Source organism: Pseudomonas sp. CFII68, assembly GCF_000416195.1.
In the GTDB taxonomy this organism is placed as follows: Bacteria; Pseudomonadota; Gammaproteobacteria; order Pseudomonadales; family Pseudomonadaceae; genus Aquipseudomonas; species Aquipseudomonas kilonensis.
Map to the genome: position 1 here is coordinate 1 of NZ_ATLN01000121.1, position 45621 is coordinate 45621.

46 protein-coding genes are annotated in these 45621 nt (G+C 60.8%); 14 read left to right on the top strand and 32 right to left on the bottom strand.

Annotated elements, in window-relative coordinates:
* The coding region (locus CFII68_RS04595) for an RHS repeat domain-containing protein (protein WP_018612449.1) at positions 1–1854 on the top strand (1854 nt) is incomplete at its 5' end.
* Positions 1855–1862: 8 nt separating this feature from the next.
* A complete protein-coding gene (locus CFII68_RS27190) occupies positions 1863–2282 on the top strand; it encodes a hypothetical protein (RefSeq protein WP_018612451.1) in 420 nt (139 codons plus the stop codon).
* Positions 2283–2524: 242 nt separating this feature from the next.
* Here the strand turns inward: CFII68_RS27190 and CFII68_RS04590 are convergent, their stop codons facing one another.
* Positions 2525–4312 (bottom strand): bifunctional diguanylate cyclase/phosphodiesterase, encoded by a 1788-nt coding sequence (locus CFII68_RS04590; protein ID WP_018612452.1) that lies wholly within the window; start codon positions 4310–4312, stop codon positions 2525–2527.
* Between the two features lie 118 nt (positions 4313–4430).
* A complete protein-coding gene (locus tag CFII68_RS04585) occupies positions 4431–6509 on the bottom strand; it encodes a carboxy terminal-processing peptidase (RefSeq protein ID WP_177325058.1) in 2079 nt (692 codons plus the stop codon).
* Between the two features lie 139 nt (positions 6510–6648).
* Here CFII68_RS04585 and CFII68_RS04580 point away from each other — a divergent pair, with 139 nt between their 5' ends.
* The 3 genes from CFII68_RS04580 (at position 6649) to CFII68_RS04570 (ending at position 9310) form a co-directional block, all read left to right on the top strand.
* On the top strand, positions 6649–7611 hold the full coding sequence (locus tag CFII68_RS04580; protein ID WP_018612456.1) for a zinc-binding dehydrogenase: 963 nt from the start codon (positions 6649–6651) through the stop codon (positions 7609–7611).
* 275 nt (positions 7612–7886) lie between these two features.
* The gene (locus CFII68_RS04575) at positions 7887–8522 is read left to right on the top strand and encodes a DUF1326 domain-containing protein (RefSeq protein WP_018612458.1); all 636 of its coding nucleotides are present in this window, start codon (positions 7887–7889) and stop codon (positions 8520–8522) included.
* A complete protein-coding gene (locus tag CFII68_RS04570; protein WP_018612460.1) occupies positions 8522–9310 on the top strand; it encodes a DUF2182 domain-containing protein in 789 nt (262 codons plus the stop codon). Before CFII68_RS04575 ends, CFII68_RS04570 begins: the two co-directional genes overlap by 1 nt.
* Positions 9311–9436: 126 nt before the next feature.
* On the opposite strand, the gene CFII68_RS04565 is transcribed toward CFII68_RS04570, so the two are convergent.
* The 6 genes from CFII68_RS04565 to CFII68_RS04540 form a co-directional block, all read right to left on the bottom strand.
* Positions 9437–10090, bottom strand: coding sequence for an HAD family phosphatase (locus CFII68_RS04565; protein ID WP_014339694.1), 654 nt, complete (start codon positions 10088–10090; stop codon positions 9437–9439).
* 45 nt (positions 10091–10135) lie between these two features.
* Positions 10136–11125, bottom strand: a complete 990-nt coding sequence (locus tag CFII68_RS04560; RefSeq protein ID WP_018612462.1) for an ABC transporter ATP-binding protein — start codon at positions 11123–11125, stop codon at positions 10136–10138.
* On the bottom strand, positions 11122–11922 hold the full coding sequence (locus tag CFII68_RS04555; protein WP_018612464.1) for an ABC transporter permease: 801 nt from the start codon (positions 11920–11922) through the stop codon (positions 11122–11124). The genes CFII68_RS04560 and CFII68_RS04555 overlap by 4 nt, the downstream gene beginning before the upstream one ends.
* Positions 11909–12745, bottom strand: a complete 837-nt coding sequence (locus tag CFII68_RS04550; RefSeq protein ID WP_161798371.1) for an ABC transporter permease subunit — start codon at positions 12743–12745, stop codon at positions 11909–11911. The genes CFII68_RS04555 and CFII68_RS04550 overlap by 14 nt, the downstream gene beginning before the upstream one ends.
* Before the next feature lie 5 nt (positions 12746–12750).
* Positions 12751–13557, bottom strand: coding sequence for an alkaline phosphatase family protein (locus tag CFII68_RS04545; RefSeq protein WP_018612465.1), 807 nt, complete (start codon positions 13555–13557; stop codon positions 12751–12753).
* 210 nt (positions 13558–13767) lie between these two features.
* Positions 13768–14835: an ABC transporter substrate-binding protein gene (locus CFII68_RS04540; RefSeq protein WP_018612467.1), complete on the bottom strand. Its 1068-nt coding sequence runs from the start codon at positions 14833–14835 to the stop codon at positions 13768–13770.
* Between the two features lie 349 nt (positions 14836–15184).
* Between CFII68_RS04540 and CFII68_RS04535 the strand changes: the two genes are divergently transcribed.
* Positions 15185–15931, top strand: a complete 747-nt coding sequence (locus tag CFII68_RS04535; protein ID WP_018612469.1) for a UTRA domain-containing protein — start codon at positions 15185–15187, stop codon at positions 15929–15931.
* A 7-nt stretch (positions 15932–15938) separates the two neighbouring features.
* Here the strand turns inward: CFII68_RS04535 and CFII68_RS04530 are convergent, their stop codons facing one another.
* The 8 genes from CFII68_RS04530 to minC form a co-directional block, all read right to left on the bottom strand.
* Positions 15939–16121: a hypothetical protein gene (locus CFII68_RS04530; protein WP_014339687.1), complete on the bottom strand. Its 183-nt coding sequence runs from the start codon at positions 16119–16121 to the stop codon at positions 15939–15941.
* A 275-nt stretch (positions 16122–16396) separates the two neighbouring features.
* Positions 16397–17686: a M18 family aminopeptidase gene (locus CFII68_RS04525; protein WP_014339686.1), complete on the bottom strand. Its 1290-nt coding sequence runs from the start codon at positions 17684–17686 to the stop codon at positions 16397–16399.
* Between the two features lie 101 nt (positions 17687–17787).
* Complete coding sequence (locus CFII68_RS04520; RefSeq protein WP_033062870.1) at positions 17788–18891, bottom strand: hypothetical protein; 1104 nt, start codon at positions 18889–18891, stop codon at positions 17788–17790.
* An 88-nt stretch (positions 18892–18979) separates the two neighbouring features.
* Positions 18980–19828: a hypothetical protein gene (locus tag CFII68_RS04515; RefSeq protein ID WP_018612474.1), complete on the bottom strand. Its 849-nt coding sequence runs from the start codon at positions 19826–19828 to the stop codon at positions 18980–18982.
* A gap of 130 nt (positions 19829–19958) precedes the next feature.
* Complete coding sequence (locus tag CFII68_RS04510; protein ID WP_018612476.1) at positions 19959–20594, bottom strand: RluA family pseudouridine synthase; 636 nt, start codon at positions 20592–20594, stop codon at positions 19959–19961.
* A 116-nt stretch (positions 20595–20710) separates the two neighbouring features.
* The gene (gene minE, locus CFII68_RS04505) at positions 20711–20965 is read right to left on the bottom strand and encodes a cell division topological specificity factor MinE (RefSeq protein ID WP_003179111.1); all 255 of its coding nucleotides are present in this window, start codon (positions 20963–20965) and stop codon (positions 20711–20713) included.
* Positions 20965–21777, bottom strand: coding sequence for a septum site-determining protein MinD (minD, locus tag CFII68_RS04500; RefSeq protein ID WP_003179114.1), 813 nt, complete (start codon positions 21775–21777; stop codon positions 20965–20967). The genes minE and minD overlap by 1 nt, the downstream gene beginning before the upstream one ends.
* A 200-nt stretch (positions 21778–21977) precedes the next feature.
* On the bottom strand, positions 21978–22715 hold the full coding sequence (gene minC, locus CFII68_RS04495) for a septum site-determining protein MinC (protein WP_018612479.1): 738 nt from the start codon (positions 22713–22715) through the stop codon (positions 21978–21980).
* 118 nt (positions 22716–22833) lie between these two features.
* On the opposite strand from minC, the gene CFII68_RS04490 reads away from it, so the two are divergent.
* A complete protein-coding gene (locus CFII68_RS04490) occupies positions 22834–23766 on the top strand; it encodes a lipid A biosynthesis lauroyl acyltransferase (protein WP_018612481.1) in 933 nt (310 codons plus the stop codon).
* Between the two features lie 49 nt (positions 23767–23815).
* A complete protein-coding gene (locus CFII68_RS04485; RefSeq protein ID WP_018612483.1) occupies positions 23816–24970 on the top strand; it encodes a patatin-like phospholipase family protein in 1155 nt (384 codons plus the stop codon).
* A gap of 222 nt (positions 24971–25192) precedes the next feature.
* Here CFII68_RS04485 and CFII68_RS04480 read toward each other — a convergent pair whose 3' ends face one another.
* From CFII68_RS04480 to puuE, 6 genes are all read right to left on the bottom strand, one after another.
* The gene (locus tag CFII68_RS04480; RefSeq protein ID WP_018612491.1) at positions 25193–25978 is read right to left on the bottom strand and encodes an outer membrane protein OmpK; all 786 of its coding nucleotides are present in this window, start codon (positions 25976–25978) and stop codon (positions 25193–25195) included.
* A gap of 505 nt (positions 25979–26483) precedes the next feature.
* On the bottom strand, positions 26484–27785 hold the full coding sequence (locus CFII68_RS04475) for a urate hydroxylase PuuD (protein ID WP_033062871.1): 1302 nt from the start codon (positions 27783–27785) through the stop codon (positions 26484–26486).
* A 51-nt stretch (positions 27786–27836) separates the two neighbouring features.
* Positions 27837–28340: an ureidoglycolate lyase gene (locus CFII68_RS04470; RefSeq protein WP_018612495.1), complete on the bottom strand. Its 504-nt coding sequence runs from the start codon at positions 28338–28340 to the stop codon at positions 27837–27839.
* A gap of 121 nt (positions 28341–28461) precedes the next feature.
* Positions 28462–29457 carry an allantoicase gene (gene alc, locus CFII68_RS04465; RefSeq protein WP_018612497.1) on the bottom strand — a complete coding sequence of 332 codons (996 nt, stop codon included), beginning with the start codon at positions 29455–29457 and terminating at the stop codon, positions 28462–28464.
* 68 nt (positions 29458–29525) lie between these two features.
* Complete coding sequence (gene uraD, locus CFII68_RS04460; protein WP_018612499.1) at positions 29526–30041, bottom strand: 2-oxo-4-hydroxy-4-carboxy-5-ureidoimidazoline decarboxylase; 516 nt, start codon at positions 30039–30041, stop codon at positions 29526–29528.
* Positions 30038–30964 carry an allantoinase PuuE gene (gene puuE / locus CFII68_RS04455; protein WP_018612501.1) on the bottom strand — a complete coding sequence of 309 codons (927 nt, stop codon included), beginning with the start codon at positions 30962–30964 and terminating at the stop codon, positions 30038–30040. Before puuE ends, uraD begins: the two co-directional genes overlap by 4 nt.
* 413 nt (positions 30965–31377) lie before the next feature.
* Here puuE and uraH point away from each other — a divergent pair, with 413 nt between their 5' ends.
* On the top strand, positions 31378–31731 hold the full coding sequence (uraH, locus tag CFII68_RS04450) for a hydroxyisourate hydrolase (RefSeq protein ID WP_018612503.1): 354 nt from the start codon (positions 31378–31380) through the stop codon (positions 31729–31731).
* A 203-nt stretch (positions 31732–31934) separates the two neighbouring features.
* Here uraH and CFII68_RS04445 read toward each other — a convergent pair whose 3' ends face one another.
* From CFII68_RS04445 to CFII68_RS04435, 3 genes are all read right to left on the bottom strand, one after another.
* Entirely contained in the window at positions 31935–32561 is a 627-nt protein-coding gene (locus CFII68_RS04445; RefSeq protein ID WP_018612505.1) for a LysE family translocator, read from the bottom strand.
* Between the two features lie 62 nt (positions 32562–32623).
* Positions 32624–33973 carry an NCS2 family permease gene (locus tag CFII68_RS04440; RefSeq protein WP_018612507.1) on the bottom strand — a complete coding sequence of 450 codons (1350 nt, stop codon included), beginning with the start codon at positions 33971–33973 and terminating at the stop codon, positions 32624–32626.
* 373 nt (positions 33974–34346) lie between these two features.
* Positions 34347–34793: a MarR family winged helix-turn-helix transcriptional regulator gene (locus CFII68_RS04435; RefSeq protein ID WP_018612509.1), complete on the bottom strand. Its 447-nt coding sequence runs from the start codon at positions 34791–34793 to the stop codon at positions 34347–34349.
* An 82-nt stretch (positions 34794–34875) separates the two neighbouring features.
* On the opposite strand from CFII68_RS04435, the gene CFII68_RS04430 reads away from it, so the two are divergent.
* Entirely contained in the window at positions 34876–36042 is a 1167-nt protein-coding gene (locus tag CFII68_RS04430; RefSeq protein ID WP_018612511.1) for a PLP-dependent aminotransferase family protein, read from the top strand.
* Between the two features lie 144 nt (positions 36043–36186).
* Here the strand turns inward: CFII68_RS04430 and CFII68_RS04425 are convergent, their stop codons facing one another.
* From CFII68_RS04425 to CFII68_RS04405, 5 genes are all read right to left on the bottom strand, one after another.
* On the bottom strand, positions 36187–36558 hold the full coding sequence (locus tag CFII68_RS04425) for a glutathione S-transferase N-terminal domain-containing protein (RefSeq protein WP_018612513.1): 372 nt from the start codon (positions 36556–36558) through the stop codon (positions 36187–36189).
* A gap of 103 nt (positions 36559–36661) precedes the next feature.
* Positions 36662–37207 (bottom strand): GTP cyclohydrolase I FolE, encoded by a 546-nt coding sequence (folE, locus tag CFII68_RS04420; protein WP_003204506.1) that lies wholly within the window; start codon positions 37205–37207, stop codon positions 36662–36664.
* Positions 37208–37284: 77 nt separating this feature from the next.
* The gene (locus tag CFII68_RS04415; RefSeq protein WP_003204497.1) at positions 37285–37842 is read right to left on the bottom strand and encodes a Smr/MutS family protein; all 558 of its coding nucleotides are present in this window, start codon (positions 37840–37842) and stop codon (positions 37285–37287) included.
* Between the two features lie 73 nt (positions 37843–37915).
* Positions 37916–38236, bottom strand: a complete 321-nt coding sequence (locus CFII68_RS04410; RefSeq protein WP_014339620.1) for a hypothetical protein — start codon at positions 38234–38236, stop codon at positions 37916–37918.
* 130 nt (positions 38237–38366) lie between these two features.
* Positions 38367–38957: a cysteine hydrolase family protein gene (locus CFII68_RS04405; RefSeq protein ID WP_018612516.1), complete on the bottom strand. Its 591-nt coding sequence runs from the start codon at positions 38955–38957 to the stop codon at positions 38367–38369.
* Between the two features lie 254 nt (positions 38958–39211).
* Here CFII68_RS04405 and prmB point away from each other — a divergent pair, with 254 nt between their 5' ends.
* Positions 39212–40120 (top strand): 50S ribosomal protein L3 N(5)-glutamine methyltransferase, encoded by a 909-nt coding sequence (prmB, locus tag CFII68_RS04400; protein ID WP_018612518.1) that lies wholly within the window; start codon positions 39212–39214, stop codon positions 40118–40120.
* Positions 40121–40332: 212 nt separating this feature from the next.
* On the opposite strand, the gene CFII68_RS04395 is transcribed toward prmB, so the two are convergent.
* Both CFII68_RS04395 and CFII68_RS04390 read right to left on the bottom strand, forming a co-directional pair.
* The gene (locus CFII68_RS04395; protein ID WP_018612519.1) at positions 40333–41121 is read right to left on the bottom strand and encodes an N-acetyltransferase; all 789 of its coding nucleotides are present in this window, start codon (positions 41119–41121) and stop codon (positions 40333–40335) included.
* 106 nt (positions 41122–41227) lie between these two features.
* Entirely contained in the window at positions 41228–42193 is a 966-nt protein-coding gene (locus CFII68_RS04390; RefSeq protein WP_018612521.1) for an alpha/beta hydrolase, read from the bottom strand.
* A 142-nt stretch (positions 42194–42335) separates the two neighbouring features.
* On the opposite strand from CFII68_RS04390, the gene aroC reads away from it, so the two are divergent.
* Genes aroC through CFII68_RS04375 form a run of 3 tightly spaced genes read left to right on the top strand, consistent with a single transcriptional unit; the run spans position 42336 to position 45175 of the window.
* Complete coding sequence (gene aroC / locus CFII68_RS04385) at positions 42336–43427, top strand: chorismate synthase (RefSeq protein ID WP_018612523.1); 1092 nt, start codon at positions 42336–42338, stop codon at positions 43425–43427.
* Positions 43428–43461: 34 nt separating this feature from the next.
* Positions 43462–44607 (top strand): MFS transporter, encoded by a 1146-nt coding sequence (locus CFII68_RS04380; RefSeq protein WP_018612526.1) that lies wholly within the window; start codon positions 43462–43464, stop codon positions 44605–44607.
* A 34-nt stretch (positions 44608–44641) separates the two neighbouring features.
* Positions 44642–45175 (top strand): acireductone dioxygenase ARD, encoded by a 534-nt coding sequence (locus CFII68_RS04375; RefSeq protein ID WP_018612533.1) that lies wholly within the window; start codon positions 44642–44644, stop codon positions 45173–45175.
* The last annotated feature ends 446 nt before the right edge of the window (positions 45176–45621 follow it).

The window sequence follows — 45621 nt, forward strand, 5'->3', positions numbered from 1 at the left end:
TCGCAACGGCTCACCCAGTACCAGCGCGACGCGGCTGGGCGGCTGCGGATCAAGACCTTGCCCGACGGCCAGGCCATCGAATACCGCTACGACGAACTGGGCCGGCTGGTCCACGTCAACGACGGCAGTAACCATCCGCTGGCCTTCGAGTACGACGCCCAGGACCGGCTGGTCTGCGAGCACCAGGGCTGGGGCACCCTGCGTTATCGCTACGACGCTTGCGGGCGCCTCAACCACCTGCGCCTGCCGGACGACAGCCAGCTCGACTACCACCATGCCCCAGGTGGCGCACTGACCGCCATCGACCTCAACGGCTCGCGCCTGACCGAACACCGGTTTGACGGCGGTCGCGAACGGCAACGCCAGCAGGGCCGGCTGCTCAGTGATTACGACTACGACGAACAGGGCCGCCTCAAGGCCCAGACCGTGTGGCAGAGCCAACAGCAACAACTGTTCTGGCGCGATTATGCCTACAGCGCCAAGGGCAACCTGCAAACCCTTTCCGACAACCGAAACCGCCGCAGCTACCAGTACGACCCGCTGGATCGCCTGACCCGCATCGACTTTTCCCACAGCGAACCGTCGGAACACTTCTGCCACGACCCGGCCGGCAACCTGATGATGCAGGATCGCCCCGGCCCGACCACCCTCAAGGGCAACCGCCTGCTGAAGGAGGGCGACCGCCACTACGACTACGACGCCTTCGGCAACCTGATCCGCGAACGCCGCGGCGAGGCCCTGGTCAGCGCCTACCGCTACGACAGCCAGCACCGCCTGATTGGCGTCACCACGGCCGATGGGCGGGAAACGTCCTACCGCTACGACGCCTTCGGCCGACGCATCAGCAAGACCGTGGACGGCCTGACCACGGAGTTTTTCTGGCAAGGCGACCAGGTCGTCGCCGAAAACAGCCCGCGCCACCACCGCAGCTACGTCTACGAACCCGGCACCTTCCGCCCGTTGGCGATGCTTGATGGCGAAGGCCCGGAAAAAGCCACGCCGTTCTACTACCACCTCGACCACCTGGGCACGCCCCAGGAACTGACCAGCTACAGCGGCCAGATCGTCTGGTCGGCGCGCTACAACGGCTACGGCAAACTCACTGAACTCACGCACGGTGGCGGCGAACAGCTTGAGCAACCGCTGCGCTTCCAGGGGCAATACCACGACCTGGAAAGCGGCCTGCACTACAACCGGCACCGCTACTACAATCCCGAGACCGGCCGCTATTTGACGCCCGACCCGAGCAAGTTGGTGGGTGGGCTCAATGGGTACCGGTACACCCTGAATCCGACGGGGTGGGTGGATCCGTTGGGGTTGGTGGATTGTCCGGGGAAGGGTGGGTGTAGGCCGGCGGTTGGGGAGCAGGATCCGGCGGTTAAGGTTGGGGTGGATGAGGGGGAGCCGCGGCTGCCTAAGCCAACCGCTGCTGAGTTGGCTGAAAAAGAAGTCAGGCGTCTAGATCGGGAGCAAGGCATGCATATGGTTGGTAAGCATAGCCTTGCGGTTCCAGACCAAGTGTGGAAGCAGCGAGCCATTGATGGTACAGATCCCATTACCGGCAAAACACCTAAGAATAAAAAAGGAAATCCAAGCTCAAGATTTTCCAGCTGGGAAATGCAGCTCAAAGCTTACAAACTTGCAGTTGGTCGTAAGGAAAATGGTCTCCCAGCTTTTACGGGGCGAGATAAAAATAATAATCATATTGTCAGGATGGATCTGCCTGGAGCTGGCGAGGGCTATATTCCGAACAAGAAAGATCCATCAAATCCAACGCTTGTTTCTATGGATCGGTTTGAAATGAAAGTAGACCCGGATACGGAAATTCCATTTACGCTATTTCCAATAAAGTAGGTGTGGATATGTTTATAGATCCTGGTACTGAACTTCCATATATACCCACGCCATCATATTTTTTAGGTTGCTTTGATATATATGACAGGGAGGAGACGTTAGGTGAGGAGCTGGAAAAATATAACCCCAATAACGCAGCTGATAGAGAAGTGTTGATCACTGACTACTCTTTGAAAGGAAGGCGATCCTATAGAGAAAAATTTTTACTTTATAAATGCTTAGAAGCTGCGCTTTTGGATGGGGATTATGATTTTCAAGCTCTGCTGGAACATGATCCTTACGAGTGTTCATCGCTGCCCGATGGGTGGGATGAGATGGACAATCCGCGCGTGTTTTTTGAAGATATATACAGACTAGCCGGAGACGTATGGGCGAATGATCTTCGCAAGGCTGAAGCCGAGGATAGGTCTACTTGGTACTACATATAGGTGCTCAGGACCTTTGATCGTTCCCACGCTCTGCGTGGGAACGCATCCCGTGACGCTCTGCGTCAACCTCCAGAAGCGGAACGCGGAGCGTCCCTGGCGGCGTTCCCACGCAGGAGCGTGGGAACGATCGACAACACCGTGGGGCTGTTTAGGAGGGGGCTGCTGCGCAGCCCAGCGGGAGCAAGCTCCCTCGCCACAGGGTTAGCGCCAGGCGTTCGGGCTGTGGTGAATGGAGAATCTGCTTACACCGTCAAACCCAACGCCACCACAGACTCCCGCTCCGCCAAACCCTCCACCAAATACACACTCCCGCCCAAAATCTCCTTGGCATGATGCTTGGCCTGCGAAGCCAGCTCAGCCAACTGGCTGGCATCCAATTCCTCACAGGCCTCGGCGCGCAGGTGCACCACGCCAATCGACAATGACAACAACGCGAACTCCTGTCGAACGCCCTGTCGGTTCAACGCTGTAAAGCATCCCGCCTCCAGGTGTTCGGGGCGGTAGAAGCGGCGGCAGTGGGTCTGGAAGTCGCTGAGTAGCTGGTCCAGGCGTCTGCGCCAGTCTTCCGGGCCGAGGACCAGCAGGAAGTCGTCGCCGCCGATGTGGCCGACGAAGTCACGGCTGGGGTCGATGCGTTCGTTCAGGCATTGGGCCAGGCACAGCAGGACTTCGTCGCCGCGGCCGTAGCCGTAGATGTCGTTGAAGGGTTTGAAACTGTCGATGTCCACGTAGCAGATCACCGATTCCTGCCGTTGTTGCAGCAGGCGCGTGAGGCATTGCTGGATCGGGACGTTGCCCGGCAGCAGGGTCAGGGGGTTGGCGTAACGGGCCTGCTGGATTTTCAGTTCGGTGATGAGCTTGAGCACGTCGATCACCCGGCCCAGGCCCAGGTAGCCGCCGTTGAGGGTGATGATGAAGTCTTCTTCGATGCGTTGTCGGGCGCGGCTGGTGATCAGGCGGCTGACTTGTTGCAGCGACTGGTTCAACTCCACCGCGAGAAAGTCATCGCTCATCAAGCGGCTGATGGGTTTGCGGGCGAACAGGTCGGTGGCGAAGGGCTTGAGCAAGGCGTCCGAGAGCGAATGGCGATGGACGATGCCACAAGGCTGGTTCTGATTGTCCAGCACCGCCAGGGAGTTGAGGTTGGCCTGGCGACGAAACGCTTCCAGCACGGTGGCTGTCGGTGTGTTGTGGGCCACTGCCGGTTGTTCGTTGAGCAGCGCACTGAGGTCGTTGACCTCATCGTTCAAGGCCGCCACGCCGCTGTCCTGCTTGGGCATCAGTGCCCTGGCATCGCGTGACGGTTGTTCCTGAGGCCGGGCGAGCAGATAGCCCTGGACCAGGTCGACGCCCATTTCGATCAGCACCGCCAGTTCTTCCGGCAGTTCGATGCCCTCGGCAATCACCTGGGCGCGGGAGGCCCGGGCGATTTTCAGGATCGAGCCCACGAACTCGCGCTTGAGGGCGTCCTGATGGATGCCGTCGATGAAATGCCGGTCGATCTTCACGTAATCGGGCCGCAATTCAGACCACAGCCGCAGGCTCGAATAACCGGCACCCAGGTCGTCCAGGGCAATCGAGAAACCCATGGCCCGGTAGTGATGCAGGGCTGTTTGCAGGAGCTGGAAGTCATCGATGGGGGTTTGTTCGGTCAGTTCGATCACGACCTGGCTGGGCGCGATGCCCAGGTCCTGCAGCAGTTGCAGTGTGCGCCCGGTCTGGTGCGCGGATTCGAGCAGCGACTCGGGCGAGACGTTGAGAAACAGCTTGCCCGGTAACTTTTGCTCATTGAAGCGTTGGCAGGCGCTGCGGCGGCAGGCCAGTTCCAATTCGCTGAGGCGGCCGGCCTGGCGCGCCACGGAAAGCAGCGCAATGGGGGAGTGCAACGGGCTGTTGGAGGGGCCGCGGGTCAAGGCTTCATAACCCACGATGCGCCGTTCGGAAAGGCAGATGATCGGTTGGAACAGGCTGTGCAAACCGCTTTGAGCCAGGATCGAACTCAAGGCACTCAGCTGCTCTGTCGTGGTCATGGCAATCTCTGGCGATAAAAAAAGGACCGGGTGCGCGGCACCCAGTCCTGTATTTCACGACAGACTGATGTCAGTTTGATGACACTCCGACGAGAGTCACCATTAAATGGCCATCATTTTAGTGCTTGGCGATCGCCGTGTTGAGTTTCAGGTAATCCAGCAGGATCCGTCCGGTCTCGCTCAGGTAGGCATCGTCTTCCGGCTTGGTTTTCTCCGGCTCGGTGATCAGGTCTTCGTCTTCTTTCTTCAGCTCTTTGAGCGGTTCTTCGCCCTTGGCTTTGCGACGCAGGTTTTCCATGACCAGCTGCTTGGTCTCGATATCGGCATGCTGCGCGCGACGCTCGGCTTCGTTGAGGGTGACGGTTTTCTCCATCATCAACTTCTGCGCCAGGGCCAGCTTGTCGCGGATGAACACGAATTCCGCGTCCTGGGACGAGCGCGCATCGTGGTCGGACTTGAGTTGGGCCAGGTACGGCTTGAACGGGTCCACGGCCGGTTTGATCGCCGGCCGGATGGTGTCCCACGGCATGGCTTCGGGCAGGGCGCTTTCACCGATTTCCTTGGTGTCGATGATCGACGGGTAATCGATGTCAGGCAGCACGCCCTGGTGCTGGGTGCTCTGGCCGGAAACCCGGTAGAACTTCGCCAGGGTCAGCTTCAGTTCGCCGTGGTTGAGCGGCTGGATGGTCTGCACGGTGCCTTTGCCGAAGGTCTGGCCGCCGATGATCAGCGCACGGTGGTAGTCCTGCATGGCACCGGCGAAAATTTCCGAGGCCGACGCGGACAGGCGATTGACCAGCAAGGCCATCGGTCCCTTGTAGAACGCGCCCGGGTTTTCGTCTTCCAGCACATCCACTCGGCCATCGGCGTTACGCACGAGCACGGTTGGGCCCTTGTCGATGAACAGGCTGGTCAGCTCGGTGGCTTCCTGCAGGGAGCCGCCGCCGTTGTTGCGCAAGTCGATGACAACGCCGTCGACCTTTTCCTTCTGCAGTTCGGTCAGCAGCTTCTTGACGTCGCGGGTGGTGCTCTTGTAGTTCGGATCCCCGGCACGGAAGGCCTTGAAATCCAGGTAGAAGGCCGGGATCTCAATGATGCCGAGCTTGTAGTCCTTGCCGTCCTGCTTGAGGTTGAGGACCGATTTCTTCGCCGCTTGTTCTTCCAGCTTCACCGCTTCACGGGTGATGGCCACGACCTTGCTGGTCTGGTCGTTCGGCGCATTGCTGGCCGGGATGACTTCCAGGCGCACGACCGAGCCTTTCGGACCACGGATCAGCTTGACCACTTCGTCCAGGCGCCAGCCGACCACGTCGACCATCTCTTTGTTGCCTTGGGCGACGCCGATGATCTTGTCCGCCGGGCTGACCTGTTTGGTCTTGTCCGCCGGGCCCGCCGGGACCAGGCGCACGATTTTCACCTGGTCGTTGTCGCTCTGCAGCACCGCACCGATACCTTCCAGGGACAGGCTCATGTTGATGTCGAAATTTTCCGCGTTATCCGGCGACAGATAATTGGTGTGCGGGTCGTAGGACATGGCGAAGGTGTTGATGTACGCCTGGAAGATGTCTTCGGCGCGGGTCTGGTCCAGGCGAGCTAATTGGTTCTTGTAGCGCTTGGTCAGGGTTTCCTGGATCTGCTTGGGATCCTTGCCGGCGATCTTCATGCGCAGCACTTCGTCCTTGACGCGCTTGCGCCACAGGTCATCGAGTTCGGCTGTGCTTTTGAGCCAAGGGGCGTCCTTGCGGTCGACTTGCAAGGTTTCCTTGGTGTTGAAATCTATTTTGTCGACGCCTTTGTTCAGCTCGGCAAGGGCGTAGTCCAGACGCGACTTCACGCGGTCCAGGTAGCGCTTGTAGATGGTGAACCCGGCGTTCAGGTCGCCGCTCTTGAGGAAGTCGTCGAACTGGGTTTTCCACTTGTCGAATTCAGCGATGTCGCTGGCCAGGAAATAACTGCGCGACGGATCAAGCAGCTTCAGGTAGCTGTCGTAGATGATGACCGAGCGCGCGTCATCGAGCGGCGGCTTGCTGTAGTGATGGCGCTTGAGCAACTCGACGACGTTAAGGCTGGCAATCACCTCGTCACGATCGGGCTGAAGCTTGTCCCAGCTGTTGGCCGCGAACGTATCGTTCGACAGCGGTAACAGGCCGAGGCCAATGACTAGCGCGAGGGCGGTGCTGGGGAACAGGTGCTTCATGCTGATTCGACGCAGGGACAATTGATAACGCATATTAGGCCGTCTTTGAAGTCGCCGGTTCCATGTGGCCCGGGCGCATAATGCAAGAAAGCCCGGCGTTGAAGCAGCGGGCCCAGTCGAGACTCACTATGGAGGCACCGTGAAAGCATTGCAAGGCGTTGAAGGCCAAGTGGTATGGGCAGATGAGCCGAGCCCGGCATGTGATGTCGGGCAAGTTCGTATTCGTGTGGCAGCCGCCGGCCTGAATCGGGCCGATTTGTTGCAAAAAGCCGGGCTTTACCCGCCGCCCCCCGGCGCCAGCCAAGTGCTGGGGCTGGAGTGTGCCGGGGTGATCAGCGAGGTCGGGCCGGGCTCGTCCTGGCAGGTGGGCGACCGCGTTTGCGCCTTGCTGGCCGGCGGTGGGATGGCTGAGGAGGCGGTGGTCGATGGGCGGCATGTGCTGCCGGTCCCGGAGGGCTTGTCATTGGCCGAAGCGGCCGCGCTGCCGGAGGTCTACAGCACGGCGTGGCTGAACCTGTTCCAGCTGGCCGGGCTCAAGCCGGGTGAGAAAGTGCTGCTGCACGCTGGGGCCAGTGGCGTTGGTTCGGCCGCGATCCAGCTGTGCAAGGCCTTCGGCAACCCGTGCTGGGTCAGTGTCGGTTCGACCGAACGGCTGGCCTATTGCGAGGCCCTGGGCGCCCAGGGTGGCGTGGTGCGCACCGACGGCCTGGAGAGTTTGAACGACCTCGGTCCCTTCGATGTGATCCTCGATCCGGTGGGCGGCAACTACGCCAAACTCAACGTGAAACTTTTGTCAGTTGACGGCCGCTGGGTGTTGATCGGCCTGATGGGCGGGCGCTCGACCGAACTCGATCTGGCGCAGGTGCTGGGCAAACGCATCCAATTGCTCGGCTCGACCTTGCGCAGCCGTGACGAGCAGTTCAAGGCCGACCTGATCAGCGAGTTGGGCCAACAGGTGTGGCCGCTGTTTGCCGACAAACGCCTGAGCCCGCAACTGGCCCGGACCTTCGCCATCAAGGACGCCGAAGCAGCGTTCGCGGAGCTGGCGACCAACCAGGTGTCCGGGAAGCTGGTGTTGGTGATCGATGAAAGCCTGAGCTGATTTCGACAGCCATGTGCAACCTGTGGCAACTGTGTAGGAGCTGTGTAGGAGCTGTCGAGTGAAACGAGGCTGCGATCTTTCCCCAGACACTTGAATCTCAAGCGAAAGATCAAAAGATCGCAGGCTTCGCCAGCTCCTACAGGCCCGCGCCGACATGACTGGCTTGCACCTTCGGTCGGCAGCCCGTATCCGATGCGCGCGCCCTGCTAGCGTTAACTAATGGGGGATGGGGTAACCGCAGCTTTCATTTCACCCGCCAGGTGAAGAGGTTGATCATGGCCATCGCCGAATGGCGCATGCAGGGCGTCGAATTCATTGCCTGCAACTGCAATTGGGGCTGCCCCTGTCAATTCAATGCGCCACCGACCCATGGTCACTGCCAGGCGGTGGCGTCGATGCGAGTGGAGCACGGGTATTTCAATCAGGTAGCGCTGGACGGTTTGTGCTGGGCCGCCACCTTCGCTTGGCCAGGGGCTATCCATGAGGGCAACGGCAGTTGCCAGGTGTTCATCGATGAACGCGCCGACGAGGCGCAACGCCAGGCCCTGTTGACCATTCTTTCTGGCCTGGAGAGCGACCCCGGGGCCAACGTGTTTCAGGTGTTCAGCAGCACCATGAGTGAAGCGTTCGAACCGCTGTTCGTGCCCATCACCCTCTCCATCGATGTCGATCAGCGCTTGGCGCACCTGGACATTCCAGGCATGTTGCAGGCCAGTGGCGAACCGATCCGCAGCCCGATCGACGGCTCACCTCATCGAGTCCGCCTGTCCCTGCCCAACGGCTTCGAGTTCCTTGAGGCCGAAGTAGCCAGCGGCAGCTACCAGACGCATTCAGCCCTCAAACTACAATCCCAGGGCAGTCATAGCCACCTCGCCCACGTGCACTTCACCGGCCATGGCATAGAGCCGTAATGGCAGAACCTCAGGCGGTGACGCCGAGCAAGCGACTGACAGGCGAGCAGTGGCTGCTCCTGCTCTGCCTGCTCGCGCTGACCGCCCTGGCCTGGCTGCTGCTGTTGCGCATGGCCCACGACATGAGTGCGCCGGGCGGCATGGCTGATGCGGCAATGGGCGGCATGCTCATGCCCTGGAGCCTGGCCGATGCGCTGCTGATGTTCGCCATGTGGGTGGTGATGATGGTCGGCATGATGCTGCCCAGCGCCTTGCCCATGCTGTTGATCTACCAGCAGATGCTGCGCAAGCGCATGCCGGCACCGCAGCGACACCTGGCCCTGCTGCTGTTCTGCAGCGCCTATGTTCTGGTCTGGGCCGGTTTCGCCCTGGGCGCCACGGCGCTGCAATGGGCGCTCGAGCAACTCGCTCTGCTCAGTCCGGGGATGCACAGTACCAGCACCGCCCTGGGCGCCGGCCTGCTGCTGGTCGCAGGCGTCTATCAGTGGCTGCCAGGCAAGGCGGTCTGCCTTGAGCATTGTCGCGGGCCGCTGCATTTTCTGCTCAGCTACTGGCGCCCCGACGTGCTCGGTGGCTGGCGCATGGGGCTGGCCCATGGCGCTTATTGTGTGGGCTGCTGTTGGGCCCTGATGGGCCTGCTGTTCGTGGTCGGTGTGATGAACCTGCTCTGGGTGGCAGTGATCGGTGCCTTCATCCTGCTGGAGAAAAACCTGCCGCAGGGACTCTGGCTCAGTCGTCTCTGCGGTGTGGTGTTGCTCGGCTGGAGCCTGTGGCTGCTGCTGGGCTGAACCTGAACCTGAATCTGAACCTGAACCTGTGGGAGCTGAGCTTGCTCGCGATGGCGGTGTATCAGATAAATCAATGCCGGCTGATTCACCGCTATCGCGAGCAAGCTCGCTCCCACACGAGGCTGCTTATTTCCAGGTATGGATTGGCCACCCGGCCGATTCGGCATGGGCCTTCAATACCGGGTCCGGGTTCACCACATGCGGGTAATCGACCTTGAGCAGCAGCGGCAGGTCATTGCGCGAGTCGGAATAGAAACTTGCGCCTTCCAGGTTCTCTTCCTCGGCATCCAGCCAGTCCAGCAGCCGGGTGATCTTGCCTTCGCGGTAGGTCAGGGTGCCCACGGTCTGGCCGCTGTACACCCCATGGGTCACTTCAAGTTCGATCGCCAGGATCTCGTCGATACCCAGGCGTTCGGCAATTGGCTTGACCAAGTGCGTGCCCGAGGCCGAGATCACCAGGATCCGGTCACCGGCCTTGCGGTGTTCGGCGATGGTCTTGGTGGCGTCGCTGAAGATGATCGGTTCGATGAAGTCTTCCACCCACGGCGCCACCAGGTGCTCGATCTCCTCGGGGGTGCGACCGATCATCGGCTCCAGGCTGAAGTCCATGTACGCTTCCATGCGCAGCTTGCCGTGGCTGTAGGCGTCCATCAGCTCGTTGTTGCGCCGCATGAAGGACTCGGGATCAACCCAGCCCAGGCGTCCCATCTGTTCGCTCCAGAGGGTGGCGCAGTCGCCGTGGATCAGGGTTTCGTCCAGATCAAAAATTGCCAGGGCCATCAGCGCGTTTCCTTTTCAAAATCAGTTTCAAAATCAACAAAGCCGTCAGGCTACCTCACACAGCGCCGACGGATCGATGGAAAGTGACAACCGTGCGCCATCGGGGTGCAGGTCGGCGGCCGAACGATTGAGCACATCCACCACCAATTCCACGCCGCGGGCCTCGACCCGGTAGCGAATCACGTTGCCCAGCAGGCTGTGGCTGCGGATCAGCGCATCGGCCTCGCCATTGCGGCTCAGCTCGATGGCTTCCGGGCGGATGGCGATACGGCCACTCACCGGCCGTTGCAGCAGTTTGGTCGCGCTGTCGGCATCCAGCAGGTTGTAGTTGCCGATGAAACCGGCGGCAAAGACGTCGATTGGCGCTGTGTAAAGGGTTTCGGCATCGCCGCTTTGTACGATCTTTCCCTGGTTCATCAGGAAAATCCGGTCAGACATGGTCAGGGCTTCTTCCTGGTCGTGTGTGACGAAGATCGTGGTCAGGCCCAACTCACGCTGGATCTGTCGGATCTGTTCGCGCAGGTGCTTGCGAATCCGTGCATCCAGGGCCGACAGCGGCTCGTCCAGCAGCAACAGGCGCGGCCGGGTCACCAGGGAGCGGGCCAGGGCGACGCGCTGGCATTGGCCGCCGGACAGTTGATGGGGGTAGCGCGCGGCAAAATCATGCAGCTCCACCAGGCGCAGGATCTCCAGCACACGCTGGCGGCTGTCCGCGGCGTCGACTTTTTGCATGCGCAGGCCGAAGGCGACGTTCTGCTCCACGGTCATGTTGGGGAACAAGGCGTAGCTCTGGAAGACCATGCCGATGCCGCGTTTCTGCGGGCTCAATGGGACGATGTCTTGCCCGTCGAGGATGATCTGGCCGGCATCCACCGCGGTCAGGCCGGCAATGCAGCGCAACAGCGTGGATTTGCCGCAACCGGAAGGGCCGAGGAGTGTGACGAATTCGCCCTTGCGGATCTCGCAATTGATGTCGCTGAACACCGGCGTACCGGCGTAGCTTTTTTGCAGGTGTTGGACGCTGACGTAGCTCATTGGCTTTTGTCCTTGCTCAAGATGTTGGCCGCCCAGGTCAGGACCAGTACGAAGAGGAAGTAGGAAATCACCAGCGCACTGGTGAAGTGACCGCTGCTGTTGCGCATGTTGTTCAGGTACACCTGCAGGGTTTCATAGCGGGTGCCAACGAGGATGTTGGCAAACACGAATTCGCCGAACAGGAACGAGAAGGACAGCAGCAGCGCCACCATCAGGCCCTTGCGCAGGTTCGGCAGCACCACCAGGAATGCGGCTTGGAAGGTGCTGGCGCCGAGCAGTTGGGCGGCGTCCATCAGGTCGCGCAGGTTGATGGCTTGCAGGTTGTTGGTGATCGCCCGGTACATGAACGGCAGGGCGACGGTGAAGTAGCAGCCGATCAGGATCCATGGCGTACCGACCATCGCCAGCGGCCCGGAGCCGTAGAGTTGCAACAGCCCCACCGATGACACCACCGGCGGCACCGCGAAGGGCAGCAGGATGAGGATGTTCATCAGGGCGTCGAGCTTGGGGAAGTGGTAATGCACCACGAACAGCAACGGCAGGATCAGCACCACCGAAAGCACCAGCGCACCGACGCAGACCAGCAGCGATTGACCGAAGGCGTGGAGAAAACGCGGATCGCTCCACAACTGCACATACCATTTGAACGTGAAGCCGCTGGGCAGCACGGTGGCCGACCAACTGCTGGCGATGGAGTAGACGAGCGTGCCGGCCAGGGGCAGCAGCAGGATGGCGAACAGCAGGTACACCACCACCCGATGATAGAGCCCGACGGAGCCCGGTTCAGCGCGAGACATGGTAGCTCCTCTTGAGCAGCAACTGATGGACGATGGTGACCACGGTCATCAACGCCACCAATATCACGGCCAGGGCACTGGCCATGTTCGGGTCGAGGGAAATGTCGCCAGAGACCATGGCGGCGATGCGAATCGGCAGCACGTTGAAGTTGCCGGTGGTCAGCGCATAGACCGTGGCGTAGGCGCCGAGGGCGTTGGCCAGCAGGATCACGAAGGTGCCCAGCAGCGCCGGGGTCAGCACCGGCAAGCCGATGTGTCTCCAGAACTGCCAGCCGTTGGCGCCCAGCAGCTCGGCGGACTCGCGCCAGTCTTCGCGCAGGGCGTCGAAGGCCGGATAGAGCAGCAGCACGCCCAGGGGGATCTGGAAGTAGGTGTAGAGGATGATCAGCCCGGTTTTCGAGTACAGGTTGAAATCCTCGATGATCCCCGCCTGTTTGAGCATGATCGTGATGCTGCCGTTGAACCCGAGCAAAATGATGAAGGCGAAGGCCAGGGGCACGCCGGCGAAGTTGCTGGTCATGTTGGCGAAGGCGTTGACGAAGTTGCGCAGCCGCGAATCCACGCGGCGCAGGGAGTAGCTGCCCAGCACGGCGATGACGATGCCGAACACACTGGACCAGAAGCTGATCTCCAGGCTGTGCTGGATCGCTTGCAGGTAGAACTTGGAACTGAAGATCTTGCTGAAGTTGGCCAGGCCCCAGCCGAACTCTTCCGATTCCAGGCTGTTGACCAGCACCCAGAGCAGCGGGGCGATCTGGAACACGATGAAGAAAATCGCGAAGGGCACCAGGCACAACGCTGCCAGCCATTTGCCGCGCGTCATGGCGTTCACTTGAGTAACTCCTGGCAGTAGGGTTTGTCGTGGTCGACGCCGAGCAATTGGCAAATGGTGCCGCACAGTTCGGTCTGCCGGGGCGTGGCGGCGGGATCGAAACTGAAGCCGCTGCCCAGGACGAACAGCGGCACTTCCCGTTCTTCGGCCAGCAGGCCGTTATGGGAGCGATCGTTGTTCATGCCGTGGTCGGACGTCACCAGCACCTGGTAACCGGCGTCGAGCCAGGCTTGCAGGTAGACCGCCAGGTTGATGTCGGCGGAGCGGGCGCTGTTGCGGTATTGCGGGGTGTCGAGGCCGTGCTTGTGGCCGGCGTCGTCGATGTTCATCGGGTGCACCAGCAAAAAGTTCGGCAAGTAGCGCTGGCGCAGGTGTTCGGCGTCGGCGAACAGATGGGAATCGGGGTAATGGTCATTCCAATAGAAATGCCCGTGTTGAATCGGCAAGTCGGGGTTGTCGGTGTGACGATCGCGACCGGCCACGAAGGGTGAAACGTTATAGAGCTCGCTGACCCAGTGATACGCCGCGGCCGCCGTACTCAAGCCGGCCTGGGTGGCGTAGTGGAAAATGCTGCGCTGGTTCGACAGGCGCGAGACGTTGTTGTGCACGATCCCGCTGTCGATGGGCACGACGCCGGTGAGGATGCATTCGTAGAGCGGACGGGACAGGGCGGGCAACTCACATTCCAGTTTGTAGAGGGCCGCGCGTCCTGCGCCGACGTAAGCCTGCAAATGCCCCATGGCATGCCGGGCGACCTCATGGTTGAGACCGTCGAGCACCACCAGGATGACGTTGTGCTTCATGGGTACCGGGACTCCGGGCAGATACCAGAAAACTCGAATCCCCCAAGCTCCACTGTAAGAGCAGGCCTGTGGGAGCAAAGCTTGCTCGCGATGCTGGCGATACGGTGCTACTTCAAGACCGTGTCATCGTTTATCGCGAGCAAGCTTTGCTCCCACAGGGACTGCTCCACAGTTGGGTGCCCAGTGGATATCCGAGCGGGAGCTACCGCCTTATTGCATGTTGATGATCACTTCTTCCTGCCACTTCTGCGGCAGTGCCTTGGAAGTCTTCTCCCAAGCATCCGCGTCCTTGATCGGGGTCACGCCTTTGTACTGCTCGTTCGGCAGCAGCTTGGCCTTGACCTCTGCCGGCAGGGTCAGGTGCTCGGCGCGGATCGGACGGGCGTTGCCCTTGGCCAGGTTGATCTGGCCGGCGTCGCTGAAGATGTACTCGCGGGCCAGCTTGGCGGCGTTCGGGTGCTTGGCGTATTTATTGATGATGGTGGTGTAGCCGGAGATGACCGAGCCGTCGGACGGAATCAGCACAACGTAGTCATCCGGGTTGGCCATCTTGGCCTTGTAGCTCAGGCCGTTGAAATCCCAGACCACGCCGACTTCGACTTCACCTTTTTCCATCGTGGCGATAGTCGGGTTGGCCATGGACAGGCGTCCTTGCTTGGCGATCTCGGCGAACATCAACAGTGCCGGCTGGACGTTCTTCTCGTCGCCACCATTGGCCAGGGCGGCTGCCAGCACGCCGTTGGCGGCTTGGGCAGCGGTGCTCACGTCACCGATGGAGACTTTGTATTTGCCGGTCTTCAGGTCCGCCCACTTGGTCGGTACTTCGGAGCCGTGCAGCAGCTTCTTGTTGACGATGAACGCGATGGTGCCGGTGTAGGCCAATGCCCAGTTGCCGTCCTTGTCCTTGGCCCAGGCAGGGACTTGTTCCCAGGTACTTGGCTTGTAGGGTTGGACCACGCCCTGCTTGACCGCGATCGGGCCGAACGCCGCACCGACGTCGCCGATGTCGGCGCTGGCGTTGTCTTTCTCGGCGGCGAACTTGGCGATTTCCTGGGCCGAGCTCATGTCGGTGTCGATGTGTTTCAGGCCGTAGAGCTTGGCCAAGTCGTCCCAGGTGCCTTTCCAGTTTGCCCAGTCATCGGGCATGCCGACGCTGTTCACGGCGCCTTCCGCTTTCGCAGCGGCTTCCAACGTTTTCAGATCGGTGTCAGCGGCCATGGCGGCGGTGCACATGGCAATGGTCGAGCCTAACAGTGATGCCAGGAAAAGCTGTTTCATCCGAAGCTCCTATGGGCGTTTTCAACGCTGCGATTGCGGTTGTGTTGGTCTAGGTCAGCAATACCTGAGCCAATGTAGGCGAGCCCTGTGACATTTTGATGTCGGTTCAGGATCTCCCGGGAAATGTCAGGCTCGTGGGGGTTGGCTGCGAATTAAGCGTAGACCATGGTTAAACAGCTGATCTGCAAGGACTTGGCCGTTAATTTGCACGCTTGCAAAACGACCGTTCGGCGGCTCTGTCATCTGCCAGTCATGTGCAGTGCCTAGGCTTGCTGGACCCAGAAACGGGTCGATGAACCGTCGATCTTGCCCCGAAACAGTGCTGGTCTAGTCCAGATAGGTAACGTTGATGCGCATCGATGCAACCAAAGCGGTGACAGCCATCGGACAGGTCCTGCAAGAGCAGCTCGACCACGGGTTGCTGGCGCCCGGCAGCAAATTGCCGGCCGAGCGCAAGCTCAGTGAGTTGTTCGGGACCACGCGCATTACCGTGCGTGAGGCGTTGTTGCAGCTCGAAGCCCAGGGGCAGATTTATCGGGAGGAGCGCCGGGGCTGGTTCGTCTCGCCGCCGCGCCTGGCCTACAACCTGATGCAGCGCAGCCATTTCCACGCCATGGTCGCGGCCCAGGGGCGTGTGCCTTCTACCCAAGTGATTTCGGCGCGTCTGCAACCCGCTTCGGCGGCGGTGTGCGCCTGGTTGCAGTTGCCGGCGTTGTCCAGCGTGATCCAGATCTGCCGCGTGCGGCGTATCGACGAGCGGCTGGTGCTGTACGTCGAGCACTACCTGAACCCGCAGTATTTTCCGGACATCTTGGGGTTCGACCTCAACCAGTCCATCACCGAGCTGTACGCCCGCCATTACGACCTGCACTACGGCCGAGTGAAGTTTGAAATCGTGCCCACCTCTCTACAGCCGGAAGCGGCAGCGGCGTTGAAGGTTTCGGTGGGCAGCCCCGGGCTTCGCATTGCACGGGTCAACTATGACCAGCATCAGCGGCTGATCGATTGCGACCTGGAGTTCTGGCGACACGATGCGATCCATGTCGGCGTGGATGTGCCGGAGCAACCTGAGCCGGAACAATCGCCGACAGCCTGAGACAGGGTCAGAGCGACTCGTTGAGCTTGCTCAGGATCTTGATCACCACCGTGGCGAGGATCAACAACATGCCGATCCACATGGCAAAGACCCCGACGTTCTTGTCACGGAAGTTGAAGCCGATGGCCAGCAGGATCATGCCGGCAATGATGGGCACCAGCATGGCGTTGAACGAAGACATCGAGATCATGGCGACAGCCTTGTCGGGGAAGGATAAGGCCAGTCTAGTTGGGGTTTTGTCGGGGTGTGCTGATGTATGTCACATCGCCCTCATTCCCGAGGCAAACACTGTGTGGGAAGAAAACTGTGTGGGAGCAAGCTGTGTGGGAGCAAGCTGTGTGGGAGCAAAGCTGTGTGGGAGCAAAGCTTGCTCGCGATGAAGGCGACTCGGTCTTTCCAGAAATAGAGTCGCCTTCATCGCGGGCAAGCCTTGCTCCCACAGGGCTCATCATGCCTTCGGGGCAACTATGGCAACTCGCGAGACGCGTAGAACGCGCTCAGCACCTTCACCAGATGCGCCAGGTCATGGCTGCCGCACAGTTCGCGGATCGAATGCATGGCGAAGGTCGGCAGGCCGATGTCCACGGTACGCACGCCCAGCTGGCTGGCGGTGATCGGGCCGATGGTCGAACCGCAGCCCATGTCGCTGCGCACCACGAAGCTCTGCACCGGCACTTCTTCAGCCATGCACAGGTGGCGGAAGAACCCGGCGGTTTCGCTGTTGGTGGCGTAGCGCTGGTTGCTGTTGACCTTGATCACCGGGCCGGCGTTGAGCTTGGGGCCATGGTTGGCGTCGTGCTTGTCGGCATAGTTGGGATGCACGCCGTGGGCGTTGTCCGCTGAAACCAGCAGGGATTTCTGAATGGTGCGGACGAATTCTTCACCTTCAGGCAGCAGGCGACGCAGGGTCTGTTCCAGCATCGGACCGTCGGCGCCACAGGCCGAGCACGAGCCGACCTCCTCGTGATCGTTGCACACCAGCACGCAGGTTTCTTCGGTGTCGGCGTTCAGCAAGGCTTGCAGGCCGGCGTAGCACGACAGCAGGTTGTCCAGGCGCGCGCCGGCAATGAAATCGCCGTGCAGGCCAATGACCGCAGCGCTTTGCGTGTCATAGAAGCTCAACTCGTAATCGAGCACCACGTCGGCATTCAGGCCATGTTCGCGGGCCAGTTGATCGGTGAGCACAGCACGGAAGTCAACGCGTTCGTCACCGGCGAACTGGGCAAGGATCGGCGGCAGCTCATTCTGCGGGTTGATGGCCCAGCCCTGGTTGGCTTCGCGATTGAGGTGGATGGCCAGGTTCGGAATCGTGGCGATCGGCGCCTTGAAATCGATCAACTGGCTTTCGACCTTGCCGTCGCGACGGAAGGTCACGCGCCCGGCCAGGGACAGGTCGCGGTCGAACCACGGCGCCAGCAGCGCGCCGCCGTAGACTTCCACACCCAGTTGCCAGAACCCGTGGCGTTGCAGTTCCGGCTGCGGCTTGACCCGCAGGCAGGGGCTGTCGGTGTGGGCGCCGACCAGGCGGATGCCGTCGTGCAACGGGGAGTTGCGGCCGAGCTTGAAGGCGATGATCGAGGAGTCGTTGCGCGTGACGTAATAGCGACCGTTGGCCTCGGTGGCCCAGGTCTCGCGTTCGTCAAGACGCTGATAGCCTGCCGCCTCCAGGCGCTTGGCAAGGCTGGCGGTGGCGTGGAACGGGGTAGGGGAGGCCTTGAGAAAGTCGATCAGGCCCTGGTTCAACTCTGCGCGCATAAATAACTCCAGACAGCAATGGGCGGGAGTTTACCGTATTGGCAGCCCGCGTTGCAGAGCTGTTCTCCGTCATGGATTGTTGTGCGGCCTCGATATATCGATCAGCCCGAGGCCATGATTCGCTTGCGCAGGTGCGCCATGATCAACGTCTTGTCTTGAGCCTTGGATGGCTCCGGTAGGTGCTGCGGCCAATGCTCCAGTTGGCCGAACAGCTGTTGCCGGAGCTCCGGATTCAGCCGAAGAATCTCCCTTGATGCCGAATCCCACCAATGGTGCCGGCTAAGGTCGAAGTAAGGATTCTCTGGCGCCGCGCTGCCATACAACAGGTCGCGACCGATCTTGTTCAAGGCGCCGCGCTGACCGCGCAATTGCCATTTTATCTTCAGGCGCCGCCAGGTCGATGGGGATGGCCGGGTGCGTGGTACGTCATGGCTGCGCTCGACCAACTGCGCGCTGAAAGCCTCGCCGTGTTGGGCAAAGAAATGCGCATGCATGGTGTGGAAAAAGCGTTTCTCACCGAAGTAGTGATAAACGAATTTTTTGCTTTCTTTAACGGTCTTGGTGTGCAGCGCGAACGAAATCGCGATCTGTTCGATGGTATGGATGTCGAAGCCATCCTCGGTCCATTCATCGATCAGTCCGATGGCCTGGGCAAGCAGCGCAGCGTCGTTGTCGGTCACGCCGCATAGGCCGCTGTTGTAGAGATTGAAGCTACTGCTCGGAGTGATGCCGTGGGCGCGCAGGTGCGTCCCCAACGTTTGGTAACTCTCTCGCTTGCAGACGTAATCCCACTTGTATTCCAAGCGGTCCATCAGGTATTGCCCTGGCTCGATTTGCTTGAATAGCAGGTCGGGGTCGGCGAAAAATAGCGTGTCGGTGTCGACAAACAGGGTTTTTTCCGCCAGCTTCAGGCCTGACGCTATGGCACAGGCTTTGCGCCGATGTATGTAACCGTTGTTGCCTTGCCACTCGCTTAGCAGTTGGGGAGACAGCGCGAGTGTCTCGACCGGCCAGCCCAGGTAATCCTCAGGCCGGTCGGTCAGGATCCTGATGCTGGGAAGGGTGGATGGATTACCATGAGCAAGGGCCGTCAGGATACTGAACTTGGCCTCCTGACGATAAACGTCCTTGTCGCCGTAAATCAGATACAGCATCTGATGACGAACTTTTTTGACGGGTGTTCCCTGAAAATTAATAACCTGCATGTGAAGCCTTTATCTCCAGACAGCAATGGCCGGGAGTCTACCCTATCAATTAACGACATTGCAGGACCAATGCCGCGCCCCGGATGGGTCAGCCGAGCATAAGCCGGCCTTGCAAAAAAACCTCGCGACGTTCCTTGCGGCCCAGGTGACTGTGCTTGCTGACTTGGTACACCTCGTTGAAGTTATCCATCGACACCGTTGGCTTCTGCCTGAGAAATTCCCTCACCAGGCTGTCATAACGGGCTTCGGTGATTAGCTTGTAAATCTCACGGTGATAAAGGAAGCCGAGCTGGAAGCCAAGTGTTTCACTGAGGTATGGCGTCGACCGTGAGAAGCAATTCTCAAAATCGATGGCCTTGAGTGGCCCTTTTCCATCAGTAGGCTGCATGAGGTTGCCCACCCAGAAATCCATGTGGCTGATGTTCCTGCTCGTTAGAGAATCCAGAAGTTGGAAAGCTTTTCGGATGAATGTTTCGATTTGCCCGGGGTGTTCGGCCAACCATTTCTTGCCGTCTATGTGGTCTTCCAGCAACTGGGTAATAAGGAAGTAATCCTGAGCCAGGCCCAGTCCACTCCTTGTGTAGCCAAACCCCAGCAGCGCCGACGTCTCAATGCCTCGTTCCTCGGCATGCAGCATGTTCTGCAATTCTTCCAATGGCCAGTCGAAGCGTCCGTTGCGCTGGGGTGTACCCAAGGTGATGCGAACTTTGCTTTTAAAGCTGTCCAGGCGCTGTACCTTGGCGAACAATGATTGCTCGCTGCCTGGGATGATCGCTGTCGTGCGCGTCTCGGCACACTTGCGGCGATTGGTGATCAACTGCCGCAGCGAGTGCTCGATGTGGTGACAAGGTTTTTGCCGAAAATGTAGATCGGTATTCAAAAAACGAAAGGTGAAAGGGTAGTTCTGCTGAAGCATCGCGAGGTATGGCACGGGCATCCTGCCTGAGTGGGAAGTAGCATCATTCTAAATTCTTAATTCCAAGTGTAAATTTTTTACTGTTTTTTGTAGGAATTTTTACAGCCCAAGGCTTGCTCGTTGATTCCATAGAGCCGCTTGAGACGTCAGCCTAAAACGGCGCAGGGCACTCGAAGCGCAGGCGCTCACCGCTTTGCGGATGGGTGAAGCTCAGCATGCTGGCGTGCAGGCACAGGCGCGGCCAGGCAGCGAGGGCCTGCGGGTGGGCGTAGAGCCCGTCGCCCAGCAACGGATGACCGATGGACAGCATGTGCACGCGCAATTGATGCGAGCGCCCGGTAATCGGCGTGAGTTCGACCCGGCACCAATCGCCGCAACGTTCCAGCACGCGCCAGAAGGTCAGGGCGTGTTTGCCCTGTTCGTGGTCCACCACGTGCCGAGGTTTGGTCGGCGGGTCGTAGCGCAAGGGCAGGTCGATGCTGCCGCTGTCCAGCTCCGGTTGGCCCCAGCACAGCGCCGTGTAGGCCTTTTCGGTTTCGCGATCATGAAACTGCCGGGACAGTTCGCGATGGGTGTCCGGGTCGCGGGCCAACAGGATGATGCCGGAGGTTTCCCAGTCCAGTCGGTGCACGATTCGCGCTTCCGGATAGCCGTTTTCCTGCAGACGGGTGATCAGGCAGTCCTTGTTGTCGTCGGCCCGGCCGGGCACGGAGAGCAACAGGGTCGGCTTGTCGACCACCAGGACAGCGGCGTCCTGATGAATGATGCGGATGTTGGACAGGGGCATTGAAAACAGTCTCGTTACAAACGCCAACGGCGGCTCGGGCCCTTTTTTCCTAACCCTGTGGGAGCACAGGGTGAAGAACTTTGGGGCCCGAGCCGCCGTGGCTACCGCAGGATCTATCAGCGATCCGGCAGGGTGATGTTGAGTTCCAGGATCGAGCAGCTGCCCTGGCTTTCCAGTGCCACATGCACGTCATCGCTACCGATGTTGACGTATTTGCGGATCACTTCCACCAGTTCCTTCTGCAAGGCCGGCAGGTAGTCAGGGGTGCTGCGTTGGCCGCGTTCGTGCGCCACGATGATCTGTAGACGCTCTTTCGCGACCGAGGCGGTACTGGGCTTTTTGTTGGCACGAAAGAAGTCAAAAAGGTTCATTACCTACCTCCAAACAGGCGCTCGAAGAAACCCTTCTTCGTTACATCGAGGAAACGATGCTCCACGGTTTTGCCCAGCAGGCGATCAACGGCATCGCTGTATGCCTGGCCGGCATCGCTCTGGTCGTCGAGAATCACCGGCACGCCAGAGTTGGAAGCCTTGAGTACCGCTTGGGATTCCGGAATGACACCCAGCAGGGTGACGGCGAGGATTTCCTTGACGTCTTCGACGCCGAGCATTTCGCCATCGCTGACCCGTTGCGGGTTGTAGCGGGTCAGCAGCAGGTGTTCCTTGATCGGCTCTTCGCCCTTTTCGGCACGACGGGATTTGCTCGCCAAGAGGCCCAGCATGCGGTCGGAGTCACGGACCGACGACACTTCCGGGTTGGTCACGACAATCGCTTCGTCAGCGAAGTACATGGCCAGGTGGGCACCTTTCTCGATACCGGCCGGGGAGTCGCACACCACGAACTCGAAGTCTTCCTTGAGTTGCATCAGCACTTTTTCCACGCCTTCCTGGGTCAGCGCGTCTTTGTCGCGGGTCTGACTGGCGGCCAGCACGTAGAGGTTCTCAAGGCGCTTGTCCTTGATCAGGGCTTGTTGCAGGTTCGCTTCGCCATTGACTACGTTGACGAAGTCATAGACCACGCGACGCTCGCACCCCATGATCAGGTCCAGGTTACGCAGGCCGACGTCGAAGTCGACGATGACTGTCTTGTGGCCGCGCAGAGCGAGGCCGGTACCGATAGCGGCGCTGGTGGTGGTCTTACCCACACCACCCTTGCCGGATGTAACCACGAGAATCTTGGCCAAGGTGTTTCACCCCTAAGGAAAAAGGACTTTGTCAGTCCCTGAAAAACATCTCTGGAAAACGGCTGCAATTGGACAGGCTTGGCTGGAATCGGATGTCGGGCGGGGTTTACCTCCGGTAAACACTGCCTGATCCTTTTTCCTACGTCGTTTAAGCCGTTTTCGCTCGTTTTAGAGATGCTTGGAAAATGCGGCAGTATCCGTTAAAGCCGAATGATGTTCAACACGTCGCCCGACAGGCTGATCTGAACGCCGGCCCCCCACAACGGATCGCGGCGCAAATCCTCGGAGACCTTGTATTGTCCGGCGATGGAGACCAGTTCAGCGCTCAATTGCTGACAGAAGATCCTGGCTTTCGTATCCCCCTTGACGCCGGCCAGCGCTCGACCGCGCATCGGGCCGTATACATGGATGTTGCCATCGGCCAGAAGTTCCGCCCCCGGACTGACCGAGGACACGATGACCAGATCGCCACCCTGGGCATAGATCTGCTGCCCGCCGCGCACTGGCGAAGTGATGACGCGCGTCGGCCTGATGGTGGGCTCCGGTGGTTTTTCCGGGGCTTTCTTCGCTTCGACCGGGCTCAGCTCAAGCACGCGCTCCCGGGCGCCGGACGGCGGCAGCACCGGAATGTCCACGGCGATGGCAGCGGCGATGTCTTCGATGCGGCTGGCACGGATCGCCAGCGTGCGCAGACCGTGCTGGCGGCAAACGCGCATCAGGCCTGGCAGATCCACCGCGCCTTCGCCGGCCGGCAGTTTGTCCAGGGCCAGCACCAGTGGGGCGTTGCTGAAAAAATTCGGGGCCTGGGCGACTTTCGCCGCCAGTTGCCGGTCAAGGCTGTCCAGGTCGTTGCGGGCCAGCTCCAGCACCGTAATGGCGAGCATGCTGCCCTTCAGCTGGAACACGGGATCTTGGTCTAGCGGTTCGGTTTGGCTCATGGTCGGCGTACAACGGCTTGTCACTAAAAGTGCCGAGACTTATAACGAGATCGTCCGCCAGCCGCAACCCGGGTCGAACAATGTAGAATGCGCGGCCCATGTCTTAATGGAAGCTGTAATGGATCGCCCGCGTTTTCGAACTGCATTTTTTCATCCGCGTTTCTGGCTGCTGTGGTGCGGCCTGGGGCTGTTGTGGCTGATCGTCCAGTTGCCTTATCCGTTACTGCTGCGGGTCGGACGTGCATTGGGTGCGCTGATGTACCGGGTGGCCGGCGACCGACGGCGCATCGCCCGTCGCAACCTGGAACTGTGTTTCCCGCAAAAGTCCGCTGCCGAGCGCAAGCGGCTGCTCAAGGATAACTTTGCCTCCACCGGCATCGCCTTTTTCGAAATGGCGATGAGTTGGTGGTGGTCGCGTTCGCGGCTGGCGAAACTGGCCCATGTCGAAGGGCTGGAGCACCTCAAGCAGGCCCAGCGCGAGGGCAAGGGCGTGATCCTGATGGCGCTGCATTTCACCACGCTGGAAATCGGCGCGGCCTTGCTCGGCCAGCAGCACACCATCGACGGCATGTACCGCGAACACAAGAACCCGCTGTTCGACTACATCCAGCGCCGGGGCCGCGAGCGGCATAACCTCGATTCCCTGGCGGTGGAGCGTGACGACGTGCGCGGCATGCTCAAGCTGCTGCGGGCCGGGCGGGCGATCTGGTATGCGCCGGACCAGGATTACGGCGCCAAGCAAAGCGTGTTCGTACCGCTGTTCGGCGTTCAGGCCGCGACGGTCACCGCTACCAGCAAGTTCGCCCGCCTGGGCAAGGCGCTGGTGGTGCCCTTCATTCAGGAACGCCTGGCCGACGGCAGTGGTTATCGCCTGGTGATCCAGGCCCCGCTGACGGATTTCCCAGGCGAGACCGAGGAAGCCGATTGCATCCGCATCAACCAGTGGGTCGAGCAGTCGGTGAGTGATTGTCCCGAGCAATACCTTTGGGCGCATCGGCGCTTCAAGAGTCGTCCGCCGGGCGAGCCCAAGCTGTACGACAAGCGCGATTGAGCCAGCAGTCCGCCATTTTTCAGCAGCACCTTGAGCACGGAGCATTGCGATGACCCCAGCTGAACCGGTTACAGGTTTGATTCTTTCCGGCGGCGGGGCTCGAGCGGCGTATCAGGTAGGCGTACTGGCGGCCATCGCCGAATTGTTGCCGGACGGGGCGCGAAATCCGTTTCCGGTGATCGTCGGCACGTCGGCGGGGGCGATCAACGCGGTCAGCCTGGCGAGCGGGGCGATGGACTTCAAGACCGCCATCGAGCGGCTGACGGCGTTCTGGCAAACGGTGCGCAGCCATCAGGTCATGCGCAGCGACTGGCGGGGCGTTATTGCCCAGGCCAGGCGTTTCATCATTCATAGCCTGCTGGGCCTGGGGCACAAGTTGCCGGTGGCGCTGATCGACAGTTCGCCGTTGCGCGAACTGCTCCAGGCCCAATTCCATGCCTCGGGCATCGAGCAGGCCATCGCCGAGCAGCAATTGCGGGCGGTGGCGGTGACGGCGTTCGGTTATGAGTCCGGCCAGGCCGTCACCTTCTATCAGGGGCGCGGGACCATTGATGCCTGGCTGCGCCACCGGCGTATTGGTGTGCCGACGCAGTTGTCGGTGGAGCACCTGTTGGCCAGCTCGGCGATTCCGTTGCTGTTCGCGCCGGTCAGGATCGGCCCGCAATACTTCGGTGACGGCGCGGTGCGGCAGTCGGCGCCCATCAGCCCGGCGTTGCACCTGGGGGCCAATCGCGTGCTGGTGATCGGCGTCAGCGGCAACCCCCGTGGCGCCGGCGGGCAGGATCCCTCCGAGCGCAGCTACACCGGTCTGCAACCGACCCTGGCGCAGATCGGCGGCCATATGCTCAACAGCACATTCATTGACAGCCTGGAAAGCGACATCGAGTTGCTTGAGCGCCTGAACGGTTTCAGTCACCTGCTGCCTGATGACGTACCGGCCCACGCCCTCGGCGCGGCACCAGTAGATGTGCTGGTGATCTCACCCAGCCAGCCGATCGACGAAATCGCCGCCCGCCATCGCCAGGAGCTGCCCCGTGCGTTGCGGTTATTCTTGCGCGGGCCGGGCGCGACCAAGACCAGCGGCGCGGGGGTGCTGAGCTACTTGCTGTTCGAGGCGGGGTATTGCAGCGAACTGATCGAGCTGGGACGCCAGGATGCGTTGGCGCAGCGTGAGGCGTTGAGTCGGTTTTTGGGGTTGGCTTAGGAGTGATGTCAGCAGGTTCACCGCAATCGCGAGCAGGCTCGCTCCCACAGTAGATCTTCAGTGGACACAAAATCTGTGTACGACATAAATCCACTGTGGGAGCGAGCCTGCTCGCGATGACGGCGGCACATCCAGCATCGACTCAGGCTGACCCACCGCTATCGCGAGCAAGCCCGCTCCCACAAAAGCTGTGCGGTGACTTCTGGATCCCAATGAATCAGATCAGAAATGATACTTCAGCAAGAAGCTGGTATTGCTCTGGTTGGTCTTGAACCCGTCGCTGTCTTCGATCCCGTACTTGTTCTTCCAGTAGTCATATTCCACCCCGACATACAACTGCTTGGCGCCGAGCTTCAACGCCTTGCCCAGGTCATATTTGATCTGCGGGTTGATGTGCAGGTTGGCGTGGTAGGTGCCCTTGGAGTTGGTGTCGTTGTCCACCACCCAGTCGATGAAACCGTCGATCAGGATGTCGGATGAACCCACCGGGAGGGTGTAGGCCCAGGTCGGGGTGATCTGCCAGACATTGTCGCCGGCGCGTGGGCCTTCGGTCTGGCGGTTGTAGAAGTTCAGCTGGAAGTAGTCGAAGCCGGGAATCGCCAGGTCGAAGCCCGGGCCGATCAGGTAGGACTCGTTGTCGCCTTCGCCGAACTCATACGTCATGGCCAGCAGCACATCCTTGATCGGGCCCAGCTCCAGCTTCTGGTCGAAGATCTTGCCGAACGACAGGCGTGGGCTGAACTCGCCGTAGTAGGTGTTCGGGCCGGACTGGCTGTCGTCCTGGCCGTTATAGAAGATCCGATCGAGGAAGAAGAAGTTGTCCCCGTATTTCCAGGCGTCGGCGTGTTCGAAGGTCACGGTCTGCTGGATGCGCGGGTTGACCTGGAAATCCTTGCCGTAGAGGTAGGTGAGACTGTTGTTCTGCCACTGGAACAGGTCATCGGCCATCGCTTGGCCCCCGGCCAGCAAGGATCCCGCGAGTATCAGGCTGGTGCACGTACGTTTCATTCGGTTTGCTCCCAAAGGTAAGTGGTACCGCTTTTTTTTCAGGTCAGCGCTCTGGTGTGGCGCCTTTTTCCATGGATGAAAAAACATCCGTTCGGTCAGCTTTTTGAGCGTGGCGAATGCTGATAGCAAGAGCTGAGCCAAGGCCGGGGGAAACCCGGAAAAAGACTCATCCAGCTGTTTGGAACAGTCGAAAGAGATGTGTTCAGAAGGGCGCTTATTCTATCCGCCGACGCCTGGATAAGTTGGCGGGGCGGTCAAGATCGGAGGGGGTTTTTGTGTCGGCCGGTTTCGAACGGCCGCGCAGGATACGGGCATGTATCGCTGGGCTCAAGTGCCCTGCAACGGCGCATCCGGGGCGAATTTGGGGCGTGATGGCGGGGCTGGATCATCGGGTGCTTTCCTCTTGTTTTTATTGTTGAGGCGCAGGCAGTCGCTGACGGGCGGCCGGTGGTGAGCCGGTCGGCCTGTCAGCGGTATGACATGTGACGCTATTGGCGCGCGAGGTTCAGTTGGTCCGCGCGCCCTGGTTGATCCACGCGCCGATCAGATCGCGTTCCTGCTGGGTCATCTGGGTGATGTTGCCCAATGGCATGATCTGGCTGGTGACGGCCTGGGCCTGGATGCGCGCGGCCTGTTGCTGGATCTGCTGCGGGGTGTCGAACATCACTCCACCTGGCGCGGCGCTGAACAACGGGCTGGTGGGCTTGGCCGAATGGCAGACCGAGCAGCGTTCCTGGATCACGCTGTGGACCTTCTCGAACGAAGGGCCCTGGGCGTTGGCGGCCTGGGTGGGCGCCGCTGTCGGTGCGGCGGGGGCCGGCGCCGGTTTCGCGCCACCCCCCACTGCCGTTTCCGGCAACGGTTGGTACTCGATCACGCCGGCTGCCTTGGCCACCTCCGGTGTGGTGGGCATGGGCTTGGGCCCTGTGACATACGCCAGGCAGATCATCGCCAGGGCACCGACCGGCAGCGTCCAGGCAAACCGGTTGCTGTCATGGCGCGTGTTGAAGTAGTGGCGCACCAGCACCGCCGCCACGGCGATCCCGGCCAGGATCAGCCAGTTGTACTGGCTGCCGTAGGTGCTCGGGAAATGGTTGCTGATCATGATGAACAGCACTGGCAGGGTGAAGTAGTTGTTGTGGCGCGAACGCAACAAACCCTTGGCCGGCAGTGCAGGATCGGGCGTGCGATTCTCGGCGATGGCCGCCACCAGCGCACGCTGGGCCGGCATGATGATGCGGAACACGTTGCCGACCATGATCGTCCCGATGACCGCCCCGACGTGCAGGTAGGCGCCGCGACCGCTGAACACCTTGCTGAACCCGTAGGCCGCGGCGATCAACAGTACGAACAGGATCACGCCGAGCAGGGCAGGGCGCTTGCCCAGGGCTGAGTCGCAAAGAAAGGAATAGACGAACCAGCCGACGAGCAACGAACCGAGGCCCAGGGCGACGCCTTCGGGACCACTCAGGCTGCTGCCGGGAGCCAGCAGGTAGACGGTCGGGTTCCAATAGAACACCACGCACAACAGCGCGATGCCCGACATCCAGGTGAAGTAGGCTTCCCACTTGAACCAGTGCAGGTTGTCCGGCATGGACGGTGGCGCGAGTTTGTATTTTTCCAGGTGGTAGATGCCGCCGCCGTGGATGGCCCACAGGTCGCCGGCCAGGCCGCTCTTGGGGTTGACGCGATTGAGGTTGTTTTCCAGCCAGACGAAGTAGAACGACGCGCCGATCCAGGCCACGCCAGTGATCATGTGAACCCAGCGTACGCTCAGGTTCAGCCATTCCAGCATATGTGCTTCCACAGTCTTTACCTCTCGCCCGTCACGCTTGTTTTCGCGTGATCGGACCTTCTCTTATTGGTGGGGGGCGAGGATCAATAACTCATCCTCTTTGAAAAAATGCTCATCGCAGTTATTGCCTGTGCCACTGCGATCAACCACCAGGAAGTCATCCCGCTTTTCGATCGTCAGCACCGGGTGGTGCCAGACGCCGCGATGGTAATTAATGCCCTGCCTGCCGTTGGTGACGAAGGCGCGGACCAAACCTGATACAGGTGCATCGCCAAGTGGCGCGACCACGATCAGAAAGGGGTTGCCGAGCAGCGGAATGAAGGCCTGGCTGCCCAGCGGATGGCGCTCCAGCATGCGTACGGTCAGCGGCATGTCCAGCGCGTCGGCGCGGAAAATGCTGATGATCGCCTTGTCGTCCGGCGTGGCGGTTTCCACCGTCGCCAGGCGATGGAAGCGCATGGTCGAACCGTTGTTGATCATGAAGTGATCGCTGCCGTCGGTTTCGATCACGTCACCGAACGGGGCGAAGGCTTCTTTGGTCAACGGTTCGATCTTGAGTGTGCGCATGCTGGTCTTCTTATCCAAAAATTCTGTGTTGTTTGTTCTGGCGCCTTCGCGAGCAAGCCCGCTCCCACATTTGGAATGCATTCCCCTGTGGGAGCGGGCTTGCTCGCGAAGGGCGCGCCGCTTACTTCGCTACCTTGCCAAGCACCCGCAGGCGACTCACGCCACCATCCGGGAACACGTTCAGGCGGATGTGGGTGATCGGCCCCAGGGCCTTGATCTGCTCGGCGAAGGTATGTTCGGCGTGCATTTCCAGTTTCTGGCTGGGCAGCAGCTCGCGCCAGAACAGCGACTGGGTTTCGATCTGGCTGTCGGTGCCGCCCTTGACGAACGCGCCCTGGATCGAGCAGCTGTCGGGGTAGTTGCCCTTGAAGTGCAGGGTGTCGACGATGACTTTCTCGACTTCGCCGGCATGGCCCAGGGCGATGATGACCCAGTCATTGCCCGGGGTACGACGACGGGCGGTTTCCCAGCCGTCGCCCATGTTCACGCCACGACCCGGGTTGAGAATGTTGCTCATGCGGCCGAAGTGTTCGTCGGAACAGGCCAGGGCACGGCCACCATTGAGGGCTGCGGCCAGGTCGAGCTGTTCGTTGTCGCCCACGGCCGACCAGTCGCGGTACGGAATGCCGTAGACCCGCAACCGGGCCACGCCGCCATCGGGGTAGATATTGAAACGCAGGTGGCTGAAGGCCTGGTCGTTGTTGATTTCGTGATAGTGGTGGCTGTTGCCTTGCAACTCGACGGCCGACAGCACTTCAGTCCACTGGGTGTTTTCGTCTGGCTCGCCTTCTGTCAGGAAGCAGGCTTCCAGGGAGGCCGACGGTGGGTAGTTACCGGTGAAGAATGAGGTGTCGATGTCCACGCCTTTGATCGAGCCGGCCACACCCAGGCGGATCACCGCGCTGTCGTAGCCTTCGAAGCGCTTGCGCCGCGATTCCCAGCCGTCCATCCACTTGCCGTTGTCATCGAACACGCCCTCCTTCCATACGGCTGGGGTCGGTTGGAACAAACGGTTGGCGTCGGCGAACCAGTCATCGGTGACCGAAATGATCTTGGTGCCGAGGCGGGCGTCGGCCAGGTTGACGAACTTCTCGAAAGGTACGGCGTAAGCTTTCATTCTTCTTGTCTGCCTTTAAATAGGTTGGCTGGGGATGCTTGCAGGACCTGGGGTAGCAGGGCTGCTCGCTAAAGGGTCAGTAATCGGAACAACGCGATCTTGTTGATCTCTGCCAGCGCGCATTTGAATTCGGTGTCTACCGAGTGATGGATGCGCGTTTCGAACGCCGAGAGGATCTGATGCCGGTTGCTGCCTTTTACCGCCATGATGAAGGGAAACTTGAACTTGGCCTTGTAGGCGTCGTTCAGCTCGGTGAAGCGCTGAAACTCATCGCTCGAGCATTGGTGAATACCGGCGCCGGCCTGTTCGTTCGTGCTGGCTTCGGTCAGTTGGCCCTGGACGGCGGCTTTACCGGCCAGGTCCGGGTGAGCGTTGATCAGCGCCAGTTGGCTGGCGTGATCGGCACTCAACAGGATGTCGCTCATGCGCTGGTGCAGGGTCTCGATCTCGTCGATCGAGACATCCCGGCCCAGGTCAAAGGCCTTTTCGGCGACCCATGGCGAATGTTCGTAGATATCAGCGAAGGCTTTGACGAACGCTTCGCGGCTCAAGGTCGAGGGCTTGAGGGTTTGGAAGGCGGTCATTTCGAAGCCTCCGGATACGGATGGGTTTGCTGCCAGTGGCGAGCGATGTCGACGCGACGGCTGAACCAGACGTGTTCATGGCCCTTGGCATATTCAAGGAAGCGCTTGAGTGAGGCCAGGCGGGCAGGGCGGCCGATCAACCGGCAGTGCAGCCCAATGGAGAGCATCTTCGGCGCCTCGGCGCCTTCGGCATACAGCACGTCGAAGGCGTCCTTGAGGTATTGGAAGAAATCGTCGCCCTTGTTGAAACCCTGCACTTGGGTGAAGCGCATGTCGTTGGTGTCGAGGGTGTAGGGGATCACCAGGTGCGGCTTGCCGTTGGGTGTGTTCGGTTCCCAGTAGGGCAGGTCGTCGTCGTAGGTGTCGCTGTCATAGAGAAAACCGCCTTCCTCCATGACCAGCCGGCGGGTATTGGGGCCGGTGCGACCGGTGTACCAACCCAGCGGACGCTCGCCAGTGATTTCGGTGAGGATGCGGATCGCTTCGAGCATGTGCTCGCGCTCCTGGGCCTCATCCATGTATTGGTAGTCGATCCAGCGATAGCCGTGGCTGCAGATTTCGTGACCGGCGGCAACCATGGCGCGGATCACGTCCGGATGGCGCTGGGCGGCCATGGCCACGGCGAAAATGGTCAGCGGGATATCGAATTCCTTGAACAACTTGAGGACCCGCCAGACCCCGGCGCGGCTGCCATACTCGTACAGCGATTCCATGCTCATGTTGCGCTCGCCCTGCAGCGGTTGCGCCGCGACCATCTCCGAGAGGAACGCCTCGGCTTCCTTGTCGCCATGCAGGATGTTGCGCTCGCCGCCTTCTTCGTAATTGAGCACGAAGGACAGGGCGATGCGGGCATTGCCCGGCCACTGGGGATGGGGAGGGTTACTGCCGTAACCGATCAGGTCGCGTGGGTAGTCAGCGCTCACTGCAGTTTTCCTTCTTGTTCGAACCATGTGGGTGGCGCCCTGGCGATGGATCATAGGCTGGCGTCACGACGATGGAGTGATTGTATACAACTTTATGTGCGATTTGTAAGCCTGATTTTTTGCATTTTTCACCGCTGTCCCCGGTTTGTCTACACTGCAAGAAACCTGCCCATCTGGTCAATTAATGGCTGGAAGAATGGCGTATCCGTTGGTGTGGCTTAAGATTGGGCAGAAGCCTTTGTCGGAACGCGCGTGGACTAAATATCTGTTTTTTATTGTGTACAATTTTCTTTTAAAATGTCTTAATTCGTTCATTGCCGTGGCGTTTCGTGCTCCGAAACGGTGCGGCCTGTCTTTCAACTGATTCAGGAGGCGTCGGGCCGGACTGCACAGCAGCGAGGCGCGCACAATCAATGGGACGTTTGACTACTCACGTTTTGGATGCTGCACACGGCTGCCCGGGCAGCTCGATCAAGGTCGAGTTGTACCGTGTGGAAGGTTCGCAACTGCAGCTGGTCGCCAGCGCGCTGACCAACAGCGACGGTCGCTGCGACGCACCGCTGCTGCAAGGGGATGACTACCGTTCGGGCGTCTATCAGATTCAATTCCATGCCGGCGATTACTACCGCGCCCGTGGTGTCCAGTTGTCCGCCCCGGCGTTCCTGGATGTGGTGGTGCTGCGCTTCGGCATTTCGGCCGAGCAGGATCATTACCACGTGCCGTTGCTGATTTCGCCTTACGCCTATTCAACCTATCGAGGCAGTTGACCCCCAAGCGGCTGCCTTGTCCTGGAAGCGACTGCGCATGGCGCTTCTTTGGTTTTTTGCCCGCTCACACTGCGGGCTTTTTTTTGTCCATGAAAATAGGGTGTCTGGGAGGGTGCCTTCGCGAGCAAGCCCGCTCCCACACTGGATTTTTGTCGTTCACAAAAACCTGTGGGAGCGGGCTTGCTCGCGAAGCTTTTGCTTTTTTAGCGGCTCAACAAGGACGCCGCCCCCGCACCGCCAAACAACCCGGCACTGATCCGGTTGAACCAACCCTGGCCGTTACCCGTACGCAGATACCGCGCCGCACCGTGGGCGCCGAAGCCGTAGGCCAGCTTGCACAGCAGGTCGAGTACGGTCCAGGTGGCGATCATGATCAGCAGTTGTGGCAGGAACGCTTGTTCGGCGCTCAAGAATTGCGGCAGGAAAGCGGCGAAGAACAGGATGTCTTTCGGGTTGCTGGCGCCCAACACGAACGCCCGGCCAAAGAGGGCGCGAAAGCGCGGGACGGCGGCGGCCTGAGGCACCTCGGCGCCTTGGGACGGTTGGCGTGATTGCTGCCAGCTCTGCCAGGCCAGGTAAAACAGGTACAGGGCACCGACAATTTTCAGGGCACTGAACAACTGCTCCGACGCCATCAACAACGCACCGAGCCCCAGCGCCGAGGCGCTCAGCAGGCAGATCGACGCGATCACCCCACCCAGGAATGCCGGATACGAACGGCGCAGGCCGTAGTTCAGGCTATTGCCGATCATCAACAACGACAACGGGCCGGGGATGAGGATCACCACCAAGGCGGCACCGCTGAACAACAGCCAGGTTTCCAGATTCATTGCTTTGCTCCTGATGTACAAAAGCCTCACCCAAGGGGTGAGGCGGGTGGATATGTTGTCGCTTACAAGAAGATGAACTTGGCGATGAAGATCGCGCAGAGCACCCACAGGCTGACGGAGATTTCCTTGTGTTTACCGGTGCCGGCCTTGAGCACCACATAGGTGATGAAACCCAGGGCGATACCGTCGGCGACCGAGAACGTCAGGGGCATCATGATGGCCGTGACAATGGCCGGGATGCTGTCGGTCACCTCGTCCCATTCGATGTGGGCCATGCCGCCCATCATCAGCATGGCAACGTAGATCAAGGCCCCGGCCGTGGCGTAGGCCGGGATCATCCCGGCCAGCGGTGCGAAGAACATGGCGGCAATAAATAGCACACCGACGGTCACGGCGGTAAGCCCCGTCCGGCCACCTGCCGCCACACCAGCGGCGCTTTCCACGTAGCTGGTCACCGGCGGCACGCCGACCATGGCGCCAAATACGCTGGAGGCACTGTCGGCTTTCAAGGCGCGGGACAGGTTCTCGATCTTGCCATCGGCTTTCACCAGGCCAGCGCGCTGGGCAACGCCCATCAGGGTGCCGGCGGTGTCGAACATGTGCACGAACAGGAAGGCCAGCACCACGCTGATCATGCTGACGTTGAACACACCGGCCACGTCCATCGCCATCCAGGTCGGGGCGAGGCTCGGAGGGGTCGACATGACGCCGTTGTACTGCACCAACCCCAGGCCCCAACCGGCCAGGGTCACGGCGATGATACTGATCAGGATCGCGCCGAACACGCGGTGATAACTGAGCACGGCGATCATCAGGAAGCACACCGCGGCCAGCAGCGGCCCGGGCTCACGCAACGAGCCGAGCTTGATCAGGGTGGCGGGGCTGTCGACGATGATTCCGGCGGTTTTCAGGCCGATCAGTCCGAGGAACAACCCGACCCCCGCGCCCATGGCGAACCGCAGGCTCACCGGAATGCTGTTGAGCAGCCACTCACGGACTCGTGACAGGGTCAGGACCATGAACAGCACACCGGAGATAAACACCGCGCCCAATGCGGTTTCCCAGTTGTAGCCCATGGTGCCGACCACGGTGTAGGTGAAAAAGGCGTTCAAGCCCATGCCTGGCGCCAGGCCCACTGGCCAGTTGGCGTACAGGCCCATCAGCAGGCAACCCAGGGCCGCGGCGATGCAGGTGGCGACGAATGCGGCGCCGTGATCGATGCCGGCGTCGGCCATGATGTTGGGGTTGACGAAGATGATGTAGGCCATGGTGATGAAGGTCGTCAGGCCGGCAATCAGCTCGGTCTTCACCGTGGTGCCGTGCAAGCTGAGTTTGAAGAGGCGTTCCAGCCAGCCACTGCGTAGTGGCGGCGAGAGGTCCAGCGTCTGGGCTTCGGGTTTGCGGCTTTCCACAGCGAGTACTCCTCAAGAGTCTTATTGTTATTTCCAGCACCGCACACGCCCTGGGGGTGGCTGCGATGCGCTGAGGCAGGTAAGGCTGGCGAAGTATGTTGACCTGTTGGTCAGGAACTCGCACGAAGCGAATTATGCTTTTGTATACAAATAAAGCAAATAATGTTTTCTATGTTGTCGACGAAATGTCGGGCGATAGGGGTATATCGACCTTGAGGGCGCTATCGCGAGCAAGCTTTGCTCCCACGGCGGGCGTCCACACCCTCTGTGGGAACAGTTTTGCTTCCAGCAGGTGTCCGCTGAGACCCTCTGTGGGAGCAAGGCTTGCCCGCGATGGCGATAGACCGGGCAATACACAGCTTGCAGAGGAAACTCAGTCGACAGCCACCTGACCCTTCCCCAGTGCCAGGTTCACCGCCAGCCACCCATCCACCGCCGCTTCCCCGGCCTCGGCAAACACCCGCTCCAGCAATTTCACCTGCTCACGCCGCAACGCCTGCTCGAACCGCTCGCCCTCGGCCGTCAGTTCCAGCAGCCGCTTGCGCTTGTCGGTCTCGGACGCGACGCTGTTCACCAGGTGCATTTCCATCAGCTGCCGCAACGGCATGTTCAGCGCCTGCTTGCTCACCCCAAGCAGGGCCAGCAACTCCTTCACGCTCAATGACGGGTAGCGGGCGATGAAAAAAACGATGCGCTGGTGCACCCGGCTCAAGCCGCGGCGCTCGAGCATTTCATCGGCCTTGGCGGTGAACGCCTGGTAACCGAAGAAAAACGCTTCCATGGCCATCTGTTGGGAAGTCGGGTTTTTAAGGTCAAGCATATTGACGTATCCAGAGAAGGCGGAGTAATTTCGGTCAATCAGTTTGACTCATTCCTCCCGTGCCTCGCTACAGGTGACCTCCATGGCTTTTTCCGAACGTGTCTCGCGCCTCAAAAGTTCTTTGATTCGAGAAATCCTCGCGGCGGCGCAGCGCCCTGAAGTGATGTCGTTCGCCGGCGGCCTGCCGGCCGAAGCCATGCTGCCGAAAGTGGAATGGGCGGCCATGCCGTTGTCCATGGGCCAGTACGGCATGAGCGAAGGCGAGCCCGCCCTGCGCGAAGCCCTGGCGGCCCAGGCGCGGGCGCTGGGTGTGGCCTGTGAGGCGAGTCAGGTGCTGGTGGTCAGCGGCTCGCAGCAAACCCTTGACCTGGCGGCCAAGCTGCACATCGACGTCGGCACGCAAGTGATGCTCGAAGCGCCGACGTATCTGGCGGCGTTGCAGATTTTCCAGCTGTTCGGCGCCGACTGCATCACCGTGCCCCTGGAGGCCGACGGCCCTGACCTGAAACAGCTGCGGGCCCGGCTGGAGCAGCATCGGCCGGCGTTCATCTACCTGATTCCGACGTTCCAGAACCCCTCGGCGGTGCGCTACAGCGAGGCCAAGCGCGATGCGGTGGCGGCGCTGTTGGACGAGTTTGGCGTGACCCTGATCGAGGACGAACCCTACCGCGAGCTGACGTTCGATGGCGGCAGTGCCACGCCGATTGTCAGTCGCTTGAAGAAGGCCAGTTGGATCTACACCGGCACCGTGTCGAAAACCCTGTTGCCGGGGCTACGGGTGGGCTACCTGATCGCCAGCCCGGATTTGTTCCCGCACCTGCTGCGACTCAAGCAGTCGGCGGATTTGCACACTAATCGCATCGGTCAGTGGCAGGCGCTGCAATGGATCGGCACCGAGCAGTACCGCAGCCATTTGAGTGAGTTGAGGGATTTCTATCGGGACCGTCGCGACCGCTTCCAGGCGGCGTTGCAAAAGCATTTCTCTGATATCGCGGACTGGAACGTGCCCCAGGGCGGGTTGTTTTTCTGGCTGACCCTCAGACAGCCGCTGGACACCCGCACCTTGCTCGCCGCCGCGCTGGCGGCCGACGTTGCGTTCATGCCGGGGGAGCCGTTCTTTCCGGAGCCGGACCAGCATCCGGGGCACTTGCGCTTGAACTTCAGCCACATCGACCCGGCGCGGCTGGATGAAGGGCTCAAGCGGTTGGCGGGGGTGGTGCGGGAGGCGTTGGCTGCAAAAGCAGCCTGACTTATGTGGTGACTGGACTGGCCCCATCGCGAGCAAGCTTTGCTCCCACAGGGACAGTGGTGAATACGAATCCAGTGTTCACCAAGGCCCCCTGTGGGAGCAAAGCTTGCTCGCGATGAGGCCAGTCGTCACACCAGAAAACTATCAGGCTGCCGAGAACCGCTTATCCAGATACTCAATGATCACCTTGGACTCATACATCCAGGTGGTCTCGCCATTCTCTTCAATACGCAGGCACGGCACTTTGATCCGGCCGCCTTGCTCCAGCAGCGTCTGGCGATCCTGCTCATTGTTTTTCGCATCGCGCAGAGCCACCGGCACATTGAGGCGGCGCAGGGTGCGGCGGGTCTTCACGCAGAACGGGCAGGCGTGGAACTGATACAGCGTCAGGCTGCGAGCGGCCTGCTCGACCTGCGCCTGGGCCTCGGCCGGGCGCTTTTTCTTGCCCGGGCGGGTGATGAAGTCGATGAAGATGATGAGCTGGCCCAAGCCAACTCGAAGCGCTTTGACGATCACGGTGTTAAGCCTCGCGGCGGGAAGAAGAGGGCGCGCAGCTTACCTGATTTTTCACAGGCGAAAAAAAACCGGCGATCAATGCCGGTTTTCTTCATGCGACGGATTACTTGATGAGGCTGAGGAATTCGCTGCGAGTGGCGGCGTTTTCCCGGAACTCGCCGAGCATCACCGAGGTGATCATCGAGGAATTCTGCTTTTCCACGCCGCGCATCATCATGCACATGTGCTTGGCCTCGATCACCACCGCCACGCCCAGGGCGCCGGTCACTTGCTGGACCGCATCGGCGATCTGGCGGCTGAGGTTTTCCTGGATCTGCAGGCGACGCGCATACATGTCGACGATGCGCGCGACTTTCGACAGCCCCAGCACCTTGCCGCTCGGGATGTAGGCCACGTGAGCCTTGCCGATGAAAGGCAGCAGGTGATGTTCGCACAACGAGTACAACTCGATGTCCTTGACCAGCACCATCTCGCTGTTGTCGGAGCTGAACAAGGCACCGTTGGTGACTTCTTCCAGGGTCTGTTCATAACCGCGGCAGAGGTACTGCATGGCCTTGGCAGCACGCTTGGGCGTGTCGAGCAGGCCCTCGCGGGAAACGTCCTCGCCCAGTTGGCCGAGAATCGCGGTGTAATTCTGTTCCAGAGACATGAAACTACCTGTGGGATTTTACGCAAAGGGCAAGGGTACGGTGGCGGACACGGCGCTGCAAGCTCGGCAATCGAGGGCTATTCGTCGCGACCTTCCATCATGGTGCGCTTGAGCATCACGTAGACCGCCCCGGCGCCGCCGTGTTTTGCCTGGCAGGAGGTGAAGCCCAGCACTTGCGGGTGCTGGCGCAGCCAGGTGTTGACGTGGCTCTTGATCATCGGCCGCTTGCCGTCCAGGCGCACGGCTTTGCCATGGGTGACGCGCACGCAGCGGATTTCGAACTTGGTGGCTTCGGCCAGGAATGCCCACAGGGTTTCCCGGGCCTTTTCGACGCTCATGCCGTGCAGGTCGAGGCTGCCTTCGAAGGGGATCTGGCCGACCTTCAGCTTGCGCATCTGGCTTTCCTGGACACCGTCGCGTGCCCACATCAACTCGTCTTCCGGCCCGACGTCGATCACGAACTGATCGGACAAGCCGTCCACGGTCGTGGCGTCGGTACGCACGGTGGCGGCCTGGCGCAGCTTGGCGATTTGCGCGCGATCGGCCTTGGGCTTGCCGGTCTCGGCGCGGTCGTGCTTGATCGGTTTTACGCCCTGGATCGCACTTTTGAACAGGGAAAAGTCGTCGTCTTGCATGTCAGCCTCCGCGAAGCCGGCCAGTTTACCCAACTCTGGCGGGATCAGGCGCGACAAAACGTCGGATGGCGGGTCAGTCGTGCTTTTTCATCAGGTGCGGAGCCATGGCCAGCTCCAGGGATTGGCGGGCGCGACGGCGGCAGCGGCGCCAGAGCCAAACGCCCAGCAACAGCACGAAAAGCCCGACCGCCAGGATGATTGCCGAACCCATTGGTGTGGCATTCAACTCGCCCAGTGCGGGCGGGCGGCCCAGCAGGCTGGCGGCACCGGCCATGGCCAGCAGTACACCGAGTGTTGCCAATAGCGCAGCGATCGCCGCGCCAAAACGAAACCGCCAGTTGCTCGGGCCCTTGGGCCGCAAGCGACGTGCGTCAAAACCATCGGATAACTTCATTCCGACCTTCCTCAATGGGTATCGGCCCTTCGACCGGAAGATGTTCGGGTTGTTCCTGACAGTATGGCAATTGCGGCAAATGAGAGGCTTTTGCGGATGAGCGGCGAGAGTGGCCGCTCATCAAGGCGAATCAGATGAAGTCACGGGTCAACGCCAGGGTGGCGAAGTTGTCCGCCATGATCGCCATTTCGGTCTGCTGAACGTGTTCGGCGCTGAGGACGCCGCCCTTGTACGGCAGATCGCGGGTGGCGCAGGCGTCTTCCACCAGGGTACAGCGAAAGCCCAGGTTCTTGGCGGCGCGCACGGTGGTGCTGACGCTGGAATGGCTCATGAACCCGCACACGATCAGGTCCAGGGGGCCGAAGTCTTCCAGGCGCTTTTTCAGTTCGGTGCCGTGGAACGCGCTGGGCAGCAGCTTTTCGACCACGGTTTCGTCGCCCTGGGGTTCGAGGCCGGGAATGAACTCCCCGCGCTCGCCTTGCGGATCGAACAGCCCGCCATGGGTGCCCAGGTGGCGCACATGCACGATCGGCCGAGCGGCTGCACGGGCCGCACCGAGCAATTGCTTGATGTTCGCGACGGCTGCATCCATGCCGCTCAGGGCCAGGGGGCCTGCGAGGTATTCTTTCTGGGCATCGATGATGATCAGGGTCGCTTGACTCAGATTGGCCGCTGCATAACCACGGCCGCTGAGTTGAAACATCGTTTTTGGAACGGACATTCTGGGGCTCCTTCGAGTGGGGCTTTTGCGACATTGTCCTCTGGCTGAGCGGTTCTGTGAATCGCTTCCATCGCAAGGGCCGCCGTTGCTGGCCTACAGCCTTGTCAAGATGCTCGTCTTGTTCAATAGGCGGATCAAAAAACGGATAATTCCTACGATTGGTCCGGGGTTTTTCGTTCGTCATCGGGGCGTGTTTGGGTGGGGCCGCGTTTGGCTGGTAGACTCGCCCGTCGATTTTTCTGGAGTTTGCCGCCGTGATCACTTCCCGTCTCCGTACCCTGCGCGACCATATCCGTTGGGCCGTCAGCCGTTTCCATGGGGAGGATCTGTTTTTCGGCCATGGCACCGACAATGCGTGGGATGAAGCCCGGCAACTGGTGTTGGGCGCATTGCACCTGCCATGGGAAATTGCCGACAGCTACCTGGACTGCCGCCTTGAAGACGAAGAGCTGGTTCATGTGCAGCGCCTGCTGCGTCGGCGTATCACAGAGCGGGTGCCAACCGCCTATTTGTTGGGCGAGGCCTGGTTCTGTGGGATGTCGTTCATCGTCGACGAACGCGTGCTCATTCCGCGCTCGCCCATCGGCGAGCTGATCGAAAAGCGTTTCGAGCCTTGGTTGGGCCAGGAACCCGCGCGGATTCTTGATCTGTGCACCGGTTCCGGCTGCATCGGCATTGCCTGTGCCTATGAGTTCCCGGAGGCCGAGGTGGTGCTGGCCGACCTGTCGTTCGAAGCGCTGGAAGTGGCCAACCAGAACATTGAGCGCCATGGCGTCGATGAGCGCGTGTTCACGGTCCAGGGCGATGGCTTCGAAGGTCTGCCGGGGCAACGTTTCGACTTGATCGTGTCGAACCCGCCCTACGTCGATGCGGAAGATTTCGCCGACATGCCACAGGAATACCAGCACGAGCCGGAACTGGGCCTGGCCTGTGGCGATGACGGCTTGAACCTGGTGCGCCGGATGCTGGCCGAGGCGGCCGATCATCTGACCGAGAAGGGATTGTTGATTGTCGAGGTGGGCAACAGCCAGGTGCACGTCGAGGCGCTGTACCCGGAAGTCGATTTCGCCTGGCTCGACTTCGAACGCGGCGGCCATGGCGTGTTCATGCTCAGCGCCGAACAGTGCCGTCAGCACCAGGGGTTGTTTGCTTCGCGGGTTTGATCGCTGCGACCATTTTTGTGGCGAGGGAGCTTGCTCCCGCTGGGCCTGTAGGAGCTGTGTAGGAGCTGTCGAGTGAAACGAGGCTGCGATCTTTCCCCTAACACTTGAGTCTCAAGTGAAAGATCAAGATCAAGATCAAAAGATCGCAGGCTTCGCCAGCTCCTACACCGCTATCGCGAGCAAGCTCGCTCCCACAGGGTTACTCGCACTGTTCAGTGCCGCGTCGCAATCCAGATCAGCAACCCCGCCTGGAACATGGCGAAGGCCACCAGGCAGGTGATGGTGAAGCGCAAGCCAGTGTCTTCGCGCTTGAACTTGTTGACCTTCTCTTCCTGCTGCTTGAGTTTGACTTCCTGTTCCGCCAGGTTCTGCTCGGCTTGTTGCAGCATCTGCGCCGCTTCAAGGATTTCCACGAACTGCAGCTTCTCGGTGTTCCAGTCCCCCAGCAGATCGCCAACGTGGGTTGGCTTGACGCTGCCCTTGAGGTGCTGGGCGTCGGCGTAGACCACCTCAAAGCCTTGGGCCTTGAGAAAACGGTCGCGGCGCAGGCGAGTGTCTTCGTTCAGGGCGTCCTTGTTATCCAGGTCGGTGCCGTCTACCCGGTAGGCCGACCAGCGTTTCTTGGCCCAGGTAATGCCCCGGGCTGCGAGGAAACGGCCGATGCCACGGTTAAACGGCTCGACTTGCAGGTTGTCCGGGGAAAAAAACAGGCGTTTCTCGACGTGGTCGGCCCAGACGTCCAGGTGATTCTGTTCCTTGCGCACGCGCTGGTTCGGCAACTGGATGCTCATGCGCAGCAGGCTGCGTTCCTTGCTGTGGCGCTCGGCATAGCTGAACTCGACAAACCGCAATGGCCGCGCACCGGTGGCGCGGTCGGTCTTGAGCGGCGCGAGCCGGAGCATTTTGTGATGCTCGGCATGCACGTCGGCCCACGGCAGCTCCACCGCAGACGAGGCGGGGGCTTCGGCGGCGGTGTCGGGGGAAGCTTGAGTTTCAGTCATAACGGCAAAATCCTGTCCAGGCCGGCTGGTCGGCAGCCATAGCGCTATCCGACACCGGGCTATCGGCCGTTTTTGCCAGTCCTGAAGCTAAATCGACTAAAACCGCCTAACGCGCGGCTAACGAGTCAATAAAACGCAGAATTCGCGCACCGAGCTCGGCCGCCAGGGGCAGGTTGGGATCCTTGTAGGAGGCCAGTTGCCGTTTCACGTCGTTGGGCACGATGCGCATCACGTGATTCATGCCCTCGATCAGCGCCAATTCAGCGTCGGGCTTGGCGGCTTTCAGCTGCCTGGCGTCATCGACGCTGACCTGGATATCGTTGCTGCCCTGGATAATCAAGGCCGGCATCTTCAACGCCGCGAAGGCCCGGGCCGGGTCCTGGCGGAACAACGAGATCAGGTAGGGCTGTACGCTGGGGCGGAAAATGACCTGCAGTTGTGCCGGCACGTTGTCGTCGAGTCGACCGGTCTTGAGGCTGTCGAGCAGTTCGTTGCTGCGCAACATCAGCGGCGGTGGCAGGCGGTTGCTCAGTTGTTGGCGCAGCACCTGGTCGATCGGCCGGGCACTGCCAGACAGCGAAATCACCGCCGCTGCATTGGCCTGGGGCGCGGCGAGGCTGGCGATCAACGCGCCTTCACTGTGGCCCAGCAGGATCAACGGGCCCAGTCGCGAATCGGCGGCGAGCTTGCGGCTCCAGGCCACGGCATCGGCCACATAGGCCTCGACGCTCAGGTTGCGCTCGTCCGGTGTCGCCGCGAGGCTGGCGGCCACGCCGCGTTTGTCATAGCGCACGCTGGCGATGTTGTGTTTGGCCAGGACCCAGGCCAGGCGCTTGAGGCTGTCGTTGCGCCCGCCCTCGGGGTTGTTGCCGTCGCGATCCGTAGGACCTGACCCGGAAATGATCAGGACAACCGGCACCGGTGTGTCGGACTTGGGCAGTAGCAACGAACCGAAAAGCTCACCACTGCCGGTGTCGAGGCTGATCGGGCGTTGCAGCACCGTGGCCTGGGCCAGGCTGCAAAACAGGCCGGTGAACAAGGTAAGGCTTAAGGCAAGCAGCTTTAACATCATCACGCCATTAGTTGCGAAGGTGCCGGTTGGACTGGTGGCCGCCGATAAGGTTCGAGGATGAACTACGCGGGGAGCCTGCGTATACTGGCGCGCATTACGAATCCAAGGTTGAGTCTCTCAGCGATTTCACGGAGCACCCTGCATGTCCGGCAATACCTACGGCAAGCTGTTCACTGTCACCACCGCGGGCGAAAGCCATGGCCCGGCGTTGGTCGCCATTGTCGACGGCTGCCCGCCGGGCCTGGAGATTTCCCTGGACGACCTGCAACGTGACCTGGACCGGCGCAAGCCCGGCACCAGCCGCCACACCACCCAGCGCCAGGAAGCCGATGAAGTCGAAATCCTCTCCGGCGTGTTCGAAGGGCGCACCACCGGCTGCGCCATCGGCCTGTTGATTCGCAACACCGACCAGAAGTCCAAGGACTACTCGGCCATCAAGGACCTGTTCCGCCCGGCCCACGCCGACTACACCTACCACCACAAATACGGTGAGCGCGACTACCGTGGCGGCGGTCGCAGCTCGGCGCGGGAAACCGCCATGCGCGTGGCGGCCGGGGCGATCGCCAAGAAATACCTGGCCAGCCAGGGCATCGTCATCCGTGGCTACATGAGCCAGCTGGGCCCCATCGAAATCCCGTTCAAGACCTGGGACTCGGTGGAGCAGAACGCCTTCTTCTGCCCCGACCCGGACAAGGTGCCGGAACTCGAGGCCTACATGGACCAACTGCGCCGGGACCAGGATTCGGTCGGCGCGAAGATCACCGTGGTCGCCGAAGGGGTGATGCCGGGCCTTGGCGAGCCGATCTTCGACCGCCTCGACGCCGAGCTGGCCCACGCGCTGATGAGCATCAACGCGGTGAAAGGCGTGGAGATCGGCGCCGGTTTCGCTTGTGTCGCCCAGCGCGGCACCGAGCACCGTGACGAACTGACCCCGCAAGGTTTCCTGAGCAACAATGCCGGCGGCATCCTCGGCGGCATTTCCTCGGGCCAGCCGATCGTGGCGCACCTGGCCTTGAAGCCGACGTCCAGCATCACCACGCCGGGCCGCTCCATCGACATCCATGGCAACCCGGTGGACGTCATCACCAAAGGCCGTCATGACCCGTGCGTCGGCATCCGTGCCACGCCCATCGCCGAGGCGATGATGGCGATCGTGCTGATGGATCACCTGCTGCGTCATCGAGGCCAGAACGCCGACGTTAGCGTCAGCACCCCGGTGCTGGGGCAGCTTTGATGGTTGGCCTGCCGACCGCCGTGGCCTGACGACCGTGGCGGCACTGCCGTACTGGCGGCTCTCCAGTTTCTATCTGTTCTATTTCGCGCTGCTCGGTTCGACGGCGCCGTTCCTGGCGCTGTATTTCGATCACCTGGGGTTCAACGCGGCGCGCATCGGCGAGCTGGTGGCGATTCCCATGCTGATGCGCTGCGTGGCGCCGAACATCTGGGGCTGGCTGGGGGATTACACCGGCCGGCGCCTGGCGATCGTGCGTTTCGGCGCGATCTGCACGCTGCTGGCCTTCTCGCTGATCTTCATCGATAAAAGCTACGCCTGGCTGGCGATGGTCATGGCGCTGCATGCGTTCTTCTGGCACGCGGTGTTGCCGCAGTTCGAAGTCATTACCCTGGCCCATCTGGGTGGGCAGGCCTCGCGCTACAGCCAGATCCGTCTATGGGGTTCCATCGGTTTCATCATCACCGTGGTGGTGCTCGGCCGCTTGTTCGAATGGCTGAGCCTGGACATCTACCCGGTGGCGCTGGTGTTGATCATGGCCGGCATCGTCCTCGCCAGCTTCTGGGTGCCCAACGCCCAGCCACTGCAGGGGCCGCGCATTTCGGGGGAGGGCTTCCTGCGGCAACTGCGCAACCCTGGCGTGCTGGCGTTCTATACCTGTGTGGGCCTGATGCAGGTGAGCCACGGGCCGTATTACACCTTCCTGACCTTGCACCTCGAACACCTGGGCTACAGCCGCGGGTTGATCGGCCTGCTCTGGGCCCTTGGCGTGGTGGCGGAAGTTTTGGTCTTCCTGCTGATGAGCCGGATCCTGACGCGGTTTTCCGTGCGCCGGGTGCTGCTGGCGAGCTTCCTGCTGGCGGCGTTGCGCTGGTTGTTGTTGGGTTCGCTGGCCGAGTTTCTCTGGGTATTGTTGTTCGCCCAGGTGCTGCATGCGGCGACCTTCGGCAGCTTTCACGCCGCTGCCATCCATTTCGTGCAACGCAGCTTCGGGCCTCGCCAGCAAGGCCAGGGGCAGGCGCTGTATGCGGCGTTGGCCGGCACGGGCGGGGCCTTGGGCGCGTTGTATTCCGGCTATAGCTGGAACACCTTGGGTGCCAGTTGGACGTTCAGTCTCGCCAGCCTCGCGGCTTTCGCGGCAGCCGTTATCATTGCCACACGTATGCAAGAGGACCGGCCATGAGCCTTCGAACTGTTAATTTTCTGGAGCCATTGTCATGAGCAGCCTGTCCGTCTATCACGTCTCGAGCCCTGATATTCCGAACAAGGTGTTGACCCACTTTGAGGACATTGCCGCGACGTTGGCTGAGCAAGGTATTCACTTTGCCCGTTGGGAAGCGGCGGTGAAAATCCAGCCGGGTGCCAGTGAGGAAGAGATCATTGCGGCTTACCAGGCTCAGATCGATGGGTTGATGACTGAGCGCGGTTATGTGGCGGTCGATGTCGTCAGTGTCAGCAGTGATCAGCCGGAACAGGCTGGGGAGCTCGATGAGTATCGCCATAGTCAGGATGAAGTGCGATTTTTCGTTGCTGGTCGTGGCTTGTTTAACCTGCACGTTGGGGATTATGTCTATGCGGTGCTGTGTGAACGGAGCGACTTGATAACGGTGCCTGCTGGTATGCCGCATTGGTTTGACAGGGGGGAGCGGCCGCATTTCGTTACGATTCGTTTGTCTGGTGATTTGCAGGGGTTGGTTGCTGAGGTTACGGGGGATGATATTGCTCGGCGGTTTCCTCGCCTGGAGGATTGACCGCGTTCTTGGGGTTGGTGTGTTTATCCGTTATTTCGGTAACGGCGGCTTATGGTTCCGCCCTGACGGCGGGTCACTTTTGGAAGAGCGCCAAAAGTAACCAAAAGCGCTTTGCCCCACCACTCGGTGCCTCGCTTAGGCTCGGCATGCCCTCACTCCGGCATTGCTCCGTGGGCCCGCCGCGAAGGGCCATCCATGGCCCAGCGCGGCTAACCCGGCATCCATGCCGGGTTGCCCACTGCGCAATGCCTGCGTTCGGCCAGCGTGGTTTAACGGGGCGCCCAGATCAAGATCCAAAGCAAGAGCAAGAGCAAGAGCAAGAGCAAGAGCAAGAGCAAGAGCAGGGCACAGGCCGGCATCTATGTGGCTGGGCCACCGCTATCGCGAGCAAGCTCACTCCCACAATGGGGCTGCGGTGAACACAAGACTCATGAACACCCAAATCC

What these genes read in the sequence shown, in the direction of transcription:
- CFII68_RS04390 (WP_018612521.1), bottom strand. Translation starts at nt 42,193, where the DNA reads ATGATGTTAAAGCTGCTTGCCTTAAGCCTTACCTTGTTCACCGGCCTG.
- CFII68_RS04480 (WP_018612491.1), bottom strand. Translation starts at nt 25,978, where the DNA reads ATGAAACGTACGTGCACCAGCCTGATACTCGCGGGATCCTTGCTGGCC.
- CFII68_RS04585 (WP_177325058.1), bottom strand. Translation starts at nt 6,509, where the DNA reads ATGAAGCACCTGTTCCCCAGCACCGCCCTCGCGCTAGTCATTGGCCTC.
- CFII68_RS04590 (WP_018612452.1), bottom strand. Translation starts at nt 4,312, where the DNA reads ATGACCACGACAGAGCAGCTGAGTGCCTTGAGTTCGATCCTGGCTCAA.
- CFII68_RS04540 (WP_018612467.1), bottom strand. Translation starts at nt 14,835, where the DNA reads ATGAAACAGCTTTTCCTGGCATCACTGTTAGGCTCGACCATTGCCATG.
- CFII68_RS04410 (WP_014339620.1), bottom strand. Translation starts at nt 38,236, where the DNA reads ATGAAGTTATCCGATGGTTTTGACGCACGTCGCTTGCGGCCCAAGGGC.
- minE (WP_003179111.1), bottom strand. Translation starts at nt 20,965, where the DNA reads ATGAACCTTTTTGACTTCTTTCGTGCCAACAAAAAGCCCAGTACCGCC.
- CFII68_RS04515 (WP_018612474.1), bottom strand. Translation starts at nt 19,828, where the DNA reads ATGCCCGTGCCATACCTCGCGATGCTTCAGCAGAACTACCCTTTCACC.
- CFII68_RS04520 (WP_033062870.1), bottom strand. Translation starts at nt 18,891, where the DNA reads ATGCAGGTTATTAATTTTCAGGGAACACCCGTCAAAAAAGTTCGTCAT.
- CFII68_RS27190 (WP_018612451.1), top strand. Translation starts at nt 1,863, where the DNA reads ATGTTTATAGATCCTGGTACTGAACTTCCATATATACCCACGCCATCA.
- minC (WP_018612479.1), bottom strand. Translation starts at nt 22,715, where the DNA reads ATGAGCCAAACCGAACCGCTAGACCAAGATCCCGTGTTCCAGCTGAAG.
- CFII68_RS04545 (WP_018612465.1), bottom strand. Translation starts at nt 13,557, where the DNA reads ATGAAGCACAACGTCATCCTGGTGGTGCTCGACGGTCTCAACCATGAG.
- CFII68_RS04570 (WP_018612460.1), top strand. Translation starts at nt 8,522, where the DNA reads ATGGCAGAACCTCAGGCGGTGACGCCGAGCAAGCGACTGACAGGCGAG.
- CFII68_RS04575 (WP_018612458.1), top strand. Translation starts at nt 7,887, where the DNA reads ATGGCCATCGCCGAATGGCGCATGCAGGGCGTCGAATTCATTGCCTGC.
- CFII68_RS04395 (WP_018612519.1), bottom strand. Translation starts at nt 41,121, where the DNA reads ATGACTGAAACTCAAGCTTCCCCCGACACCGCCGCCGAAGCCCCCGCC.
- aroC (WP_018612523.1), top strand. Translation starts at nt 42,336, where the DNA reads ATGTCCGGCAATACCTACGGCAAGCTGTTCACTGTCACCACCGCGGGC.
- CFII68_RS04525 (WP_014339686.1), bottom strand. Translation starts at nt 17,686, where the DNA reads ATGCGCGCAGAGTTGAACCAGGGCCTGATCGACTTTCTCAAGGCCTCC.
- CFII68_RS04430 (WP_018612511.1), top strand. Translation starts at nt 34,876, where the DNA reads ATGGCTTTTTCCGAACGTGTCTCGCGCCTCAAAAGTTCTTTGATTCGA.
- CFII68_RS04535 (WP_018612469.1), top strand. Translation starts at nt 15,185, where the DNA reads ATGCGCATCGATGCAACCAAAGCGGTGACAGCCATCGGACAGGTCCTG.
- CFII68_RS04405 (WP_018612516.1), bottom strand. Translation starts at nt 38,957, where the DNA reads ATGTCCGTTCCAAAAACGATGTTTCAACTCAGCGGCCGTGGTTATGCA.
- uraH (WP_018612503.1), top strand. Translation starts at nt 31,378, where the DNA reads ATGGGACGTTTGACTACTCACGTTTTGGATGCTGCACACGGCTGCCCG.
- CFII68_RS04490 (WP_018612481.1), top strand. Translation starts at nt 22,834, where the DNA reads ATGGATCGCCCGCGTTTTCGAACTGCATTTTTTCATCCGCGTTTCTGG.
- CFII68_RS04565 (WP_014339694.1), bottom strand. Translation starts at nt 10,090, where the DNA reads ATGGCCCTGGCAATTTTTGATCTGGACGAAACCCTGATCCACGGCGAC.
- CFII68_RS04555 (WP_018612464.1), bottom strand. Translation starts at nt 11,922, where the DNA reads ATGTCTCGCGCTGAACCGGGCTCCGTCGGGCTCTATCATCGGGTGGTG.
- CFII68_RS04415 (WP_003204497.1), bottom strand. Translation starts at nt 37,842, where the DNA reads ATGCAAGACGACGACTTTTCCCTGTTCAAAAGTGCGATCCAGGGCGTA.
- folE (WP_003204506.1), bottom strand. Translation starts at nt 37,207, where the DNA reads ATGTCTCTGGAACAGAATTACACCGCGATTCTCGGCCAACTGGGCGAG.
- CFII68_RS04560 (WP_018612462.1), bottom strand. Translation starts at nt 11,125, where the DNA reads ATGAGCTACGTCAGCGTCCAACACCTGCAAAAAAGCTACGCCGGTACG.
- CFII68_RS04375 (WP_018612533.1), top strand. Translation starts at nt 44,642, where the DNA reads ATGAGCAGCCTGTCCGTCTATCACGTCTCGAGCCCTGATATTCCGAAC.
- CFII68_RS04470 (WP_018612495.1), bottom strand. Translation starts at nt 28,340, where the DNA reads ATGCGCACACTCAAGATCGAACCGTTGACCAAAGAAGCCTTCGCCCCG.
- CFII68_RS04435 (WP_018612509.1), bottom strand. Translation starts at nt 34,793, where the DNA reads ATGCTTGACCTTAAAAACCCGACTTCCCAACAGATGGCCATGGAAGCG.
- CFII68_RS04510 (WP_018612476.1), bottom strand. Translation starts at nt 20,594, where the DNA reads ATGCCCCTGTCCAACATCCGCATCATTCATCAGGACGCCGCTGTCCTG.
- alc (WP_018612497.1), bottom strand. Translation starts at nt 29,457, where the DNA reads ATGAAAGCTTACGCCGTACCTTTCGAGAAGTTCGTCAACCTGGCCGAC.
- CFII68_RS04530 (WP_014339687.1), bottom strand. Translation starts at nt 16,121, where the DNA reads ATGATCTCGATGTCTTCGTTCAACGCCATGCTGGTGCCCATCATTGCC.
- CFII68_RS04445 (WP_018612505.1), bottom strand. Translation starts at nt 32,561, where the DNA reads ATGAATCTGGAAACCTGGCTGTTGTTCAGCGGTGCCGCCTTGGTGGTG.
- uraD (WP_018612499.1), bottom strand. Translation starts at nt 30,041, where the DNA reads ATGACCGCCTTCCAAACCCTCAAGCCCTCGACCTTGAGCCGCGAAGCG.
- CFII68_RS04485 (WP_018612483.1), top strand. Translation starts at nt 23,816, where the DNA reads ATGACCCCAGCTGAACCGGTTACAGGTTTGATTCTTTCCGGCGGCGGG.
- CFII68_RS04550 (WP_161798371.1), bottom strand. Translation starts at nt 12,745, where the DNA reads ATGACGCGCGGCAAATGGCTGGCAGCGTTGTGCCTGGTGCCCTTCGCG.